Genomic DNA, 56,194 nt, shown 5'->3' with positions numbered 1-56,194 from the left:
ATTGAAGAGACCTGGAATCTGCATCTATCCTTTTGATGTTTATAAAGAAATGATGGGTGTTTACATTATTCTGATGGATTACTGCGAGAATCCGCTGGAAAATTAAGTTGCAGTCTTTCTCCTTTGTATGGTACCCGATTTTCAAAAGAGGCTGTCTCACAAAGAAATCAGCTGCAAAAACAACATTTCACTCCCTCAAGCGACATAGGAAATGAACGGTATCTCGGGCTGTTTCAAAATTCAAACTTCACGGCAAAAACAACATTCCATCGTCGGATGCGACGAAGGTTTGCCCGACTAGGAGAGTTGCGGAGCTGAAGGTCATGGAACCGTTGTTTTTGCAATTGTTACGACGGTTCCATGTTCCGGTTCAAAAGCAAAGAAGAATTCCATATCACCGACCGGAACGGTGGAATGTCGTAACCAACCGCTATTTTGAGACAGCCCAGGATTATAAACCTGGCCTGTCGCTGTCCCGATGACAATCGGGAAGTAATCCGAGACAGAAACCAAACGGCAGCAGTTTGAAAAACTGTATATAACGAAAAAGGTCATTCGAGAACGAATGACCTTTTCTTAAATCTTGAATCGCTAACTCTTAACGACCTCCACGAACCGGTTTAGTGGTGTTTGTGGTGATTGTTGTGGTGTTAGTTGACACCGTTGTGGTGTTGGTTTTTGGCTTATAAGTGCCTTTAGAAGCGTTAGCAATGCTGTCTTCTTTTGCTTTTGCAATTGAATCAAGACGAGCCTGCTCAAGTTCTTCAACTTTTTTGATGCTATCTTCAGCAACTTTTGCAAGTGAATCAGCTTTGCGGATTGAATCCTGCTTTGCTTTTTCATCATCTTTCTTGCTACCACCGCAAGAAACCAGCGCGAACATACCAGCCAGAGCTGCGATTACAAACAGATTTTTCATGTTTTTTTGGTTTAGTTGATAATTATCAAACAATTACTTCTTCTCTTCAGCTTTTGCTGAATCAGCTTTCAGTGAATCCATAGCAGCCATTTCTTCAGCTTTTGTGATGCTGTCTTTCATCAGGCTGTCTTTCATGATGCTGTCTTTTTTCAATGAATCAAGTTTTGCTTTGTCATCATCTTTTTTTGCGCCACCGCATGATACAAGAGCAAACATGCCAACGAGGCCTACAATTGCGAATAAGTTTTTCATTCTTCTTTGGTTTTGTTTGGTTTAACGGCACAAAAGTAATACTTTTTTTATTATTGTATCATTTTTTTTGTACATTTGTCAAACAAATAAAGTCGAAAACTATGAAAAAAGCATTTTTAAGATTTGCAGTTGCTATTGCTGCAGTAGCATTTATCGGTGTTTCATGTACCGAAGATGACATTACAAACCCAACAATTACCATCACAGGTAGTGCAGCTATCACTCTTGACCTTGGTGACGCTTACACTGAGTCTGGTGCAACAGCCAATGACGACAAAGACGGTGATCTGACTTCACAAATTACCATAACCGATGATATCGACATAAACAAAGTTGGTATTTATGAAGTAGTTTACACTGTTTCTGACGAAGCCGGCAACACCACAACCGAAACCAGAACTGTAACGGTTCAGGCTAACCGCCTCGCAGGTTCATACGACGTTCACGCTGTTATTACAGGCGCTGGTGCTGGTACATATGACTTCGTAGAAGTTGTTACCGGTTCATCTGTGAACTACAACTACATCTATTTTGGAGATTTCTGCTATTTCCCAGGCCTTCAGGTTCAGGGAACTGTTAGCGGAAGTGGTGTAACTTTCAACCAGACAAAAAGTTATGACTGGGACAGTGACGGCACAGCTACAAACGCTACCATCACAGGTTCAACACTCAGCGCTTTCACAGTTACCGCTGGTGCAACCCCAATCGCAGCCCTTTCAAGCCTCACCTATGTTATTGACTACGGTGCAAGCCAAATGGACAATGTGACTTCAACCTACACCAAACAGTAATCTGTTACGGAAAAAATTCAGGAGACTGTCCACCCGGACAGTCTCTTTTTTTTATTTATTTTTGAACCATGAAACAGAGTCCGCAACTCCGTCTGCTTTACAGATATCTTTTATATGCTGCCGGCACAATCCTGCTCATTACTTTGACGCGGCTCCTACTCTGGGCATTCAATACTCCGCTGTTTCATCCAGCTTCTGCCGGTACATTTTTTAGAATCATTTCCGGAGGACTGTTATTCGATTTCAGCACGTTTTGCATGGTGCACCTTCTATTCATTCCATTTCTGCTTGTGCCATTTTGCGTACTAAATAAAAAAGTTTTCCGAACTATTCGTTACTCACTTCTTGCCGTGGCAGGGTTTATTTTGCTGGCGCCAAATATCATCGATGTCATTTATTTTCGCTTCACTTTGAAGAGAACAACTTTCGATGTTTTCACCTTCATAGGGACCATGGAAAATGAAATTGGCGGGCTTTCGCTTCGATTCCTGCTCGATTTCTGGTATATGTTTCTGATATTTCTCCTGCTCTTCGTTTTATTCATCTTTTTATTGCGTCGAACCATTCTCGACAGGAATATTAAAGAAATAAAATTGAAATATAAATACCAGCTTCCTGTTGCACTTTTGTTTACCGCTCTGTTGATCCTGGGTGGCCGTGGCAGCTTCGATATGCGCCCACTTGGGATTATGCATGCGTCGAGGGTTGCCGGACCTGAATATGCGCCGCTGGTCGTTAATTCCACTTACACCATTATAAAAACCTATGGTAAATCTGACCTGGAGAAAAAAGATTGGTTTACCGACAAGGAATTGGTAAAATATTTCGATCCGGTTCACTATTATTATAAAGAAAAAGATACTACAAGGCCTTTTAATGTTGTTCTCATTATTTCTGAAAGTCTTTCGGCCGAACACTGCGGATTTCTAAATGACGGCATGAAATCCTATACGCCGTTCCTGGATTCTCTGAGCAAGCACAGTCTGGTATTCGATAATATGTACGCCAACGGCAAACGCAGTCTGGACGGAATCCCGGCCATCATAAGCGGGTTGCCGCCTTTAATGCGGAATCCTTTCGTAACGTCGATGTATTCAGGGAATGATATCGAAGGCATTGCCAGTATGCTGGGCAGTACCGGATACGAAAATGCCTTTTTTCATGGAGGCTTCAACGGGACCATGAACTTTGACGGGTATGCCGCTGCTGCCGGTTACTCGCAGTATTTTGGGAAAAATGAATACACTGGTCCCGATAGTGATTTTGATGGCCGCTGGGGAATTTTTGATGAACCATTTCTGCAATTTATGGCCGACAAATGCAATACTTTCCGTGAACCTTTTACAACCTGCGTTTTTACTCTGTCAGCCCATCATCCTTACACTATTCCAACTCAGCATAAAGGAAAATTTGCAACTGGGCCAAAACCAATTCTCGAAACCATTGCTTATGCCGATTATGCGCTTGGAAAATTTTTCGGGACTGCATCGAAAACCAGCTGGTATAAAAACACACTTTTTATAATTACAGCCGATCATACCAGCGAGCTTTATTCGGATTGTTATGTTTCTGTTCCTTCCAATCATTCCATCCCGATGATGTGGTTTCATCCGGGTGACAGCATGCTCAAAGGAAGATCCCATGTGCTTTGCCAGCAAACGGACATTCTCCCATCCATAGCCGATTATTTGAATCTGAATGATACCATTATTGCCTTCGGCAACAGCGTTTTTGATTCCACTTCGGAACGTTTTGTAATTATGATGAACGATATGGTATATCAGATGCTGACACGCGGTTTGCAATTGTCCGGTTTTGACGGAGAAACAAACTACAAACAATCGGAATACCGGCAGTGTTCAGGTTCAGATGAAAGCACCAATAAACCTTTGACGGCCGACGCAAATCAGAAGCTGATGAAAGCAATTATTCAGCAATTCAACAACAGAACCATAAGCAACCGACTTACAAAGCCATGATGCAGCGCAAAAGTATAATTATCATCAATCCGGTTGCAGGTTCAAGGCGCAAATCCAATGCAGAAAACCGTATCCGGAGCTGGATTGAGTCAAATAAAATCGATTGCCGGATTGAAACAACCCGTTATCGTAACCATGCCAATGAATTAGCATCAAAAGCGCTTTCCGAAGGATTCAATCACTTTGTAGTATCAGGTGGAGACGGAACGCTGAATGAAGTTGCATCGGCAATTTACCTGCAACACAATGTGTCATTTGGGATAGTACCTGAGGGCAGTGGCAACGGATTGGCGCTTCATTTACGACTTCCTTTGAAAACAGAAAAGGCGCTGGAAATTGCATTTGGAAACAAAGTTTCACCGAGCGATGTTGGCCTGTTCAATGGAATTCCTTTTTTCAGTGTTGCAGGTGTGGGTTTCGATGCCATGGTAGCATACCGGTTTTCGCAAAAGAAAGGCCGCGGCCTCCGAAACTACGTTCTTGCAGTTATGCAAAACTACCCTGGATTTAAGCCGACAGAGTATTCTGTTGAGGCAGTCGGTAAAACGATTACAGGCAAATTTCTGATGATCTCTTTTGCCAATTCAAATCAGTTTGGAAACAATACTTCGTTGTCACCAGATGCCAGCCTGAGCGATGGATTGATCGACCTGTGCCTGATGAAAAAAGTGCCGGTTCCGGCAGCGGCATTACTGTCTCCCCTACTCTTTTTGAAAAAATTCAATCTGACACGTTTTCTGAAAATCATCAGAACCGAAAAGGCGAAAATCACGGTCCAGCTACCGGCACATTATCATATTGACGGAGATCCATTCGAATTGAAAAATGCCGAAATATGGCTTGACACATTGCCTGCAGCCTTAAATATCCATAATAAATAATTGCAATGTCTAAAAACAAATTATCTGGCTTCGATGGGCTGAAAAATCTGGTTTACAGCACCAGCAGTGAAACGATGAAAGGCATAGAAGACAGCCGTCAGCCGCAGCAACCAGACACACCGGAACCGACAAAGCAGAATCTGCGTGTATGGATTGAAAAGAATCACCGGGGCGGAAAAGTAGTGACTATTATCAAAGGCTTCGAAGGTAGTGATCAGGCATTGAAAGATCTGGGCAAAAAATTGAAGAATCATTGCGGCACTGGAGGCAGCGAAAAAGACGGAGAGATCATTTTGCAGGGCCATCAGGCCGATAAAGTGATGAAATATTTGACTGACAAAGGTTTCAAGGCGAAGCGCGCCGGCGGCTGAGCATACTTTTCTTTTGCCCGCCCCTTCGTCAGGCTCAGGGCAGGCTTCAGAAAAGTATCAAAAGAAAACCTCGTCGCTGGAACATTTTGCGGGAAATCGAAGAACTGCCCCCCACAGCCTGAAATAACTCGCTGCAAAGAACATCTGATTATAAAATACAGCTCAGACAGATTTCAGGCATCATGCCTCCGGCGCCCACCCTTCTCTTCCTCGATTTCTTATCCGCAAAATATTATGCGACAGTCCCAATTACAAGTGTTGGAAATCGCTTTATTTTTACTTGTTTTTGCTATTGAAAATCAGCCGATAGTGCGACGAAACGACAAAAATATTTAATATAAATACTTTATTGTGTGCAAATTGAATTTGTATTATCACACTAAAACGCAAGATGTCTGAAGTCGGGAAGTTTATCAGGTTCCTAAAGTCGAAAGGTAGATATCTCGTTTTGTAAAAAAAAAAGCCCTGCAAAAGCAGGGCTCCGAAAATCTGAGAAATTATTTTACAGCTACATTCGACAGCTGCGCCGGTTGCCCGGTACTGCATCCTTCTGGTTGAGGCATACGAAGTAGTGTGAAATCAAATGTGATAACTTTTCCATCCACATCGAGCGATTCCGGAAGTCCTTCAACAGGTATCAGTACCTGCTCGCTTTCGCTCACCAGAATAACGGTATTGCATCCGGTAGGTCTGAATTTGTGAGAGACTGTTCCATATGTTGAACCCTGCGTTGTCGTAACTGCTGTTTCGTTACTTTTTCTTTCCTTGCAACATTTACAACTGCTAAATGTGAAAACTGAAACAAGAAGCATTAAAAAAATCCATTTCATATTTGAAGATGTTATTGTACAGAAACTTTAATAACCCTCTGGAAAGCTATGTTTTCTTTTCCAACGCGAACCAGATAAACGCCGGGAGTCAAACCCTGGGCCGAAAAATCAGTATTGAAACTTCCTGAGGAAGTGACGACTTTTTTACCTGATAAAAGAACGCCTTTTATATCAAACAGGTCAACGACCAACTCTTCAGAATTGGGCATATTGTTACCGTTGACAACGATGTTGTTTCCGTCGGAATGAGCGTTTATTTCGCTGCTTGCAAACTCATCAAGCGCAGTGTTGTATGGAATTCTGAATGAGAATATTCTTGTGCGTTGACTACCACTCGAAAGATATTCGCCTGTATACCAGAAGATGGTGCCATCACTCGGGTCGAGCGAAGTATGACTGTAATCACCAAAGCGATTCATGCTCGTTTGCGCACCTGATCCTGCCACAGCCACCGTTTCGGTATAAGTCATCTGATTAAGGGGATCATATCCATTGCGACCTGTAAAACAAGCACTGGCTGAAGTTGTTGAGCTTGATTTTGCATATCCCAGACCGATTCCACCTAAGTCATCCATGGCAATACTACCACACCAGCGGCTTTCAGTATCAGGTGAATAAGTGCTTTGCTGATAGATGCTCCAGAGGCCGGTGCTCTGATCCTGGTGCAGTTCAAACCAACGGATACTGCGCTGTGTAGAGCTTACTTTAACTCCCATGTTCAAAACTACAGAGTTGTAACCTGTCCAGACACGGTGCTGCGCGCGGAAAGTGAATATACCACCAATTCCATCGAGCTTCATAGTTGCTCCAGGTTGAGGGATATCAAACCATCCTGCATCATATGATGCATCAAAAGGAGCTGCAATTAAAGATTGTTTAAAGGCAACTGTAACTTGACCCGTAGTCCAGTTTGTGGTTGCGTTGTAAATATTAATAGCATCGTCATATGACGCTCCCCATCCATCGTCTTCGAAGCTGAAAATCGGACAAGGCGTTCCGGCCGGCGGCAGCTGACCATCGGCAAATGCGCTGAGCGGACAGAAAAAATATCCAGCATTGGGTGGATTGTAAGAAACAGATATCATTCTAGGACTTGCGCCACCGGCTAACATAACATCCCGTTCAAAAACCATCACTTTTTCAGATGTATTGAAGTTAGCTGTCATGTAATACCCGTCGGTCCAAATCGAAAATTTGAGGTAATCTGGAAACGTTGAAGCAGTGTACTGATAAGTGTAATACTCACCCGTGGGATCATTTGTCTTCGAAATACCAATATAGATTTTTTTATCAGTTGTTGTCCCAAATTCTGTAATAATCCAGCGGTCAGCAAACTTATCATACATAACAATCGGATCGCCATTATTCGATCCAAATAGCAATGACCCTAAGGTAAAAGGACCGGCAACATTTCCACCTGTTTTAGAATATATCCTGTAATAGGAGTTCACTGCCTGCACAAAATGATCAGGACCTGCGGCACCTGTTGGATCCGGAGGAGTACCATTACCACTTTGACCAATGAAATTAATCAGCGTTGGTATTGTTGATTTAAAGCCCATTACTTTCTGTGATGCCGGATCTTCACCTTTTGGTTCAGCATCAGGATTTGTCTTTTCAGCGAAAGGCACACGCAGTGCACGGTCTTTCATTTCAGGTTTTGGTCTGTTTTCGTCGCTTTCGTCGATCATCTCCGGCAGCATACTGCGCAAGGTCGGAGTGACCACAAATTTGTCTGGATAAATAACTTCGGTTTCACTATTGCCATCATTCTGCGAAAAAGCTGATAATGAGAACAAAGCAAACGAAAAAAGTCCGAAAAGTACTAGTTTTTTCATGGGCAGATTTTTTTCAAATTTACAAAGAAAAATAATATCAGCCTTATTCAATAGCGTTAATCATTTGAAAAAACGAGTACAGTTCTGCATCGAATCATATTCGGATTAATTAAATAAGAGAGAATTGTACTGAAAGCAGGCTGATTGGTCGAACCCATTAAGCTTTTGAAAATTTCAAAACAGAAAAATCGCATTGTTTGAGAACTGACAAAATCAGGAAAGAATCTTACTGTTTTCTTCAGCTTCTTTTATTAAGAGTTGAAATTCCTCATTGGTGAATCCGCTATAAATATAATTTATGGGGTTCACTTTCTGTCCGTTGCGGATCACTTCATAATGCAAATGAGGTCCGGTGCTGGGTCCTGTATTACCAAGCTTTCCGATCTCCTGCCCGCGCTTGACAACTTCGCCCTCTTTTACCAGTTTTTTGGAAAGGTGCGCGTATAAAGTCCTAAAACCATAACCGTGATCAATTACAATTACAATCCCGTAACCAGTCATGGAGCCCAATGGGTCAATAACAACCCCGTCGCCGGTAGCATAGATTGGAGTGCCGATTTTACCCGCCAGGTCAATACCCGGGTGGAACTGAGATCCAGCCCTCGAAAACGGATTTCTGCGCCAGCCAAAGCCACTCGACAACTTAACCCTGTTACGATCTAGCGGCATAATACTGGGAATCGATGCCAGCATCTTTTCCTTGTTTTGAATCATAACGGAAAGATCCTGAAATGAACGGGACTGAACTACAATGCGGCGACTGATAAGATCGAGCTTTGACACAGTTTCCTTCAGTAATTGTCCGTTTTCGACTACATCATATTGTGAATTTGCATTGGAAGGGCCACCAACACCCGGGTTTCGCTCCTCTTCGGAAAGTGGGTCCATGGCGAAAATCGTTCTGTAGGTCCGGTCATCCTTTGTTTGGAGCGTATTGAGGATTGAAAGAATTTTTTCACTTTTCGAATTTAAAACTTCGAGCCGCAAGCGATAAAAATTTATGTCCCGCGAAACCTTATTCTCCTGCGGGCTATCGGTGAAACTAAAAAATGCAGCAGCAACACAAACTCCAACCAGAACTGATAGACCCAGACCGCTCAGAAGTTTTTTTGTCAGATACTTTCCCGATTTCTCCACAGAACGGAGTGATAATGTAATCGGGTCAATAATATATTTAGCCTTTTTGCTGAACATATGTACAAAAATAGTAAATAATTCAAAATCACATGGTTAAATGCGACTAGTGACAATAATTTAAGGCTAAACAAAACATTTTTAATGTCGTATTTAATTCGGCAATTTCTTCAACGACTCAACTAGTCTGGTCAATTTTAAAGTCTTTCAACAGTAAATTTCGATTTAAATAATATTGCTGAAGAAATAAAAGGCCATAACTCCAGAGGCAATTAACTTTAGTAAAACCCCTGTCAGAAAGCCGAGAAATGTACCCCAGGCAGCTCTGAATGCCTGCTTGCTTTGTTTTCCGACAATAAATTCTCCGACAAGTGCGCCTACAAAAGGCATTACGATGATTCCCCAGGGGGGTAAAATAAAAATTCCTAAAATAAGTCCTATCGTACTGCCCCATACGCCGGCTTTCGATGCTCCGAATTTTTTCGCTCCAGCCACTGGAACAACATAGTCCAGCACGGTTACGAAAATAGTGACTCCGGCCATTATCAGCAGAAATGTAACTGAAAAGGGTGGCTCTGCCTTAAGCTGAAGTAGTAACAGTGCTGCGAAACTCAATGGTGGGCCGGGAACGATGGGTAAAAAACAGCCTAGAATGCCAAGGATAGTGAGAATTACTCCGAGTGTGATCCAGAGAATGTCGGTCCAGGGGATGGAAATCAAAACAGATAGAAATTCCATGTTTGCGTGTTTAATGCAAATGTAATAAATAGTTGGTGACGAAGCTCTCTGTAATATTTATTCGAAAGTGTGAAATTGAAATCACACTTTTGCATAAAATAAAAACAGCTATAAGATTGATATACTGTTTCTTTATTTCGTATTTATTTGTTTTCAATTCAAATACAGGAAATGCTTCTGGTATCAAAAAAACTTTCAAGATTTAAAAATTCACGCTTTATAACGCAGTTTGCAATAAATGCTATGGCTTTCTGGTCACGCGTCGGGAGACGCGCGACCAGTCTTGTTCGCTCATGCGACAACAATAAACGCTGAAAACGGGAGACGCGCGACCAATGGAGGTAAAGCAAATGTCTAACCTGGAATCGTCGGGAAGCGTGCCTCACTCCTTTTAAAATTATTAACTTTGCTTCAAATTGTATGTTATGAAGAAAATTGTTCATTCGGAAAAAGCTCCCAAGGCCGTTGGCCCTTACAGTCAGGCTGTTCAAACCGGCAACCTTTTGTTTATTTCAGGACAGATTCCGCTCTCGGCCGAAACCGGAAAAATAGTTGAAGGCGGTATTACGGAACAGACCCAACAGGTTCTGAAAAACATGGGCTATATCCTCCGCGAAGCCGGATATGATTACAGCGACGTAGTGAAATGCACGGTTTTACTTGACAATATGGATAATTTTGCTCCGATGAACGAAGTATATGGTCAGTATTTTACTGAAAATGCGCCGGCCCGTGCGGCCTACGGTGTTGTCAGACTTCCGCTGGGAGTAATGGTGGAAATTGAATGTATTGCATCCAAATAGTCTTTTATGCTGAATTATATTGTCTGGAATGTTGATCCAATCATGCTTCGGCTGGGTACGCTCGAAGTCCGCTACTACGGATTGCTCTTTGCGCTTGGCTTTCTGGTAGGTTACTACATTATGAAATATTTCTTCAAAAAAGAAAATACGCCTCTCGAAGAAATAGACAAAATGGCCCTGTATATCATTCTGGGATCCATTATTGGAGCCAGACTCGGACATTGCTTCTTTTATGAGCCTGCATACTTTTTCGCAAACCCAATCGAAATTTTATTTGTCTGGAAAGGTGGACTGGCCAGTCATGGCGGTGCTATCGGCCTCATTCTGGGTCTCTGGCTTTATTCGCGGAAATCGTGGAATCACTCTCTGTTGCACATTTTAGATCGTATTGCTGTTCCAACTGCACTGGCAGGAAGTTTTATACGCCTTGGAAATCTCTTCAACAGCGAGATCTACGGATATGAAACCAGTTTACCCTGGGGCTTTGTTTTTGTTCGCGACGGGCAAACCATGCCACACCATCCAACACAGATCTATGAATCATTGGGCTATCTGCTCATTTTCCTGGTTCTGATGCTGATGTACATCAAGCGCAATGGAATCATCAACCGCGGCTATCTTGTTGGCTGGATGGTGACGTTGACTTTTGTGTTGCGCTTTTTCGTCGAATTTATTAAAAACAATCAGGTCGATTTTGAACAAACCATGAGCCTAAATATGGGACAGTGGCTAAGTATTCCGTTTATTATTGGAGGCACTGCCCTAATAATTATGTCGAAAAAACTTGGGCCGGCACCTGAATGGAAGCCCGAAAAAGGCGGCAGTAAGAAAAAAGAAAAATAGCTATTGCATTTTCGCAATATGGACAAAGAAATCCCGGCTGAAATTAAGTGCGGTATTTTTTGTTTCAAACAAACCAAAGCAAGCTGAGCCGCTGCCACTCATGGCTGCATAGACAGCTCCTGCAGCGTAAAGTTTGCTGATGATTTCAGATATTTCCGGATATTTTTCCGAGATCGGTTTTTCAAAATCATTGATCAGTTTATTGCGCCATTCGCTGACCGGCAACGAAATGATTTCACTCTCGGGAATCCGCTCTGCATCGGGTTTTACAAGCGAATAAGCAACGGGTGTTGATACGCCTGTTTGTCCGTCGGACATTTTCAGAGATTTGACAATGGCAATTGTGTATGCTGACAAATCAAGTTCTATGCTTTTCAATACTTCTCCCCTGCCCTGTGCCAATGCGGGTTTTGAATCAATGAAAAAAGCGCAGTCGCTGCCAAGTTCAGCTGCATAAGTTTTCAAAACATCGATTGGTAATTCAAGACGGAAAAAATTATTCAATAAAACAAGCGCCACAGCAGCATTCGAAGAACCGCCTCCAAGGCCGGCTCCGGAAGGAATTCGTTTTGCAAGATGAAATAAAACCGGTTTGATACCGTGTCGGTCGGCCATTAATTTCCACGCTTTATACACCAGATTTTGCTCAACCGGAATATAAAAATCTGTTCCAAACGTCCGAATATCTGTTCTGGAAGCCGTGTCCGTGACTTCCAGTGCATCGTGCAGCGGCACAGGCACCATCACAGTTTCAATGTCATGATAGCCGTCAGCGCGCTTGCGCAGCACCTGCAGACCGAGATTGATTTTGGCTTTTGGGAAACAAAGCATGTACAAATATACAAAAATGGGATTGAAAAAATGCGGGATAAACTTCTCGCCCTGTTAATGCAAAAAAGCAGACCGAAGTCTGCTTTAAGTGCCCGGAACAGGAACATCACCGGTATTTTGTGTTGCCTTCAATTGGGTCTGCTGCTGCTATTTTCAGAACAATATACGACATTATACAACATTATTTACTACAAAATTCTTCCCCGTATTCTTCCCCCGCTTATCTTTGCATTATGGAAGTGAAATTTTACCTCAGAGACAAAGGTAAGAAAAGTTCAGCTATTTATGCTCTGATACACTTCGGTTATTCAGAGATCGACGCCGATGGGATTGTCACCCACCGGCCACTGAAGTATAACATCCGCCAGTCCGTCGAAACAAAATACTGGGATTCCAAAAATGGCAAGGCCCTCCGGAGTATGCCGGGAGCGCTCGAATTCAATCAATGGATGGACGATTTCAGATCAAGGGTGCTGGTCATTTATCGCGAATTATTATTGGCCGGCAAGATCACGCCCGAATTACTTCGCGAAAAAATATCTGATCAGTACGCCGCGGGGCCAACCGAAAACACAAGCATCACCTTTATCGAGAAATTTATTCACGACTGCGAGACCGGGATGAAAACCCTGCCGGCAGGAAAGTATTCAACCTGGACCATCAAGGGATATAAAACAACCTTACAATATATCCGGGAGTATATTCCGCGATTTTCATTTGAGAGTTTCGGGATCCAGGAGTATAATAAATTCGTGTCCGATCTGTATGATACCGGCAAGGATGTCAACACCCTTGGAAAGCATGTTAAAAATATCAAGGTGTTTTTCCGCACTGCAGATCTTGCCGGGGTGAAAGTAAATCAGGACTATCGACGGCCAGACTTCCGGACCCTCACCAGGGAGACTGAGAGTGTCTATCTGACAATCTCTGATCTTGATCTGATCCGCGACGCCGTTGTGCCAGAAAACTGCGAGATGGCGCGCGATGTTTTTTTGGTAGCCTGTTACACCGGATTCCGGTATTCGGATCTCAGGAGGATTGACCGGGATGCCATCCGCAATAATCGAATTGACGTGAAAACAAAAAAGACTGGCGCCAATGTGGTGATTCCAATAAACGCAACGGTCCTCGAAATTCTTGAGCGTAGAAAATATAAGCTGAAAATATATTCCAACCAAGTGTTCAATCGCCTGATCAAAGATATTTGCTGTGCCGCAGGATTGAAGGATTCAATCATTAAAACAACTTTCCCCGGAGGGATCCGAAAGGATAAGACTTTCGAAAAGTGGCAGCTTGTTTCTACACACACCGCAAGAAGATCATTTGCTACAAACGCCTATCTGTCGGGAATTCCGGCCATCTACATTATGAAGATGACCGGTCACCGGACAGAAAAATCATTCCTGAAATACATCAGGATCTCAGCGGACGAAGCCGCGGACATTACTTCGAAGTACCCGTTTTTCGATTAGTGGTCGCCAACTCCTGTTTTACATCCGCAAGTTTTTGTTTGTAGGTATCAATCAATTCAAGCAGACTGTTGATCATTCGATCTTTTTCGTCACACCTCTCACACTCTTTTCTAATTGGCTCCGTTGACATTCCGATCAACCACTCCGGGTTAAGACTTGGAAACACCTGTGCAATTTTAATCAGCGTGTCACCCGACAATTTTCTCATTTGAGACTGGCTTAATCCTACCCTCTTGCATAATTCATACTCTGTGATGTTCAGGAGCGACGTGATTGTGTCCGCGTCCACCCTGTTCGACAACACCATGTCATAATTCAATACCGGAGAGGCAATTGATTTACCCTTCATTGTTCCGGTTCCGGATCTCAGCCAGTCGTAATTAATGTTTGGGAATTTAGCAACAATCTTTGTTGCTAACGATCGAGAGATCCCGTTTCTACCACTTAATACGAACATAATAATCTGTGCCCGGTTATATCCGAGCTTGTTTGCCAAAAGTAAGGGAGTCAAGCCCAATTCTTTTAGCAACAGTTCCATCCTTTGTTTTGCTTCCATAGGGTGAAAAGATGTTAAATAACGGTTAATTGTGTATTGTTGTGCATCATTTAGTTACAATATTGCATATATTTGTTGCGTTAATCATGAAACACTTCACCAAATGAAACGCAAAGATAAGCAATTAATTGACGAAAAACGCAATAAAAAGATAGTTGGTCGATATAAAGAACTCATAAATATGGGTTTAAATAAAACCTCAGCTATTGGAAAGATTGAAAACGTCAAGGAATTTGGCTCGTTGTCAAGTCGCCAGATCACCAATATTCTCAAGAAGGAGGGACTATGAGCAATATAATTGTTACAGACTCCGAAACCCTGCAGAAAATTATTACTGAGACGGTCAGCAGGGCAATGGCTACCCAAGGGAACCCAGTACTCACATTCAGAGAGGCATCAGAGTATATGAAGGTTTCAGCAGGAAAGCTCCGCGCGATGGCCCTACGTCACACGATCCCATTTATCAGAGACGGAAAGAACATGAAATTTCAGATGAGTGACATTAATGAATATCTACAAAAAAACAGAGTCGCATGAGTGAGTTTGAAAGGATGATGCACCTACTTAATAGTATGGATGCAAATATAGATCTCCTGATGGTTATTGTAAAACACCTTTAATTAATAAAAATGGAAGCAAAAAAAACACCCCAGCAATTGCTGGAACAGGTTGAACCGAGAGAAATTTTTAACATCCCGGATTTCAAGGAAAAATTTATCAGCACTCAGGTTTTGAGCTGCAGGAAAACGGTTGAGGATGCAACTCAATTCGAGGCGCGAACCGCAATCTATTTCCGGCAGGCGATGACTGCGGATCCAAAGCTGTTGAACTGCACAAAAATGTCAATCCTATCGTGCTACCTTGATGTTGCGCTTGAGGATATTGATCTGGCGCCAGGACAAAAGTCGGAGGCCTATCTGTCATCCCGCGGAGTGAACACCGGAACGAAAGCTGCACCAATTTATAAGGACTTTATGAAGGTTGTAATGACCGCATGGGGCGAACTGGCGCGATATATCCGCAATGGAGTGATCAAGCGCGCAGCCAACCCAATCGTTGTTTATGATGGAGACGCCTTCGGAATGGGCCTGAATGAAAATGGTGACATGATGATCCGCTATGAGGCAAAATTCCCACGCAACGAAAAGGCGAAGATCATTGCATGTTTTGTGAAAATACTCCTGCCCGATGGAGGTTATGACTTTAAGGTTATCGACCAACTTGAGATTGATCGACTCGCCGGTTATTCAAAAAAGAACAATCGCGGCACATCCGCTAATGATCTGTACACTTCGAACAATGGCCAGATTGACCCCGGATTCCTGATGACAAAAACCATCAAGCACGCTCTTAAGGGGTATTCGAAAGTCGCATTCAAGGCTGAGAATGTGGAGCACGAGGATGAGGCCACTCAGGAGCAGCGCGAATTTTTCCCAGCAAAGTCGGATGCTGATCCACAAGCGCCAAGTGAGGAACTTCAGAACAAACCACAGGGAGAATGCTGCGCCCCTGATCCGGGAGCGCCTGAGACTCCGGCCGCAAAAAATGATGATGACATTTTTTAATTCACAACCAACATGGAAGCAAACGAAAATTTACCGGCAACACAAGAAGATTTTTCAGTTGATAAATTCACTGAACTATCAAAGGCCGCACCCGACATCCTTAATCAAAACAAGAGCCTTCGCCTGAAGGCTGAGACAAGTCTGAAGGCTATCAATGGTTTGCCGATTGACGAGAAGTCAGACACTCTCCGAAAGGAATTCATTGACAACTGTAAAAAGGCTAAAACAAGGATGAAGGATCGCAGAACGCCATTCACCCAGATGGTCGATGCAGTCAAAAAACTCTTTACAACAGAGGAGGCGTGGTTTGACGAAACAATTAAGACCGTCCAGGAGGACCGAAACAAATACGCCGCTGAGGTCCTTAAAAAACAACAGGAGGCTGAGGCCGCCGCAAAGAAGGAACTGGACCGGAAAAATACACTGGCATTCATCCGCCAGATTCTCAATACAAAACTGGCTGAGATTGAAAGCACTGTTATCACCAACCATCAGCAGACGGTCAATGAGTATCTGCAAATGCTGACAATTGCCAATATCAATTCCGCAATTCCATCCAGAGACAATCCGGTTACCATTCCGGTGACGGTTGAAGGATCACTCAAGGAACACGTCGGAAAGAATTTGAGCGCCTATCAGAAATCTCTTGTACCTGTTGAGGAGATAGATAAAATGGCTCTCGAGGTCAGCGAGACATTTAATCAGGCAAGGGTTATTGCAGAGTGCGACAAGATCAACGAGCGCGCAAAAAGCGATCTCCCCGCTTTAAAGAAAAAGCTTCAGGAGATTGAAACGGCAAAAACAGATGTCGAGAAGGAGGCACTAAAACAACAGATATCCGACAAGATCCAGGATGACACGAAGCAAGTTATTGACGAGGCCAAGAAAGTTGAAACAGACGCTTCGCAGACGGCAGCAACGCATGCCGGCGTCGAACAGATCCAGAACCAACTTGAACTCCACATTGCATACACTACCCTTGATGTCAAGAAAAGCAAGAAGATTGTTATCCTGAACAAAGAGGGGTACATGAATATTTTCGCAATGTGGTTTGAGCGCGAGGGAAAGGATCTTCCGGATGCAAAGCTGCAGAACATGACGGTAGCCCGTATGGTCACATTCTGTGAGAAAATGGCAGACGCGGGTGTTGTCATTGCCAGTCCACATGTTTCCTATCAAGATAAGGTTGTTGCGAAATGATTCAACTGATCACACTTTTTTCGGGGATCGGTGGGCCTGAGCTTGCGGCCGAAATGCTAAACGAGAAATACGGACGCGAAGAATGGATAATTGTTGCAAGCTGTGAGATCGCCGAATTCCCGAGAAAAGTGCTTGAATATTACTGGCCGGACACATACCATCACACTGATATAAGAACACTGACCTATGAAACACTCGTTGAAAAATCAAACTGGAACCCAAAGCTGCCAACTGTCATTATTGGAGGATTCCCATGTCAGCCATTCTCAGTTGCCGGTGGAAGAAAGGGAGCGGATGATAACCGTTTCCTCTGGCCGGAAATGCTTCGTGTCATTGCCGAAGTCAGGCCGGTTGCCGTCATTGGTGAAAATGTTGCTGGACTCCTCTCAATGGTACAACCCGGCGGTACGGTTAGAGTGGAAGGTGCAGAGGATTTATTCAGTGCGGAAAACAGTTTGGGAGGAAACAGACTTGTCGGTAAGAGCAAAAAGATTATTACGAAGGAAGGTCGATACATCATTGACGAAATCTGCGAAACTCTTGAACAAAGTGGATTTGAAGTACAGCCGGTTGTTATTCCGGCTTGTGCCGTCGGAGCGCCGCACCGAAGGGACAGAATTTTTATTGTTGCCTACACCTACAACAATGGATCACACGCCACAAACACAGGGGTTAAAGGTTTGCAATTCGGACGGAAAAACAGAATTTATAAAGCTGAATTTATTGCCAACAATAACCTCAGAGACCGGAAGGAAATCAGACTTCAAACAAGGCGGGAAAAGCATGTTTACAGCATTGAAAGAAAAAGGATTATTACCGACTCCGACAGCCAGCGACTCAAATGGAGGTGGATCAGGAAACTCCGATTATGCAAAAAAGCATGCCGGCGACAAATTAAAATATGCATGCGTGAGAGGGCTCTTGCCAACCCCGTGTGCGACCGACGACCCATCAAAAAACACAGGGAAGCGAAATCAGGACGGATTGCAAAAGAGAGCCTTTCAAGCAACTGGTCAAACTGGCCAACTCAATCCCCTATTTGTAGCGGAGATGATGGGATTCCCCCCCCCATGGACGGTATTACCTTTTCAAAGTGGCGAAACGAGTCAGTTAAAGCCTACGGGAACGCAATAGTATCACAGGCAATCATGCCGGTAATGGAAGGACTTCAGATTTTAATAAACGAAGATTATGAGTGAACCACTAACAGATAAAAGCATCATGCCTTTCGGTCAGTTTTTCGACCAGAAAAAGACCATGGCAGAGGTCCCGACATGGTATCTCAAGTGGCTGAAAAAACAGTATGAAACCAATGGATGCCGTGGGGAGGTCAACGAAAGAGTGAAGCAATATATTGATGAATACTGGGACGCAATTGAAATCGAACATAAAAAACAAGGAGGTAAATAATGATATCATTGGAAGCAAAAATAAAAAGACTCACTCGGCTTGTTGATGCCGGAAAGATCAGCGAAGCGGATTATTTCATGTGGCTGCAGACGTATCTGAAAGGAGTCAAGCATGTATAAGGGCAAAGCAATTTACAACCCATCCGGAAAGGCCGGAGAATATTCACTTTGGGCCTGCAACTTTTATACAGGTTGCTCAAACAACTGCCAGTACTGCTATTGCAAGCGCGGCGTTATGGCTCACACGTGGAGCGACAAAGCGAAACTCAAAGCCTGTTTCCGGGATGAGAAACATGCACTCGAAGTGTTTGAAAAGGAACTTGAAAAGAACATTGATTCGCTTCGGGAGCACGGATTATTTTTCACGTTTACATCGGATCCAATGTTGCCCGAGACCATTGTTCTGACATATAGTGCAGTCAGCGTATGTCTTGAAAACAATGTACCAGTTAAGATTCTCACTAAAAGAGCCGACTGGTTTACGACCTGGTATGCCTATTCAAACATGTTTGTCAACAAACAGCACTTAGTTGCCTATGGATTCACCCTTACCGGATACGATGAATTAGAGCCGGGTGCATCAACAAACCAGCAGCGAGTTGATTTCATGCAAAAGCTTCATAATAAAGGGTTCAAAACATGGGCGTCAATTGAGCCAATCATTTTCCCTGACGCAAGCTTTGAAATGATTGCTGAAACCTACAAGTTTTGTGATCACTACAAAATAGGACTGCAATCAGGAAGTCGGTATAACAAAAAAGACCTACAATCATTTGTGCAAGGCGTGGTATTATTGACAGATGCGGCTCTGTATTTCAAAGATTCCCTACTTGATCAAGCTGGCATCAAAAGAGAAAGCCTGCCATCAAATTGTGTTGGACGTGACTATAACATTTTCAAGGAGGCGCTATGATACTCGGATTCAAAACAGAAATACTGGGTGAAAAAACCCACTTTCAGGAAAAGATTCTGGCCGGCGTGGATCCAGAGCTGCGAAAAATTTATGTCCCGAAAATTCATACCATCCGGTCCGGTAAACGATGGAAAGCGGGAATGTCGATCCAGATGGCAACCGGCGTGAGGACGGCAAACTACAACCAATTCAATAAGGATATTCCGGAGCTTGGCGTGTGTAAGTCGGTGCAGGATATTGTTGTCGAATACATTGATGCGCTGCCGTACATTTTTGTTGATGGCAAGCCGTTCAATCCAGTGAAGCGCATCGACTTATTTATTAATGATGGCTTCATCGGCTTCAAACTCAACCCCGTCGCTTCATTTTTCCGCTGGTTTCACAGCGACTTCGAAGGCCAGATCATTCACTGGACAGATTTCAAATACGAACTTTAAAAACCAAAATAAAAACGTATGAGTAAACAACAAAATCCATTCGCGGGAATTCCACTCAACGAGGTGGAGGATCAACTAAAAGCAAACGCGCATGACATTCAGGTGAAGAATTATTTCCGGGAATTCACTCCCGAGGAAATGATTTACGAGCAGGAGCGCTATCAGAGCCTTTTGAAAAAAATTGAGGCAGAAGATGAAAAGCTAAAAGCGGCAAAAGACGACTATAAGGCCGCCGCTAAACCGCTCAAAGCCGATCTACAATTCACACGAACTTGTATTAAGACAAGGGGGCGCAGTATTCGTGGAAATGTGTACATCATGTTTGACGAAGTGAACGGGCTTATTGAGGAGTACGACAACCGGGGTAACCTCATTGTTCGAAGACCTTTAACCCCAGAAGAAAAAAAGGCACCATCAATTCCATTTAATTCATCAAAAACCGGCGAAAGGAACGCCGTAGGAATGTAATTATGAGCGAAGTTAATGTAACAATCGAAAAAATCGAAGGGAACGAGCTTGTCATTCGCGAGGGTCATGCCTTAGCAGTTCTCCCGAAGGATGTACTTAAGGTGACTGGCACGATAGGAGTTCCATTCGCGTACATCGAAAAAAGAAAAGCCACTATTAATCCCGAAAACGCCGTAGTCGAAGTTGATTATGAGAAACGGCACATCAAGTTTTTGCAGGATCAGTACGACAGCCTATCACCTATCGTGGCTGGTTTTATTGTGCTGGATCCCGACCTGCAGAAATGGGAGATCGGAACCACAAAAACAAGATCAAGTAAAGACCTGGCTCTAATGATCAAAAGCAATCGCCTTATGTTTGAGTCTATTGAGCTTGCCACAAGACTTGTGACAATTTTTGAGGACTTAAAAGTAAAGGTTGAAAGAGAAATCCAGGACAAAGACGATCATCGTGGCAACATCCAGAAAACGCAGGCTTAGGTTGTACGCGAGATGTCAATTCCGGAAGGGTTTAATCTTGTTTGTCCCGTTATCAAAGGAGGAGACAAAAGAACAGTTCCGGTTGAAATTATCATCAACCCCGACACATTTGAAATCATGCTGATCAGTCCGACAATCAACGAAATTCTCAAGCAGGAAACAAAGGGAATGATTGACGCTGAGATTTCGAAAATCCAGTTAGCTCAGCCAAAAATGCCAGTTCTATACGTGTAATCCCCACCAACGGGGAGTTGTTCCGGAGCGGTAACGCCGTCCCTGGGTTCGCGGCCCACCGGAGCACAAACCAAAATCAAACAGATATGTCAAGACCAAATTGTTACATCAGGGAAAAAGGCGGCAAAGTGAAATTCCGCAAAGAGAAATTCATGGAGGATATGATCACGGAGGGTGTTGAAAAGCTCACCCTGCACGAATGCAGGCCTGTCAAAAAATCGAAACTAATTTACTGCAGGATCTATCAAGGCGAATTCGAAAAGTGCGACTGTGGACAATCATGTGAACAGTATATGCCAGGTAATGGTGTGTCCGGCGTATGCATTCATCGCTTATTCATTTACCGGCCATTCCGTAAGGTGCAACTAACAAGAAGTGGTAAAATTTCAATCCTGAAATAATGAAAATCCTGAACATCCTTGGGATAACATACACCCGTAAAGGCAAACAGAAAATTGCCTGGTTTAATCCTCTGATGTGGATTGTGTATGTGGTTTATTTAGCTACCTACCTTTTGTTTTATCAGGCAATAAGTGATAAAGAAGAAGAAATTCTATGAAACCACTTGACAGGCTTGAACCATATCTGCAGCGGGAGAAGAATATAACCATCGAGGTTGAACACCACAATACGGGTGACAACTCAGCCGGCGTGCATATCTCTCCCATGGGGTGTGTCTTTACACTCTTTGTAATATGGTTTTTTATTGCCTGCCTAATTACAAAATTTAATCTTGGCGACAATGGAAACTGAAACAATCACATCATCGGTGCGCGATGGCGGATATTTTGAACGGCCGGAGGTTTCAAATTCCGACCTGACGAAAATCAAGCATGAACTTTCCGGAGGACATGGGAATGATCCGTATGACGCATTTAGGATCGGGACCCTGGTTGACGCCATCATTACTGAACCGGACGCGCTGGATCCATATGCAAGGACCATCAGGGAATATAAGTACACCCGCAAGGAGATCCAGAACGCTGAGAAGATGAGGGATAAATTCTATGAAGATCCATTCTGCTCAGAGTTTGTAAAAGGTGCATCCTTCCAGGAGATAATGATCCGGGACATGGAGATCAAGTATGCCGGCCAGTCGTTTGTCCTTCCGGTCCGATGCAAGTGGGATATTTGGAAACAATCCTATGGGATGGGCGGAGACATCAAGTCAACCACGGCAACCACGCTGAGACAATTCGAGGCAGCGGTTGAACATTTTGATTACGATCGTTCGCGCGCATTCTATATGGATATTGCTGGCAGCACACACGATGTGATTATTGGTATTTCGAAAAAGAACTTCAAGATATTTCGCATTCCGGTAATCAAGGGCGGGGCTCTCTATAATCGGGGCAAAGAGAAATATTCTTATTTGGCATGGAAATATAAAATGATGTTTGCGTAATATGACAAAGAAAGAACGACAACAAGTTTTTGAAAAATACGACGGCAAATGTGCCTACTGCGGTTGCGACCTTGCAAATGGCTGGCACGCTGATCATATTAATCCTGTAATCAGGGATAGTAAATGGAACAGAGAAAAAGGCAGGTTTGAGCAAACGGGAACATGTCGTAAGCCAGAAAACGAAACACCGGAAAACTACAACCCTGCTTGCGCAAGCTGCAATATTCAAAAAAACTCATTTACGGTTGAGCAATTCAGGAGTAATATAAAACAATTTGTTGCGTCATTAAACCGTGATAGCACGCAGTATAAGTTTGCCAAGCGTTACGGGTTAATTATTGAGAGCGATAAGGATGTTGTTTTTTATTTTGAGAGAATAGACGCAAAAAAACATGAATAGCACCATAGGCGGCGGTTATATCGTAAGAAATTATTACACCCCTGTTTCACAACCATGGGCCTTTACATTCACTGGACATGTAGGAGTTGACCTTAATCACTCAAAAAAGCGTATGAAACTGAAAAACTTCTTAAATAAATGCAAATTGTTTCAATTCTGCAACAAAAGTAAAAAATCAAATTACGTTGAAAAACAAAGCGTTATGGGGTTTTCGTACTATTGGCCAAAATATTTTTGCCATAAATGATGCGTTTACTATCTTTTTTGTGTATATTTGATGCAATATTGTTTCACTTATTCACGTTTTAAATAAAAGATCGCAGCCATGAAAACACAGAACAAAACAACGGGCATCAACGCCGACATAGCGCTTGGGAACATTAAGGATGTTTGCGCTCGTGGCGATGGCAACAATATTACGTCGAAATATTTAATGACATATTTCAAGGTTTGTGACCTCCAACGCAACAATATTATTGTTGATAAATCCAGAATTACGAAGGTTGATGGAGGCGTTTGGTTTTGTTTTGGAAACAAAAGAATCAAGGCGTATGGCGGCGCACATATTCATGCATTTGAAAACTGTAAGGTTGTGCTTTATGCAGGCGCGCAATGCACTCCGCATTTACAATTAAAGGTTAATGCCGAAACACCTCAAAGCAAGTAGGCAAAACGATTAACACTTACTACAATGAAAACCGAGATTATTAAAAGGACCATTGTCGAAGTTACCGGAGAAACCGTTTCCGACGTCATCGACAGCATTATTGAAAACCTCAAGTCAAACAAGGAGCTTCGCAACCGGATCGGTGTGGATTTCTGGAAAGACAATTTTGAACCGGAGGAGTTGACGGAAAACAATATCCTGATCAACGGAGAGCATGAAATCACCTCCGGCTGTTATTCAATCTTCGGGACCGGCAGAGTCACCGTCACCGGAAAGGCTCATGTGAATGTATTTGGACGCGGCTACGGAGAGATCAAGGATGGAACGGCACAATTCTTCAACTATTCAAATGGCCGCGCTGAAACAACCAGCTCTGTCCGCGCATTTGATTACACACACATGCGTCTCCATCACAAGGCTGTTGGTGAATATCACGACTTTGCTCAGGGTGAAACCTACGGAGATTCAGACGCAAGCGCTTACGACAACTCGTTTGTTCGTATCACCGGAAAGAGTGTTGGGATTGCAAAGGGGAAAGCCATCGTAATGCAGACCGGTAAAACAAAGTGTGTGTATTGTGACAATTCAATTGGTCGCCTTCACGGAGACGCCACCGCTGAAGCCTGGGGAAAGGCTCACCTTGTTTTGAAAAATGAATCAACGGCAAAGCTGTTTGAAGATAGCGACTGCGATGCGCTGAACGACTCAACTGTTGTTGCAAGCGGCCGTTCGATGGTCGTTGCCAAGAATGCTGCCAGTGTAACAACCAAAGAAAACTCCGCCGCACAACTGCACGAAAGGGCTATTGGTAATGCCACGGGTAATTCAATTATGACGTTGCACGATACCTGTTATGCTGATGGATCTGAAAATGCAACCATCAAGATGTTTGAAAAAAGTCGCGCATCGGTGTCCGGTCAGGTTTCTGTTGAGATGAGTGGTGACAACATGCTTGATATTAATTCAGACGGCATTCAGTATCACGTCACTCGCGACGCAAATGGCATTGTCCGTAACAACGCCACGATGGAATTGGTTCTCCACGGTCACAAACTGCAGGTAATTGAGAAGTAAATTATGATAAGGGTTGAGGGTTATATGGGTCAACGGGTCAACGTCCAACTAAAGAGAGAGCTGTATGAATTTCAGCACTCGGGGGCGCTTTGTATCAAAGATACGAAGCGCCTCATCGTTGGCGATCAGATGGGACTCGGAAAAACAGTTGAGTCCATCGCCGCCATCATGGAGGCAAAGGCGTTCCCGCTTCTTGTTATATGTCCGGCATCCTTAAAATTGAACTGGGAGCGAGAATTCGAAGCATGGACCGGCCACAAGCTGCTTGTCCTGAATAATGAGGTTAAAAATACCTTTCCCATGTTCTATGACGTTGGGCTTGTAAAGGGGTTTATCTGTAATTATGAGTCACTGAAAAAATACTTTGTGGACCACATTCCGAAAGGAAAGGATGTGAGACTTTCTGATATTTATTTCAATGAAAAAACCAATTTTATCAAGTCTGTAATTATTGATGAATTCCATCGGTGTAAGGATCCTGGGGCGCTTCAAAGTAAACTCGTCAAGGGGATAGCAAGTGGGAAGGAATATATCGTCGGAATGACCGGTACTCCGGTTGTGAATGAAACGCTTGACCTGATGCCTCAGCTATCGATAATTGAAAGGCTGCATGAGTTTGGAGGCGCCAGTGAATTCAAAGCAAAATACGAGAGTGCATCACAGGAGGATCTTACTGCGCTTCAGAATAAACTCCGGGACACTTGTTATTTCCGTAGAGAGCGAACAGAGGCTCTGGATCTGCCAGGCAAAACAAGGCAGGTTGTTTATCTGGATATTGACAACATGCAGGAATATAAGGATGCACTCACTGATCTGCGCACATATCTGAAGGAATATAAGGAATGCACGGATCGGGAAATTTCCATCAAGATGCGGGGAGAGGTTATGGTCCGGATAGGAATTCTCAAGGAGATCACTGTCCGCGGGAAGCTGCAGGCAATAAAGGATTGGGCGAAGGATGTTATTGCCAGTGAAAAATTGGTCCTCTACGGCCAACTTGATATTGTTGTCAAATACTTCATCCATGAATTCAAGGCGCTTCATATCATTGGTCAGGACAACTCCCATCAGAGACAGGCCGCTATTGATAAATTTCAGACGGATCCGGATGAGAAAATGATGGTTATTTCAAAGGCCGCCGCAGAGGGAGTAACCCTGACGGCCGCAAGCGTGATGGGAATTGTGGAACAATGGTGGAACCCAGCCATTATGGACCAGATTGAGGATCGATTGGATCGAATTGGCCAGACCAGAAAGGTGATGATTGTGTATTTCCTTGGCAAAAACACAATTGATCAGTGGATATACAACCTGATTGAGAAAAAGAGAGAGATTTCGAACGCTGTTACCGGCGCGACAAACGATATCGAAACCCAGATTATTGACGAACTTCTAAACATATTGTACAATGGCGAGAGCACGAATGATTAAGCCTGAATTTTGGATCAGCGAGGATATTACCTCCTGCACCTTAGCGGCCCGACTTCTATTTGTCGGCCTGTGGAATTTCTGCGACGACAATGGCGTGCATCCACACGCTACAAAAACAATCAAAATGGAGATCTTTCCGGGAGACAATATGTCCTTCGAGGAGATAGAGACCTACATACAGGAGTTGGTGGACAACGACCTTGTTGTGATCTATAAGGCTCAGGGTAAAGAGTATCTCAAGGTTAAGAACTGGGACAAGCACCAAAGAATTGACCGGCCGAAATGCCGTTACCCGAATATCGATAAGGCTGATATTGAAACACCGGAACAGGCGCCAGTAAAAAAGGTAGTGCCGGCAGAGACAAAAGATCCGATCAAGGAAGATGCTTGCGAAACCTATATTTCTTACATCAACAGTCGCTTGGGATGCAGATTCCAGAAAACAAATAAGGTTATGGCTCAATTCAACGCGAGAATTAAGGATGGTTTTACCGGAGCGGATTTTGAAAAAGCATTTGAGAATGCAGTTGCCGATGAATTCCATCGAAAAAATAACTTTAAATATCTGACTCCCGAATTCTTTACACGGCCAGACATATTGCAAAAATGGCTTAATGCGAAGATTGTTGTTCCCATGGAGGCCGCTGAGTTTGACGCAGAAAGATAGCCATGACAGAAAGCTTCAGTGATATTATGATGCGGGTAATGGATGCGGGGCCATCCGTTACAGCTTCCCAAACCGTAAAACTTCCGGTCGAGGAGGTTTTACAAAAGGCTATAAAGAGAGGTGTTGATCTATTGGCGAGACGTGGACGAAAGTTTGTCATCGACAGTGATAATGAAAAACTCTTTGAGTATCTGGCTCTGTATTTTGCGAGGGATGAAAGTTTTCCGGGAGATCTATACAAGGGAATTATGCTGAGAGGAGACTGTGGGGTTGGCAAGTCATTCCCGCTGACTTGTTTTTCGGGCATAACAAGCCCCGTATCGTATCAACCTGAGAAAATAGTAAGTTGTATCGACTTGCTTAATATCTATCAAAACAAGGGACCGGAGGGACTTTCTCCGTATGAATTTGGAGTGATCGTACTGGATGAGCTCAGCGAAAAACACGATGCCAGTCACTATGGCAATGTGCAGAATGTTATTCAGAACATGCTTGAACTCCGGTATAATTACTATGTCAGGACCGGGAAGGTTATGCATGTCACTACCAATTTAAAAAACTTGAAAAGCATTGACATGCACTATGGAGCGCGCGTGTATAGCCGCGTTCACGAAATGTTCAATATTAAAAACATCGAAGGTAAAGACAGGAGGTTATAATGAATGCTACAATCATCGAAATTGTCGAGAAAAATGTATGTGATCGCTATGGTGTAAAGCCGGCAATGATTAAACAAAGGACCCGCATGAATGTTTATTTGATTCCCCGGCAGATAACGACCACGATCATCGACGAACTTGTAAAGGCCGACAGAACAAAGCTTATGAAGCGTTACGATCTTGATCGAACCTCGTTTTACAACAACCGAAGATCAGTGAATAACATGAGGGAAACCAACATTGCGTTCGCGGCAATTTACAATGAGCTTAAAAGAAGGTCCATTGTCGATATTAAGGCCAACGGCTTTTCAGATGTGTTGATTTCAGAAACGGCTTAGATTTCACCAGACCGATTCCCGACTTTGCTTCCTCAGTTGCGGACATGAATATCGGCAGAATTGACATGGCGCCAGGTCTCAGTCTGTAAAATTCAACCAGTAGATTATTCATGTAATAATCCATGATGGACTGACGCACATCCTGGATGGATGGCCCCTGGCTTACCGGGGTTTTTATGTAATGAATAACCTTTCCTGTTGGAATAAAATTATCCGGGAGTCGTACAAGCTGCGTGTCTGGCAGCATTACTACTGCGATGTCGGCTGTTGCATAATAGTAATTTACCCCAATAAGATAAACGGTTCCTCCGGTTACTGCCGTTGGAATTGTAGCATCAATTATTCCATAAGGATCAGTATTATATTCAGATGCTATACTAAGGTCCTTATTAACGGCAAACAGGATGTTATTGATATCCCGCATTGACTTCTTGACCCATGCCGGAAGCAGTGTTGTGTTTGTGTCATCAATACTGAATGCATCGAAATCCAATCCCTCTGGTGTCGGAATTCCCTTGCAGACAATCTCCGACATCTCCGTTGCTAACTGCAGCAGTGTTGATATAGGGAGGTCTATTCGCCACACTACATAATCGTAGTCGTCAACATCCTCAATGGCTGCGACCGTGCCAGCAACGAATTCGTCTTTCGGCATCGTATATTCGACGGCCTCGCCTACGAGCGCAAGCGGATATTCCGGATAGGGCCATTTCATGGTTTTGGATTGAATTTGTCAATAAGAGCCTGAATAATCATCTTTAACCAATCATCCTTCATGTTCATTATGATAATCCCAAGCAGGGTTATTCCAGTCAACCCCACCCAATCAATCTGAGCGACGCCAATAAACCAATAGGCGTAATGCGCAACACAGATTATTGCAATGCCGATCAGGGTTGTGACCCAATTTTTCAACCGGTCGAATATTTTATTTGTGATTTTTTTCATGGGCGGCGTGTATATTTATAAAGTCTGATTCCAGTCTAACAAGGCGGTGATCGTGTTTATTAACCTCACTGTCCAACCTGTCAATCCTGCCTTTATGATTGTCACTCTCATTCAAAATAACATCCATTGTGGTGTTTAGCTTTCCGATAGTGACATTAATGTTCGACATTGTGTCGGCCTGCCGTTGCTGGACCATATCATTCCGGTCGTTTCTCTTATCCTGCCGGCCAATATATCGAACGAAAAAAAATCCACAGATTGAAAGCAATATTGTCGTGATGATGTTGAAAGCGAGTGCATCCATATTAAACTACATTTTCAAGTTGAAGCTTTTGTGCGTACTTTTCGAAACAAATTTTTTCAGAGTTGGCGTCTCCGAGTGCTGCAAATGTGCGCGAAGCGATGAGCCACGCAGCAACCCAATAGTTATGGTCAAGATATTTATCAACACCCATATTGTTTTGCACGTAGTAAAACGATCCCGTAGAGGTGGCGGTAAACGGATAGAAGTGGAAGGCCAGCCCGTCGGCATCGTTTTTCACAAGAACTGCGAGCGGCTTTTTTACAGTAGGTTTTGAATACTTTGAATACAGCTGATTGAACTCAGGGCCATGTTCATCGAACGCCTTTACACACGGCACCGGCCATGCATTAAATTCTGCTCTTGCGAAGCGCAGGTATTCCTTGCCAAGGCTACACTCCATCCTGCCCTTTGCAGCATTATAGGTAAGTGATGTTACCTTTGTAAGTGGCAATCTATGAATGGGTGATGCAAGGCAGTATTCGCGCATACACGCATCAATGTTGTTGTCGATCATTGTATAGACCGGCAAAGGTGGAGTGGTAACCCCCTGGACAGTCTCGTCAAAGGGGGTTACTTCATCCATGCATTTCTTGATGTATGTTATGAAATCTGCTCTGGTCATGGCTTAGGGGCTATTGTTTAGTAATAAACTACGACTTCCAGAATTTTACCATTCAATCCGCCGGGCGTAAAAGTGATTTCATCCGCAGAAACTATCGTGTGGGCGTGATCCCTTACAATTGTTTTTCCCGATGTAAACGCGCCAACCAGTGTCAGCGTGGTTTTATCAGTGGCGGTGTCAATTCCCCAAACGGGAGGTGCGCTAAGAGTATTATTGATAATGGTTGCGACTGGTATAGAATCAGTCACATTAAACACTTCGGTCGAATTTGTCCATACTGTTGGGGTTGTGTCGGTTGCAACAAATGGAACTCCCGCTGAGACGTATCCAACATTTGCAAAGTCGTCACCCGCCACAAGTGAGTCAATCTGATATGTTTTACCAACAACAATAACACCAGAGGTTGTGCTAATTAACGCAGTGTCGACAATTGAAGCGACATAAGCGACAAAAGGCCTCGCCTCTGTTTTCGCAGTATTAATAGCGTTGTAGATGTGATTAATGTCGTAGAGAGATGTGGACACCCAATTACCATTAGTGTTGCATGAGAACATTACAACTGTTCCGGAGGCAACTGTAATGGGAATGTTGGCACCGGCAGCATCGATCTGCTCACCAACAGCCGGGTAAATCTGCGGCGTGTCTGCCACGACCTCTGAGACGGCAACAATCATATAGCTCCCGGCAAGTGCTGCAGGCAAAATACAACTGTCTCCGGAGGCAGCGCAAACTCCAATGGAATTAAACAATCCTGGCAGTGGTGTTGCTCCAACTTGTCCACCTCCAGAGAGAGCAGTCACACCATATGAGCCAGAGGCAAATTGAATTAGTTTTGAAAATGAGTTTTGGCCTGCAAACGCATTGGTCGCATTCAATATGGCTTCGGCAATATTGGTGTCATCAATGGTGATAACAGTGCCAGCGTCGGTTTTATACTTAAATTTCCCGTCTGTATCGACGAAAAGCATGACAGTACCACCGCGTGGGGTTTCAACGGATGCTGCTGCAACCGGGTAGAATTTGATTTTTTTTGTCCAGAAAGGCATATTTTTTGGTTTTTTGGTTTTTGTTAGTTTACTGGAATTGGCCTACCGGGATCATCCATTGCTGGGGGCGGGACATAATCAGTATTACCGCCTTCCGCAACAACACTAGACTCGCTTTCGCCTAATTTTTCAATGAATACAGAAACCCTGTCTCCAATCTGAAATTCATTAGAAGAAATCACGGCCGTGTTTAAATCGCTTTGATTAAGTGATGGAGCTTTTGAATCAATGTCGTAAATTTCTGTTCTTAAAAACCATGAATTAAACATGTGATTGACCTCAATGTTATTCAGATAAATTGTGTATTGAGCATCAGCGTCATATTCGGTCAATAGAGCTGTATCATCAAGGTCGACAACATTCTCATCACTAACTATTGATTCAGCATTAAAAGCATAAACCACAGTCGCAGCATCGCCAGTTTTTGTGATTTGCAATTTGTCTCCTCGAGCAAGCCCTGTTGCGCTTTCAGTTTTTGGATTAAAGCAAGCAGTATTCAGCTTACAAGTTCCAGCTGTTGTGCCTCCAGTCATTACTGCGTCAACAACAATGGTAGTTGTAAAATTGGGAGCAACCCCGGCGCAATTCACGGATATGATTTCGTATGTGCCATCATCACCACTATTTGTACCGGCGAGAGTAGCGTGAGTGTATAGTGTTTCACTTACTTCGGTTGTACTCAAAAATGTAATTGTATCGGTTGTTTGAGTTACAATGCTCTTTGTAATACCAGTGCTGAATGCACTCGCCCACCCTATAACGTCGGCAACCTTTGTTGCTGCAGAAATCCCAACAGTTCTAACAGCATGGTAATAACGATTTTGAGTATCTTCAATTAAAACAACGGTACGTCCATCAGGTTTTTTCGCCTTGACTACGCCATCGGCGTCAATAAATACATAGTAGTAGTCTCCGCGTGGCGTGGCAACCGAATCATTGGCTCTCGCCTTGAATTTAATGATATCAACTTTTTCCATGGTTTATATCCAGTTTGGGAAAGTGATTTTATGAGCAATGGCAACAGCAAGCACATCTTCTTTTTTCTTACCAACATTACTCATATCAATGCCTTTACCGGCAAGATATATGGATGCCTTTTGTGTCGATGTTACCGCAAGAAGTTCCTCGTCGATTTCTTCAGTCGCAACTTCCTCGGTTGGTGTTTCAGTTACTACCGTTTCCTCGGCAGGATCACCCTCGGAAATAACTTCCTCGGTTGAAGCATCGGCTTCATTGACGGCATCGGATTCCGTTATTATTTCTATTATTTCCTCGTCTGAGGTTTCAGCTTCATTAGCGGAGTCGCTATCTGTAATAACTTCCTCGGTCTGGGTTTCGGTTTCTGAATCGCCTTCATTGGTGGTAATGCTTGTAGCCACCGCAACAACAGCCGACAATAACCAGATTACCCCACTTATAAACCATGGATGTGTTTCAATTTCCTTCTGTTCATCAACATCCGCAGTAATAAAATAATAATTACTGTCTTTGCTCGGGCGATAAAATGACAAGCTTTTACCATCGCAAACAAGAGTCACATTATCCATCGACGCGTACTCTTTCGTTATTTTGTTTTTCATTTGGGATTTCTTTGGTGATTTTTACAAAAAAAGGAGTGGGGCCAGGCCCACCCCTTTTATTTTGATTGGAAGCAAAAATTACTGTTTAACGTATAACAAAGCGTGTGTTTCCGGATAGCGAACAATCGGGCAGGAAGCTTCGGTAATAACCTTGGCATCTGCTCTGCGAATACCGGCAGCCTTGAGGTCGAGATCTTCGGAGTTGATTGCCATGTTTTCGTGCTTTTCGATATTATTCATATCAAGAGCGAGAGCGTAGCGATCATAACCAATCATATCCATGACATGATTATAATTGATCATAAGTGTTCCGAAATTGGTAACAATCTTAGTGAATGTGATTCCGAATTTAACCTCAGTCGAATTTGCATTTAATTGTTTACTTACTTCGTCAACAAGCTGCATGTAATACATGAACTCGCTTCCGGTAAACACATATCTGGTTTCACTTCCACCGTTGCCAGTGAATAATGTTTTCATCCATCCGGTATAATCGGGGGTTGAGATGGTGTTATTAGCGGCCGTACTGAGCTGTTGAATTCCTGATCTAAAAATACCACCACACATGTAATGATCTTTGCCAGTTGCCGGATACCTGAATTTGTTTTTAAATCCACCCAGATACGACATTTCGATAGCAAGCTTCATATCAACAAGGCTCATGCGATCAAAGTCTGCAAAACCCCAATTCACTTCTTTTTTATTGATCTTCTGAAAAGTGCCTTCCTCGATCTGAGACATGAAGATCTGACAGTAGTTACTCTCTTTATCGGGGAGCTGTGAAATAACTGGAGCCTGCATGTCGAGCTCATTCATTGCATTACCCATTCTTCGTAGAACGGTTCCATTAGGAATGGTCGGAATACCCGGCTTACCGGCATCTGCCCCACCTACGATTGCAGCACCATTGATGGAATATACGGTAACAGAATTGGCTCCTGTAGCTGTCACAAAAAGAACAAGCGGCTTTCCGTCAGACGTGTTGGCTCCGGTAACAGCTGGAACAATAATTGTGTCCTGGGCGCCAAACATTTCCGAACTTGCCACAGTCAACGCGGCTGTTCTCACAAGCGGGTTTGGCGCTGTATATTCAAGCGTCATGGTTGTATTGAACGAACGCATATCAACGGTGTAGTACTCTGTAATAAATGAGTCTATTTTCACCGGCTTAACAGATCGCAACAGTGTATCAAGAGGCGTTCTGGATGGCTTAATTTCGGTAATCAGCTGTGACACATAATTCATGTCCAGATCAGATCCGGCGTCACGCACACCCTGTTCAGTCGGTGTTCCAGACAGCACTATTGTTGCTGTAACAACGGTAGTGTCGACTACGTTTCCTCCAGCCAACGCGCAATAAAGCGCAACAGCTGCGACAATCAGAATGCCGAACATAAACAATATCGGCGATTTTTTAAAGAGGGTTTTCACACTTTTCATATTTTTGGTTTTTTTGGTTTCGTTAAAAATTGTCTTTCTTTTTGGCCATTTCCTCAAGTCGAGTGACAATAGCTGATTTATTTTTTTTCTCACCCATAGCGCCATCATCACCGGACACGCCAGTATTATCAGGCATCCCATCTCCGACGGTTTCCTTTGTCATGGTAATTTTCTCAGCGGCGCCTTCAGCCTTGCCGGATTCAGCGGCATCAGCCAGAGCCTTTTCGAAATTCATAGACTTGTGGACCATCCCCAGGACCTTCCCTGAGAGTTTTCCATTGAACATATCATTGGCAACTGATTCGATCTCTGCCAACAGCTGTTCGGCTTCTTCCTCAGAAACATTGTTTTCAGCTTTAAATTTTTCCCACTCGGCTTTTGTCATCTCCTGATTCTTGCCGAATTCCTCATTAAAGGCTTTTGCTTCGGAGCTACGTTTCTGACGATCACTCATTGCTGACTGATATGCAGATTCATCCTCATCACCGGGCTGAGGAACAAGATCCTCGGGTTCAAAGTATGCGGCAATGGCAGCACGAAGTGGCGCACCTTTAATAAGCATCTGTAACATGCCGGCAAATTCGGGATGTGAGCTCATAACCTCCGAAATCTTTTCGTTCACCGCGCTGGTGCGCTGGCGATAACTCATTGCATCCTTCAGAATAACAACAGCGGCGGCGATAGCTTCCTCTGGTGTTGAAACCGGCTGATCGGGATTATTGGCGTTTACCGCTTCAATAAGTTCGGCAGCTGGATCAGTAGTCTGCTCTGCGGGAGGAGCTACTGGTGTTTCCGGGACTTCAGGAATAATATTTTCTTCGGCCATGTTTGCGTGTTTTTATTGTATGAAACAATTGCGCATCAAAAATATAGCGAAAAGTTATCAACGAAGCATCAATTACATACTTTATTGTATATATTTGCCGCATTAAATTTGTAATTAACAAGCCAATATGCAAAGAGAATCCACGAAAAAGCTGCACGCCATTGTGATTCAGGTGTATCAGGATGTTATTGCGGGACATGGGAAATATGCATCCATGATGCCGAAGGCAATGTTATACACGGAGGTCGCGGAAGATCCACGAGTGCCATTCAATGAGATAACCGTTGCTCAGATCATACGCGAACACCTCAAACATGGCGTCACCCAGGCATGATATAGAGACCATCATCCGGGAAAATATCCGGCGGCTCGATGAGATGTATTCACCCTATAACCCCTATACCGGGGAGGGTTCACCTACACCGCGAGTCAAGGTTTCTATTGTCAACGAGAGAAAGGAGCTTGTCGAATTGTGGCTTCCAGAGGAGATGATAAAGGAGGAGCCTCTTGTCGCTCGCATATTTGAAAGTGATACACTCGAGGCAGCACTGCAGCGCAATGGCATTCTGGCGCCCAGAAAAGAGCACTACATGGAATTCTGGCGCTGGTTTAATAAGCTTAGGTTTATTTACGACTTTGAATTCTGGTGCGCTGCAACAGTAAAGATTCAGGATAAGAGAACAAAAAAGGATATTCCTTTCAGACCAAACAAACCACAACGCAGATTGCTGGCAGAACTTGAGAAAATGAGGCTGGCCGGAATTCCAATTCGTATTATTATTGTAAAGGCCCGACAATGGGGTGGGTCAACGCTGATTCAGATGTACATGGCATGGCTCCAACTGATACTCCTGACCGGATGGCATTCAGTTATTGTAACGGATGTAGAGAACCAGGCGCGGCGCATCCGCGGGATGTACACAAAGATGGCGGAAAACTATCCGGTGGAATTCGGGTCCGTGAAAATGGATCCATACGAAGGGAGTCCGAAGTCAAGAATAATCGAACAGCGAGACTGCGTGATCACCATCGGGTCAATGCAGAAACCGGAGAACCTGAGAACCTTTGATATCGCTATGGCCCACTTGTCGGAGGTTGGGCTGTGGAAGGAGACAATGGGAAAGAAGCCGGAGGACGTGATGCAGTCCGTCATTGGATCCATATCGTCAGACCCGATGACACTCGTTGCCTTAGAGTCAACGGCAAAGGGTGTTGGAAATTTCTTTCACAAGAGATGGCTTGATGCAAAAAATGGAGTCTCCGGATATTTCCCGCTATTCGTCCCGTGGTTTGGTATTGAAAACTATCAGAAAAAACTTTCAGAAACATACGCTGAATTCATTGGAAAGATGGATTCCTATGATTGGTTTCTTTGGTCCCTGGGGGCAACGCTTGAGGGTATCAACTGGTACAAGGAGCACAAGCGCAGGGAGAGGCTGGATGACTGGCGGATGCAGTCGGAGTTTCCATCAACCGCAGAGGAGGCCTTTCAATCTACCGGCAGGAGGTGTTTTGCCCCACAGCATGTGGCGAAGTCAAGAAGAAATAATCGACCTCCAATATTTATTGGTGAAATCTTCGCCGACTCAGATCGTGGCGAAACCTGCACCAAAAATATGCGCTTTGAAAAAACCGCCGACGGCTGTCTCTGGGTGTGGGCCATGCCGGATAATGCAGAGATCATAAAGAATAGATATCTGGTATCTGTCGATATCGGAGGCCGATGGTCCGGGGCCGACTATTCTGTCATCCGGGTTTTTGATCGATACTGGCGCATGGAGGGAGGAGTTGATGAGGCCGTTGCTACATGGAAGGGGCACATGGATCAGGACCTACTTGCCTGGAAGATGGTGCAGATAGCCACGTTATATGGGAATGCAGAGATTGTCATCGAAACAAATTCGCTGCGTACTGAGAAGGCGGACACCGATGGGGATCACTTTTTCACAGTACTGGATGAGATTGCGGAGTTTTACGACAACCTGTATTGCCGGGAGGTAATTGACACTGCCGGCGGACCCGTCACAAAAAAATACGGTTTCCACACGAATACAAAGAGCAAACAGCTCGCTATTGACACCCTGAGTGCTGACATCCGCGACGATAGCTATGTGGAATATGATAGTCGTGTGTGTGATGAGGAGGATTCATACGAGGTAAAGACGAACGGAACGCTTGGCGCTGTTGACGGGGCGCACGACGATATGGTGATGGCAACCGCCATCGGCCGGTATGTGAGCTCCACGATGCCGGTCCCGGAAATAATCAAAACAAACAACACTAAAAAAACAAGGAGGAAAGCCAATGAATCAACTTTTTAAAAATCTGAAAAAAGAACTCAGTAGGTTATTGATTGTTCACATGATCCGAAAATTATTTATTCGCATCCGAATTTTTTTGTTGAAATGGTGGCTTGAAGTAATGAAGGTTGTTGGCGATGTGAGACGTAGGGTCGCTCAATATAAGGCTGAGGAATATCATTCCAGAACCGGCAAGAAGATAAATGTGATTGACGGCCGCCACAATACGGCCATTATGACGAGAGAGTCCCGGAAGGTATTGAAAAAAACAGGCGTGTTGAAAAAAAGCACCACCGCAATTGATGTGGATAGGGTGTCACACCAGATCATCCAGCAGGGAAAGAAGCAAGTGGATAAGAAAAACATTGTAAAGAAACGGAGGTAATATGGTTATTCTGATGGATATGACGCTGTGTCGCGTCAATAAAAACAATGGCGTAGCGACTGAGGAAAGAAAGCTACCCATGCGTAGAGAGCGTGAATTTGAGTCAGTTTACGAAATGGATAAGTTTCTTGATCGTCTCACCCGATTGCACTATCCCGGAAAAGAAATTAACGCAACATACCAAACAATAAAAATCAGCCAAGTGAAAGAACTTCAAAAACTAATGGACGAGACCGGCGCATGGTCGAATCACACATTCGATAATGGTAATTTTTCACAGCAACGATGCGTCCCTATATCATATCACCTACAGAAAGAGACAAAGGAGTTGACGGAGGCGCTTGAAAAATTCTTTCAGTCCCCTACTCTGCTAAATAAAACCGATGCTGAAAAAGAATTCTCAGACTGCTTTATCCTTTTGCTTGACGCCGGTAATAAATTCGGATTGTCTGCAAGAGAAATGATTTATAACGCATTTGATAAGCTTGAGATTAATAGAAAAAGGAAATGGGGAAAACCTGATGAACACGGGGTTGTAGAACATATTCGGGAACAGGAATAATTTTTTTATCCAAAATAGTTGCATTTACTATTTTAATTGTTTATATTTGATGCAATATTACAGAACATTCTAACGTTTGTTTACTAAAAGGAGGCATTATGGCAAACACCTATTATGTTATCAGGGACGCCGAGAATGGCGAAATCGAGTTTCATGTGTTCGATAAGAAATGGACGAAAGATGAGAACAGGGCTCGAAAACATTACATGCTCAAGCATGCTATTTCTACATCTAAATTCAACGGCGGGAGGGTTGTGAGTGGATTCGAACTTCTAATTCTAAAGGAGAAAAAGTCATGTACTACATAATCTGCACAAACAAAAAGGGACAAACATTGTTCCTGGCCAACCGGAAGCGATTTTCAAAAAGCTGGTGGACCACAAAGATAAGCCTTGCGATGGAATACATATACAGGCATGCTGCAGAAAAATTCATTGCCAGGCTATATCTCAACAACCCGCGAATAATTGACGGATCTGAAATGAAAACCATTTTACGAAAAAAACAACCATCATGTACTACATTGTAAAAGAAACAGAACGGACCAGCGAGTTTCTGGCCGACAAAAAGAAAATCAAGGGACAGACGTGGATCAACGACTTGTCACTTGCAAAACCATTTAGCTATCGAGTTGAGGCGGATTATGCCGCCGGAGAGTTGCGTCGCAACAATCTTCGCGTTGTGGATGAACAGCAGGCGCGCTCAATTCAGGATGATAGCGAGTATGCATCACTTGAGGAAGTTGAATACAGCAATGAATAAGGATCAGCTTGCATATTTGGTAGGATTCAGTCATCCATCTGATCCATACTGGCACGTCAACTCTGACAGACTCATGGAGGTAATCAATGGCACGCTTGAGTCGCTTTGGATTGACATCAATGTAAAACAGCCGCCAATTGAACAGGAGGTGCTGTTTATTACAACCGGAGGCGTGATTCGCTTCGGCAAGAGGATCTACAAGCAGGGCAAAATAGGTCCGGTATTTCTCGACTTCAAGAATAAAAAAGAGCGAACGAATGTAATCCGATGGAGGTACCCGTAACATGCCTAAAATAACCATATCGGCGACCTTTATGCCTGGTGACAAGGTGTATGATCTGGATGATCCGAACAAAAAACCATGCATAATTGATGCAATAATTATCAAAAAAGGTGGTTTATTTGTTTATTTGTTAACAAATGGGGAGATTAAATATACCTTCCAGATCGCCGAGTGGTCACAGTTCATGAAAAATAATTCTCATAAATCTTGACTTCAGCTATGAAATGTTTTATCTTTGTTGTGCGAAACCCTAAGAATGAAATTGTATTTTCTGATATTAACAATATCGGCGTCTTGCCAACCGCTCCCCGAAAGGGGTACTCAAGTTTCTTGGGGTTTCGCAACCGGTTGGTGGACGTCGTGTTTTTTCTATAACCAAAATGCGAAACACAAGAAACAACGCAACCGATCCTCCTGACGAGGTTCCGCTGCAGGAGAGCACCCGCGCCAAACAGGGTGGCAAATCAATCAACTTCCACTCATCTGATGTTCGCGTAGCGAAACAGGAGGAGTATAATCAAACAATCACAAGTCTTCCGCCCGAGGAGTTAATCCGGGAGTGTATCCGTCTGAAAACGGAGAACGCCATGCTAATGTATTTTGTAAGTGAAAAAGGATTGTTGCGCGAATTCACTGAGAGTCGCGGAGTAAAGTAATCGGTAAATCTTAAAAATAAAAAGTCATGGAAACTTCAAAAATGTTTCAGTACAATGGTTCGCCGGTAACCTTTATGCCCGGCCAAAACAGAGATACAATGATCAATGCTACCCAAATGGCAAAACCATTCGGTAAAAAAGTAAATCATTTTTTCGAGGATGAGTCGCGCAGAGATGTATTGCTAATGATTTGCAGACGCAACTCGCTTAATATCAATGAAGGCGAAATTTCGCCTTCGGAAAAAACAGAAGAATGGGCTAATATTTTCCCAGAGTCAATACGGGTTGTCAAAGGAAATCCAGCAGGAGGAGTTGTTCAAGGCACGTGGTTTCACGAGGACATTGCCCTTGAATTTGCCAGATGGCTAAGTCCTCAATTCGCAATCTGGTGCAACGATCGTATCAAGGAACTCATGAAATTCGGTTTCACCGGTACAGACAATTTCATCGACAGCCTACTGCGTAATCCGGAGCAAACTATATCAACCCTGACCAGGGTGAGTGAACTTCTCGTTGATGAACGCAAAAAGAATCAGGAGTTGTCAGAAAGGAATTTTGATCTGGCCGAAAGCAACCAAAAACTGGCCGACGACATTGGTGAGTTTCAGGTTGACGCTGACAGAAAGCTGCTGGTCATTACCGAACAGGCCAAACAGCTTGGCATTCAGGCTCCACGCGTGGAGTATGCCAATAAGGTGCTTGAGTCGACGTCGTACATCCTGATCACCATTATTGCGAAGGAACTTGGTATGGGGCCGGTGATGCTGAATCGCATCCTCAAAGACATGGGTGTGATAAGAAGGGTTGACAAAACCTGGGTGCTAACCCATAAGTATCAGGGTAAAGGCTACACTGGAACCGAAACGTACACCTACACCGATGCCAACGGCGTAATAAAGACGTCGGTCAATCTGGTATGGACTGAAACCGGCCGCAGGTTTATTCACGAGTTGCTGAATCCGAAGCTAAAAAAGAATACGGGGATCTCAGAAGCGTAGATATCAATAATCAGGATTAAGAAAAAAGGCCCTCATATGGGGCCTTTTTAAGTATCTATTTGTTTGGGTCAATCTCTGGATGCGCTGTTAAATAAATATCCCGGAGTTTAATACCGGCGACAAAACAGACGTCTTTTAGTCCAACTTTAATCCCTTCAAATTCAGGGTTATTGTATAGATAGTTTTTTATTGCTATAAACTTGTCGGATGCAGTGTCCATAAATAGGGTGTCGAACGCCAATTTTTCAACATCAAGGGCTGTAGATGGTTTTTGAGCCTGCATTACCGAGGCATAATACGATCCATGGTCTTCAATAAGTTCCTTCGTCCCACAACTTTCAAAGAATTTAACACCAATGTCTGATAATTGAGTAGGACTCTGAGACTTACCCATCGACGTACCAATACCCGTATTACCCAACAAGAGTAAGTCGTAAATCTTATCCAGCTTTGATTCAATCTTAGACACGCCATCGGCATGATGCTTACAATCGCCTTCTGATTCAAATTTCTTTGTTGACCTCTTTACCGTTTTTAAACTGAAAACCATCCAGCATGCAAAGATGGTGGCTGCAATAATCAGGAAAATAAACGGCCACTTTTCAACAATATATGATACAAATGCGTCCATATCCATGTTTTTTGTTGTGCAAATGTAGTATTATTTTAAGACTACAGTATTAAAACGAACTAAAGGTACGAAAAATTATCATTGAAATCAAGTATGGTCGAGTTTCAGACATATTATTATCTTATACATAGTGTGATTAGGTAAATTATTCCCATGATCACGGCAATTATCAGCCCGAGTACTAGGTTGTCCTTTATGCGTTGTTTCAGGTTATTCATTGATTATTGCTTCTTATAACCTGCTAATGGAATCAATAAGAGCGTATGGGACCATGCTGGAACTCTTGAAAATTCTTATTACTCTTGCCGTAAATACTCTTGAATATAAAAGCCTATACGGAATTGGTATTAATATAAACGCTAAGCAGTCAGCCCCAAAGCACAACAATCCAGTCTGCCATGAGTAAAATAATAACATCAGAATCAGAATAATGTATTTAGCTAATGTGATTAGTCGGACTAAGAAAAATTTATCTGGCAATAATACAGTGACAAACCTGCTATCACCAGATGCGTTTCTACTTATAATCATGGCTGCCCTCTGCATTCCAAAGAAATAAAAGTTCACCAAGGCAATAATAATAAATACAGATATATAATACATGCTGAAGAAATTTTCATCTATCAATTTTAACAGATGTAGATTTATCTACACCAAAAGATTTATATTTAAAATATATCGTGGCCGACTCTAAGTCGGGGGTTGGGTAGCTTGCGGCTCCGTATTCAATTTTTACCGAACCGTTCCCGCTTCCGCTGAGTGGCGATGCGTTAAGTGATTGAATTGGATAAAAACCATTGTCTGGATAAACTGTCCAGTCGGTGTTACTCTCCACATCAACATAAAACTGACCAGAATTATTGGTTGCATACCAGACTGTCGGGCTAACAGTCAAGACCCCCTCAACCGCCTCCGGCTCATCCTTTTTACACCCCGAAAATACAGCCAACGCCAGTATGACGACAAAAAATAACTTTTTCATATTGCTTCCATTTAGAAGCAAATGTATAAACTTTTCACAATAGAAGCAATAGAAGCAACAAAATTGTTGACCCCTGAAATCCCCGCGTGAATAACTTTTGTCGCTTTAATTTCTTCTCAATCGCCGAATATAGCGCTGCATCCTGTTGCCGAATGATGCTGTCGTTGGCTATTGTGCGCTCATAGGACTTAATTATTTTCTCCTGAGTCAAGATAATTGTGTCCCGCTGCGCAATAACCCCAGAGGCCGAATCGGTCTTTTCCTTCCACATATCGCGCTCCGTATATACTCGCCAGAGCTCTCGCGCTTGTGGTGCGGTGAAACAATAAACCGTATCACTCGCAATGCTCACCCACCCCGGCCATTTTGACTGTGAAAAAGCTGTCGAGGTCAGTGTAAGAAGCATTATCAATATGATTGAACTTCGTTTCATACTTGTTTGTAATGTAGTTATTGATCTTATTCCAGTCTTTTCGGTCGATATTATCAACCACCCGGAACAGTGAGTCCCGGTATGCATTTTCCTTAGCGTTCTCAGCGTCGGCAGAATCTTTGATTTGTCGCGCTGTCTCCTCCGGGAGACTTTTTACATCCCTCCGGAGGCTAACAACGCTTATCAACAACCCAACCATGAGTGCTATCAGAATGAGAGTTAGAATGTTTTTCATTTCCATATGTTTTGGTCCTTAATTTCCGCCGGCAAACTTCCCCATTCCTCTTGTGTGAAAATCGCCCCCGTTTTCCCAATTATGAAATCACTTTTTACAACGAATCCTACAACATCATCAGGAGTAAGCTTCAGCGCTAATTGATTTGGATTTGGATCATGCACAATGTTTAAATCGGTATCAATAACCACGGAGTGATAAACATCTTCAAATGTTTGGCTCTTTACCGTAGCGTCAAGATATCCATTTATACCACCATCAAACTTTGCAATTTTAATCATCAATTCAAGGGAATCATCTTTTTTTCGATTGATATAGGTAATCCCATCTTCATATCCTTTTCCCCTGTAGAATTTGTGCATCTCAATGAAATGATTTGTATCCGGATACTTTTCATTGTTTTCAAATTCAATAAAATTAGGCACATCTTCAAGCGGCAGCTCAAACAAACTTGCGACAGCTGCTTGCATGCAATTGCCACGGCCTTTATCAACTATTGTTTGAAATACCTTTTTCATATATCTTTGCTTGTGCTTCGGCCCGGTGTTATTGTATTGAGACTTCTGAGCATTTCAATTAATTCAGGCTGCGGATGAGCGTCGGACTTGTCAGGCCTGTACGAAACATGCGCCCATATTCCAGGCTCTCCGTCAAGCGCTCGCGTGCTTGTGTCCCACATATCCTCATGATACTCAAGCGAAATTCCAAATTCAGTATGAAACCATAACAGGAGGTTTTTTAAAGACTCTATCTCCGCCAGTGTATATCTCTCGAACCACTTAAAGCCACGGAAACCATCTTTGTAGTATATGGCCCGACTTGGATCAACCACGGCGCCAGACCACGAATATAATTTACCGCCCTTTTCTGTTAGAGCTCCCCAGTTGCAGATTTCAATCTGGACAGCTTGAGAATTCAAAAACTTATCGTGTGCTTTGGTTTTGTATTTTGCTGGTACATTGCCGCCGCCCGGATTAATAGCGTACCCCCAAAACTTCGGATCAAACCCCTCAAATATTTCACCGCTGTCAACTATTCCATACGCGGTGCATACCCCATTATATTTGTCATTGCGCCACCAATCATACATTCCCCTGGCGTTATCCCATCCCGCAGAATGATGTATCACTACGATATTTTTTTTCGTTTCAACGGCAATATGCTCATTGAAATTCAATTTTGTTACCTGTGGTTTAAGCGGCATTTTGCTGTCCTCCCATCATTTTCTGTAACAATTCCACTGCCTTCGGATCGCCCTGTCCGGCGGCCTGCTGAATAGCGGCCATATCGGGTGTTCCTCCCTGAGCTGCCTTTTCTTCCTCCTGCTCGATCTGCTGAAGCATCTGTTCAGCAAACGGGAGTGAAGTGTTTTTGAGGAACATTTTCAGGTTGATCATCTGGCTCTTGAGCAGATCCATTAATAGGCTGTCAATGGCATTGCGATAAACCGGAGTGTCAACCGACTGAGTGAGCACTGTATCAAATTCGACATCCTGGACCAACTTAGGCTCATATACCTTGATTGCGTCGGTATATGTTTTGCCAGTAACAGCAAGATATCTCTCCTCCTTGTAAAACTGTTTGATCACCTTCATTGCTTTCAGGTCACGGCGCTGGATAAAGCTGTTGAATGACTTTACTTTATCCATGGTGTTCATGGATGCATTCTGCGACTCTTGGGCGTAAAGGCTGGCCGGTGTGCCTGATGGCGCGCGCTGCCCCTGGATGGATGGACCAACACCCGAAATCTGTTGAATAAGATTCATCTGTACCTGCAGATATTCAGATAGTCCGGCCATGTGTGCCTGACCATTGAACTGCTTGATCACACTGTCGATGTTCTGACCCTTGGTGAGTTTAATGGTCACAACGCCATTATGGGCCGTCCATGCGGATGCAATCTCGGCAAGATCCATCTTGTTTGCGTTGACAGCTTCCTCATCAACCACGAGCACACCCTTTGCGCTGGCGCCAATCATCATGTCCATCATAATCATTGAGCGGTTGATGGCGCGCTGCTGATCAATAATATCCTCAACCAATCCCCAAACTTCGTGGTTTAAAAGTGGGTGCAACATCAGGATGTATGGATGCTCCTCATGTGCGTAGGGTGTTTCACCTTCCCATAACGCCTGGCCGCTTGATGTCAAATGCTTGCAATACCAGTATGGCTCTTTGAATTCTGTAAATGTGAGCAATGGGGTTTCTTCCGGGGACAATCCCTGCTGGGCTCCAATGCGAAGTCTGTTCTCATTCTCGCGCTTGACTTCTGATTCAGCTCCCTTCCCGGATAGAATGGTAAATGACAACGCCGTTGGGTCCCACACCTTGATGCGCCAGTCTGTGCGAATAGCGTATATCTCATATACCCGACGCTTATCCATATCGTTTGGCGTGAGAAAATTATTCATAAGCTGCCGACGATCCATGCGTTGAGCCATGTCAGAAAGATCGGACGTGTTTGATGGCGAACTGTAATACTCAAGGATTCTCTTTTCATCGGCGCGAGTCTTAGCGTAAATGGTTATGATTTCATCAACGCTATAATCATGGAATTCTCCAATAAGCTTCAGGTCATGCATTCGCGGGTCGCTGATATTGGTGTTCCAAAACTGATTAAAGAGGTTGGTATTCTCAATAAACAGGTCATCGATATTTCTTTCCTTCCAATTTTTGAAGCGAATTTTCTGTGAAGCGTGACCGGACATCAGAAAGGATTCAAACATACGCGCATCCAATTCGTTTGTCATGTTTATTCCAAGCGCATACTGCAACGCATTGGTCATCATCTCCTGCTCCTTTGCCTTTTCCTTCGCTCTGGCAACTGCAATTGTTTTGGTCGGTGCGCTTCGATACTGGCCGATGATGTTATTGATGAGCTGCCTGATCTGGTTATTTTTAAGCGGAACCTGTCCTTGTCGCGCAATCCATTCACCCTCCGTGATGAACTGCCCGGCGTTTTCTGGATCTTCCATCGCGTCCGACCACTGCTCACCACGGTAGTATTTGAACGACCGCATTGCGCGCGCCCTGAATGTAGATAGTGCATTCCAATAGTTTTCACACCGCTGCAACAAGAGAAGGTTGTCACCCGTGTCATCCAGTGATTTTGCCGGGACTGAATTACTGAGGTTAATCTTACCCTTGATTTGCGCCGCCCGGCTATATCTCCGCAGATTGATTTCGTCTGTTACTTTCCTGATACTCATGGTTTTTGTTGTTTAATGATCGTGTCAAAATATTTCTCTGAAATTTCTCGTTGTATTTTCAGGCGTTCGTTTTCATCCGTGACATCCTTCAATGTTTTAGAAGCCTCTTTTATGTCATCCATGAAAAATGGGTTGACATTGAGGTTTGTTTCGGCTTCAAAGTGGGTAAGAAGGGATTTTTTGTCGCTCTTTTTCGATGGATCCAGTCCAGAATACATGTCGGCGTTTTCCTTGTACCATTTGTCAAACATGGCTCTCTCGTAATTATCAATCTCCTCATAGCGATTGTATAATTTCCAATACTGATCAACATACTGTGATCTCCAAGGCTGACGGATAAACCGATTAAGCACGGGGATCATGTTTGCGTTGACCTCATCAAAAACACCATCCTGCTCGCCTTTGGTGTACTTAATAGCGCCGTCAACAATGGCGTCCGATGTTTTGAATAACTGATTAAAGAATTGACCTCTACCTCCCAGGTACGACTCAATCAGATATTCAATATTGGATGGGTTCCAGTCCGCAATACCAGGGACCTTTGAAACACCACCCTCATCGTCGATGCTAAGGAGGGACTTAACTTTAGGATCACCACCGCCAAGCTGAAACAGCTGATCTGAAATCCATTGATAAACCTCCCCGGTGTTTTTCTTCGCCTGCATTGAATTCGGAGTCAGGTCATCAATCTTCTTTGTGAAACCTGCATTGCGAATATCTCTGCCGGTAAAGTCTTTCCCGGTCACCCACACATCAAACATTGGCTGAAGTGACGTTGGGACCAATGGTCTTATGGTCAATCCGCCGTTTTCGGTGATCAACTGTCCTGGTTCAAAGGGACTAAAGCTGTTGGCGAAGTCAGATAAGCTGCCGGCCACATAGCCACCAACCGACTTGTCTCCATTGACAACGCTGTGCAGTTGTTCGCCCATGCCATAGAAAGATCTGAACACTGGCGGAAGCGGGATGGAAATGAATGACTTGTCGTCGTCGTCCCAGAATGTCGGAATGATCAGGTAATTTTTCCGGAGGTATGGATTAAGCGCTTCGTAGTAGTTGCCAAACTCATCATCATCTCCGCCGATCATCCGATTAAGCGCGCCCATGATGTAACCAAGCGCAAAGAATGACACTGAGGCGGTTGTTATCGCGACCTTGTTTTTCTTTGCAAGGCCCATGAAGTTGAGACCACCCTGAACAGCGGGGTTGAAAAATGCATACATAGCCCCCAGAAATGACGTAAGCTGACCTTTCCGGTCAAAGTTGACCGTGACGTTCTTTGCGGCCTTGATCGCCTCAGAATCGCTCTTTCCTGTCTTTACGGCAGCAATGTATGTGGCAAACCTTGACATATCCTCTGACCACCCAGCCATGTAGTCCAATGTTTTATTCAAAAAACGACCTACATGTATGGCTGCGTTGCGTGGTTTAAGTGGTTTTGACAAAATTGATATGTCGCGCTCTATCTCGACCTTGATCTTATCAAGCTCCATATTGCGAAGGAAACCGGTGCGGCCACCTCCGGATATAAAGTCAGCATATAATTTATCGTAGTAGTAGCGATTTCGGGTAATGCCATCGTATTTCTCGGGCTGAGCTTTACCACTCATCGCTCTGGTGATGGCTCCGGATGCCCGGCGCATATTCAGCACGAAGGATGTTCCCTGGTTGTCGGATGCGTTGGAGATCCAAGCATAGGCAAAGTCCCTCGTTAAGTTCGGGATGATGAAGGCCGGGTTCTTTGATGTCATCAGGGAGGACATGAAACGAGTCACGCGCCCAACGGTCCTCTGTGATACCCTGGATGCATCCTGCCACATATCGTTATTGTGGTTGATCGCATTGGCAACGTCCGGATCGGTTGTAACGATGATGTATTTCTCTCCATTTTCAAGCACCTCGACCTCACGCTGTTCGGCCATACTTCCCGGCAGGTGTCGCTTGTATTCGCTTGCCACTTCAGTTGTCACAAGGTCGGCCTCAAATAGAGCGTCCGGAGGTTTGACTGTGGTTTCGATTGTTTTTTCCAGACCGGTTTCAGGGTCAATGATACCGGTTTTCACATACCAGACTTTTTTCGCCTCAAACAATCCATCCTTCTTGTCGTAGTTCTTGCGGATCATATTGAGAAACGCCTGCTTTGTCTTGTTATCCTCACCCCAGACGACTGCGGACATCATCATATTTTCCATATAGGCCAGTGGTGAGTCGGCTTCGGAAATACGGCCCTCAGCTGATTTCAGCATATTTGAATTTCCACCGTGTCCCTGCTGCCAGTCGAATATATCCTTGCCATCCTCGCGCCATCCACGGAGAGGAACATAATTACTCCATCGGGTTGACAGTTCGGTGTGCTGCTCCTCGTTGATTGCACCATATTCAAGATACAGATCAAGCACCGCCGCATTCATATCGTGAACAAACACGCTTAATTCGTCAGCCTTCTGTTTCCCGATTTTGCTTTCATAGTCAGCGGCAATGGCGTTGGCAACATCATTGTCAAGAGGAACACCATCAAAGTCAAGCTTTTCATTCAGCTCGTCGCTGATCTTATTGAATTCCTCTGTTGATGTATTTGGATTGACCTTTGACGCCAACTGCGCCTGCAAATATGCTTCGCGGATGGGATGATCTTTCGGTAAAATGATACCGCCGGAATAAACCCTGTTTGGATCTTCATCCGTGTTCTTCGACCGGTAATAATCATTTCTCTCTGGCGCATGTTTGGCAATCAGATATTTTTCAATATCCTGGAATGTGAGTGAACGATTACCCTTCATTATTTCGACAATCTTCTTTTCAATGGGGTCAAGTAGTTTATCACTCAGCTTTTCAATACGAGCCATCGCGCGGGAACGGGCTCTGTTTTCCTGATCGTAGGCATTGGAAAATGTATCAATCTTTCCACCCCTGCGAATAACTTCATCCTGCAGGAGTTTCACCGGCTGCATTCTGTCACCAAATAACATGCGGAGTCTGTTTCCGGCACCACGGACAATCTTCTGGTTTTTCGGGAGACGTGGACCGGATGAAGCGCGGAACATTGGAACGCCATCCAGCACGGAGTCTTTCATGCTGTCGGTTACAGGAATTGAATTCACTTCGCCGATTTCCGAAAGCTCCACAGGCTGCACCTGGGCGCCGAATTTCTTTCCGATCTTGTTTGCAATGGAGGGGATAATGTTGTCGTAAAAGGCTTTCATTCCTTCGCCACCGACCTTGAGATCAAGGCCTGCATAAACATTTGATTTCCGCGCCGGAAAGTTGTATTTACCTATATTGAAATCATCAATGATTCTTTTAGCCAAATCCCTGCCTACTGTATTTTCAAGATCTTTTTCCGCAACTGTTACCCTTCTTTTCCCGCCTCCATTATATTCTATTTCTAAGGCGTAGTTTTCGTTATTATCTTTTTTAGCCACTATCTCATTAACCTGCTTACTAAGATCATATCTTTCGGCTTGCTGTTCGCCATTAGTCCATGCAATTCTGTCGAAGTTGTTCTCTGCTGCATAGCGGATCATGCGTCGCATAACAAGTCCGGCCCACTGGTCAGTCTTTTTGAAAGGCATGTCCGGAACATTCTTTTCAATGTTTGCGGCCGCTTTCCAATCGATAAGCAACTGAATGTATTTTGGGTCAATATCAAAGGTTTGCACGAAATCAGGATCTTTTGAAATCTGCCTTGCAGCTTCCTGCCATGAATTAAAACCAAGATTATTCATGTCTTTAATTGCCGCAACTGCATCCTTTCCAAGCTGAGTATCCCATTTGAAATCCTTCGGCTTAAATCCTTCTTTTTTACCACTCTGCGCCCAATCAGACTGTACTTCCTCAAGGAATAATACCTTGTTTCCATCTTTATCTGTTCGCTCGTTGAAGCGGATGTGCGCAAGGATATTTGGCTCGTTGAAATGGGAGGATTTGAAAGCTGACTTTTCCTCTTTTGTGGCTATTCTGTTTTTAAACAATTTGATTGCTTCCGTCTCGGATATAGCTGATTGAAGCCCTTCATATTCACCATCCCTTTCAATTGAATATAAATACTGATCACCATTAAGTTTTTCGTGTTTAATTGCCGTTATTTTCCCCGATACGCTTACGGGCATCGTCAACAGCATCTCTTTGTAATTGTCTCCGCCGGGGAGTTGGTAGTCTGAATATTTTGCGTCGGTCAATTTGGGTAACTGGTAGTCATACGTCTGAGCACCACCTTGTATCACCATCTTGCCATCAACTAATACATTGTAGCCAAATTGTGTTGCCGAAGATGCATTTTGAACAACTTCAATATTCTCAGCATCCGGATATTTACTTTTAGCCCAATTCTCCCACACTTTAATATTAGGATCAATTGTTGGTCTAATTTCCCCTTTGGTTATATCCTCAATCTCCACCCGATTCTCATCGACCCATTTCTGAATATCCTCTCTGGTGAATATTTTTCCCGACTCATTGAAATTATCATCCCATCCCATCCAGTCAAGTTCTGCAGGCTTCGCTCCGGAATTCATCAGCATAGCCTTCCATTGTGCCGGCAGCGCTTTATTCTGCTGGATCTTGCTGAGTGCTGTTTCGACTGTAGACTGGTAGGTTTTTGGCGATGGGGTTTTTGTGGATGCGTGGAATTGTATCTGCGGTTTATTCCGATCAAAGGCGCCGGTGTTACCGGTTGCAGACTTGATCTGATTGGGATCAAGCGCGACAAATTGATCATTATTCCCTCCTGCAGCACCGTTGTCAAAGGATGTTCCCTTGATAACTATTCCATCATATCCATCATTTTTAAGATTCTCGACATATTCTTTTACAACCTCGCCTGCATTATTCAAAGACATTCCAAGTCCGCCGATGTTTGCATCCCTCGACCCCTTCCCGGCTATTTTGTAAACATCGGTTCTAAACTTCTGATACGCATCGGAATAATGAAGTTCGTCAGATTTATCTTTAAGCACCGACAATTCTTTCACATACTCAGCTGCTTGAAGTCCGTCAGACATTGCCGCAGCACTCCCTTTTGTTCTGGCTGAATAATAATCCCTGTTTGTGTCATCAATCCGTCCATAAGCGGAGAGATTAAACGCCTCAAGTTCTTGCCAGTTTCCATAATACTCACTCCACTTGCTCCTGAGCTTCGATATAGTATTTTCCGCAGCATCTATCTTTGATCGAATATCAGATATGGCTTTAGGATCAACCGAGTCGGTTGTAAATATTTTAGGGTTTTTGATTGATAGATATGTGTCGTACACTACCGGACTATTTCCCTCACCGTACCAAATTTCTTTTGCAAAGTTTTCCCCGAAATTTTCAGCTGACGAAAACCAAAAGCCAACTTTTGCAATATCGTTTGATTGTCCAGACTTTTCAATATCAAACTCAGTGAAATTACTAAGGCTGCCATGGTTTACTACCAGCGGCCGGCCAGACTCATCCACAACCTTGCTATCTCCAAACCACTTCCAAAAGTTTTCAATACCGGAAATGGTTGGATGAATTGCCTTGCCGTCACTGTTGCGGGTCGGTCTTTCAACGCCATCAACCGTTATGGTTTCCGGAATAGCTTCGGCTGTTGCATCCATCGCAACACCGCCAGTCTCAACAATAGCATTCAGATACAGAGTGTGATCCATCGATACCGGAAACTGCATCCCCGACATAACGGACGTAACAGAGAATGGCTGCGCCATAACAAGGTTGTCAGCAATAACAATGGCCTCATCCGGTTTTACTCCATCCTTTATTAATTTCTCAGCGAATTCATTTCTCTTTTCATCCCTGAAGATTACATTTCTTGCGTTTACCTCTCCAAGCTTAACCCTGTAAGCATCGTTGTCCGACAATTCAAATGCGAGTCTCTGCCTGATTTTGCCAAGGCGTTTGAGTTGATCATTGATTTCGGACAATGCTTTTGCGCGATCAGATACATTGCGATTTTTCCACCTGCTTAGATCCTCTTGCTTCCCGATCAACAACCGCGCTTCCTGATCAATTTGACTGATTGCATCAGTCCTCGCCTCCATGGATGCACCGGGCTCGAATCCCTCAATACCCTGAATTGCATGCTGTACTTCATGCAGTAATGTGTGACGTAATTCAGTGGGCGTCCAGTTGTGGTTTGAATTTATGACAATTGATTGGGTCTCTTGTTCAAAACCACCCTTGATGTTTGCGCCATAACTTTCTGTTCGGACGGTTATGTCGGCCAGCTTAGGGTAATACTTAAAATGTTCCGGGGCCTTGATGACGTCAGAGAGTTTAACCTTTCGTGGCTCTGGATCCAATGGATCCGCAAAGTCGATAGATATATCCTGAATGATGCTTTTTACATTGCTTCCCTTCAGGGTGAAGTTGCGATCACTGAATTCATAAAACCATTTTCCATCAGGACCCTTCTCCCATCCGGTTACAAGCTTGATCTCGTTAGCGCCATAACCAAGTACACTCATCTGAAGTGCCTCGACCTTCTTCTCCTCGACGATAATTGCTTCATCCATATTCTTGATGGCGTTGTCACCAGCCATTGAAAACATTGGTTGACCAGCGACTACCGATTGCTTTGCGGCATTGCGAATAAGGTTCTGTTTTGACTTCTCTGCCAGTACGCGCAGGTCTGTTTCTGAGAATGGAATACCGTAAGCATTGAACAGATCTCTGACCATCTGCTTGATCTCGGCCCAAATACTCTGCATCCAGGTCGGGGCTGTGCCATTCATAAGATCCTCGAATGAATACGCAAGGAATTCATCAGCAATTGCCTGTGGCTTGCCGGAGTAATAGCCTTTGTTGATATCAATTATTTCGGCTCGTTGTTCCTCAGACATGCCGTTATATACCTGAGTCAACAGCTTGTCGAATTTCTCTCCAAACAACTGTCTCATGCCATGATGTGCAACAACTTCGTGCGCGATCAGGGTTTTGACTTTATCAACGTCGCTGATATTTGATGGAATAAGGACGACCTCCGGGCTCCCGGACGTCTCATTGTAAAATCCATCAATCATAAAGTCGGACTTTGCGGCCTTTGCTTTTTTAAGTTCCTCCTTTACATTGTCGGGCAATTCATTCATATTGGAAATTGCGCGGACTGGTATTCCAAAGCCCTTTGCAAAGTCGTTTGCAACTGACTGAATAAGACGGTGCCAGGCAATATCGTTTTCGGCCGCAGCGACAATCTGCTCAAGTGCGTTTGAGCGGAATAACGTCAGATTATTTCCGTCGGTGCTAATTATTTCACCACGAATTTTTTCAAGGCTGTCAATATATTTCTTTGCCTCATCAACCTTGCGTTGATAGGGGGCCATTGCCGCCTGAAAGTTCTCCGACGATGTGTCTGATTCAACGTCATCAAACATACCGATCTGATTGGTCGGACCCTCTTGGTCAACACCAAACAGATTAACACGATTTTGTAATTCTTTCGCGTGCTTATCGCGCTCGTTTACCGCAACCTTCCATCGCGCCCTGGCTGCGGCAATCTCTTTATCTATCTGCTGTATTCGCTGACGTGACTGCGGAGACAGATTACTATCGGCAGCGTGGAATGGAGACTCGAGTTCGGTTAAATCTTCTTCTCCTTCATTGCTGTCTGGTCGTGCTCCCGGATCATCTGGGACGCTGCTCTGATTCTCCTGATTAAATTCAGATCCACTGGATTCGGTTTGGGTGGATTGAAATACTGGCTTTTCGATTTGTCCATTTCGGGAGTCGATGATGAGGTGTCTGATGGTTTCATAATTGTCATTGGTTAATTCGTTTCTGACGGACTCAAGTCGGCTCAAAAGATCCATCGACTTATCGCTGGTATATCTTTTTAAAAACGACTCAATTACTTCAATATTGTTTTTGGATGAAACGCGTTGATATTGACTCGGCCATACACCCGTAATGGTCCGGAATTTTTCTGCAAGGGCCATGCGTCTTGCGCTGTTCTTAGGATTAGAGCGGGACAATTCAACCATAAACTCGGCAATCTTCTCCGCATCCTGCTGTGATCCTTCCATATCAAACCCCATGGCAATAACATCAAGGGGTGTTCCCTTCTTATTGAAAAACATCCGCGCGAGGGTCTGGGTTATTTGTTCCGGATCATAGACATTTGCAAATGATTTCTGAGTGGTCTTATAACCACCATCGGCAAGGGCCTGTTGCCATGGTTTCAGAGTGTTATACGGCAGTCGATCATTCTCCATTTGCCACGCCTGGTATATCTGCGAAGGATCTGCTGAGTTTTTTATCACATAGTCAATAAACTCCGTCTCGGATGTAGCTTTGCCAACACTGGGAGAATACGATAGCGGTAAATGAGTGCGCTTCCCATCACCCAACCAGTCTTTGAAGTTGTCCATCTCCATTTCGGTTACTGCGCCGAAACCGGTCCATCCTTCATCATAGTTTGCCATGTATGCAGCAACGGCCTCAGCTGAGCTGTTAAAGCCAAGCATGACTTTATGCTCGTCAAAATTGCCGTTATTATCCAGCTGGTCAATTATATACACGTTTTCGCTTATAAGATCATCACCAAGGAACACGTCAACCTGGTCTTTATCTTTGCCCTCTGTCCGTTCGAAATACCCGTAGGTATTATTCATGGTTGTGCTCCACGGCTCACCATTGGCGTCAACGCCTGAGCGCTCTGATCCCTTCGGGTTTTCAATAGCAATATTCAATCCCTGTACTTCGATGCGACCCTTCTTGTAATTACCGGCCTCCTTCTGTTTCTCAGTTGGGTTGGTATTTGTGACGGCCTCCTGTTGTGTAATTTCTTCCGGGGAGGATGTGTTTTCCGGAACCTCAATAACCGGAGCCTGTTCTGTTTCCGGTTGTATTACTTCCGCCTGCGGGGTTTCCTGCTGAGGTGTCAAGGTTTCGGCTGTAGGTGTCAAGGTTTCATTCGGCTGCTCCTGAATGGGCTGCTGCTCGATGACTGGCGCCTGCTGTTCAATGGGTGTTTCTGCGACCGGCTGTTGTTCAACTACCGGCTGGACCTGTTCGGCCTGGGCCTTCTGGATCGGATGAGAAACAATCCGGTACTCATTTGGTGCATCGACATCGTTCGGATCAGAAACGTCAACAACTGTGAATTCTCGTTTCCCGGTGAATCTGGGCGCAAGTTTGGTAATTATCTTCTGTGCGTCTGCCTCTGAGTCGTAAGTTGAATTGCTGGTTGCAATCTTGTTTTCATCAATGGTGAAGTCGACGTTTACCTTTCCGTCACTCGTTCCAAACTGCTTGATAACCGGCTGCGGGGCTTGTTGTTCACCCTCTGTATTAGTGATCTGACCCTCTGTTGTAACGGGAGAACCCTCTGTTGTAACGGGAGTTTCAACCACCGGCTGCTGTTGTGCTGCAACCATCTCGGACAATTGCTGCTCTGGAATTGTGACCGGCGCTGCAAGTCCATCAGGATTTTCAACGGGGTTTAATTGGATCATTCCATCACCCATCTGGGCGACATAATATTCCTTGCCATCAATTGTGTGCCTGTCGCGCAGTTTTGGAACATAGGCTGGTGTCTGTTGCTGTGCTTCCGGTTGGGCTTCTGGCTGAACCTGCTGTTGTGCTTCCTCCTGTAGTAAAATTTCCGCTTCCGTTTCCTGCTCCTGCTGTTGGGCGTGGCCCTGTGCAAACTTATCTGCCGGCATGTCGCTTATTATCCGGAGAGAGTCAGCTGACTTCCATTGAGGTTTGCCGGTTTCCATATTGACAGCCAGAACGGATTTCATTGAACGCTGGACGACAAAGTAGTTTTCTCCCTCAGCATCCTCAGCAATAACGATATTGCCGGACTCTTTGTTTACGACCTTTGAAAGATCTTCCTCGATCTTCTGAATTTCGAAGTCGGATGAGATCTGGTAGTTTGATGCAGCCTTTACGAATTCAATCAATGCGGATGCTTTCTCTGGGCTGTCGATTTTATTTCCTGCGTTTATATCGATGGATGATTCAGGGGTGAGATATCCGTTTTCAATGAAGGCCTGTTCCCTTTTTTCAACGTCATCAATCATCATGATATCACGAAGCTGATTCGCGTCATCCGGCCCCATCGTTTGAACCAACACGTCTCCGGCCTTGTTGTATGCGCGCTTGTTCGTTGCATTCTGAATGTTCGAAACGCCATTGGCTGAAGCTTCAGCGGTTTTGAAAGCGCCATCCATTAAAAGGATTGAGGTAATAAGCTGATATTGATTTTCTTTTTCAAAGAAGTCAGAAACATCGCCTTCGCCTGTGAGTATAGGTGCGGCAATACCGTTAACAAGTTCCTCGAAATACTCTGACAAAGTACCATCCCATCTGAGATCACTCTTTGCTTTTGACATAAAGGAGACCAGTTCATCCCCGGACTTCTGCAGAATGTTTTTACCGATCCGCTTATTGAGTTCGCTCATAACAAGCTTCCGGCCGCCGG

The 56,194-nt window shown here is 44.0% G+C and carries 67 protein-coding genes (2 of these 67 only partly in view); 41 read left to right on the top strand and 26 right to left on the bottom strand.

The annotated features are described in order from the left end of the window. Positions 1 to 106, top strand: the 3' portion of a protein-coding gene (locus tag A2W93_14570) for a hypothetical protein (GenBank protein OFY52565.1). The gene continues 554 nt to the left of window position 1, outside the view; 106 of the gene's 660 nt are visible here — the last part of the coding sequence; its start codon lies off the left edge, out of view; it ends in the stop codon at positions 104 to 106. Between the two features lie 215 nt (positions 107 to 321). Here A2W93_14570 and A2W93_14565 read toward each other — a convergent pair whose 3' ends face one another. The 3 genes from A2W93_14565 to A2W93_14555 all read right to left on the bottom strand — a co-directional run bounded on the left by A2W93_14565 (position 322) and on the right by A2W93_14555 (position 1,171). Further along, positions 322 to 513: a hypothetical protein gene (locus A2W93_14565; GenBank protein ID OFY52564.1), complete on the bottom strand. Its 192-nt coding sequence runs from the start codon at positions 511 to 513 to the stop codon at positions 322 to 324. Between the two features lie 85 nt (positions 514 to 598). After that, the gene (locus A2W93_14560; protein ID OFY52563.1) at positions 599 to 919 is read right to left on the bottom strand and encodes a hypothetical protein; all 321 of its coding nucleotides are present in this window, start codon (positions 917 to 919) and stop codon (positions 599 to 601) included. 33 nt (positions 920 to 952) lie between these two features. Next, a complete protein-coding gene (locus tag A2W93_14555) occupies positions 953 to 1,171 on the bottom strand; it encodes a hypothetical protein (GenBank protein ID OFY52562.1) in 219 nt (72 codons plus the stop codon). Positions 1,172 to 1,272: 101 nt separating this feature from the next. Between A2W93_14555 and A2W93_14550 the strand changes: the two genes are divergently transcribed. The 4 genes from A2W93_14550 (at position 1,273) to A2W93_14535 (ending at position 5,193) form a co-directional block, all read left to right on the top strand. Beyond that, positions 1,273 to 1,962, top strand: a complete 690-nt coding sequence (locus tag A2W93_14550) for a hypothetical protein (GenBank protein OFY52561.1) — start codon at positions 1,273 to 1,275, stop codon at positions 1,960 to 1,962. A 68-nt stretch (positions 1,963 to 2,030) separates the two neighbouring features. Continuing rightward, positions 2,031 to 3,941, top strand: coding sequence for a hypothetical protein (locus tag A2W93_14545; GenBank protein OFY52560.1), 1,911 nt, complete (start codon positions 2,031 to 2,033; stop codon positions 3,939 to 3,941). Beyond that, positions 3,938 to 4,822 (top strand): hypothetical protein, encoded by an 885-nt coding sequence (locus A2W93_14540; GenBank protein ID OFY52559.1) that lies wholly within the window; start codon positions 3,938 to 3,940, stop codon positions 4,820 to 4,822. The genes A2W93_14545 and A2W93_14540 overlap by 4 nt, the downstream gene beginning before the upstream one ends. Before the next feature lie 5 nt (positions 4,823 to 4,827). Further along, positions 4,828 to 5,193, top strand: a complete 366-nt coding sequence (locus A2W93_14535; GenBank protein OFY52558.1) for a hypothetical protein — start codon at positions 4,828 to 4,830, stop codon at positions 5,191 to 5,193. 497 nt (positions 5,194 to 5,690) lie between these two features. Here A2W93_14535 and A2W93_14530 read toward each other — a convergent pair whose 3' ends face one another. The 4 genes from A2W93_14530 to A2W93_14515 all read right to left on the bottom strand — a co-directional run bounded on the left by A2W93_14530 (position 5,691) and on the right by A2W93_14515 (position 9,733). Beyond that, the gene (locus tag A2W93_14530) at positions 5,691 to 6,023 is read right to left on the bottom strand and encodes a hypothetical protein (protein OFY52557.1); all 333 of its coding nucleotides are present in this window, start codon (positions 6,021 to 6,023) and stop codon (positions 5,691 to 5,693) included. Positions 6,024 to 6,034: 11 nt separating this feature from the next. Next, entirely contained in the window at positions 6,035 to 7,912 is a 1,878-nt protein-coding gene (locus A2W93_14525) for a hypothetical protein (GenBank protein OFY52556.1), read from the bottom strand. A gap of 162 nt (positions 7,913 to 8,074) precedes the next feature. Beyond that, on the bottom strand, positions 8,075 to 9,055 hold the full coding sequence (locus A2W93_14520) for a hypothetical protein (GenBank protein OFY52555.1): 981 nt from the start codon (positions 9,053 to 9,055) through the stop codon (positions 8,075 to 8,077). A gap of 165 nt (positions 9,056 to 9,220) precedes the next feature. Continuing rightward, complete coding sequence (locus A2W93_14515; GenBank protein ID OFY52554.1) at positions 9,221 to 9,733, bottom strand: hypothetical protein; 513 nt, start codon at positions 9,731 to 9,733, stop codon at positions 9,221 to 9,223. A 425-nt stretch (positions 9,734 to 10,158) separates the two neighbouring features. On the opposite strand from A2W93_14515, the gene A2W93_14510 reads away from it, so the two are divergent. Together A2W93_14510 and A2W93_14505 are read left to right on the top strand one after the other, a co-directional pair. Then, entirely contained in the window at positions 10,159 to 10,536 is a 378-nt protein-coding gene (locus A2W93_14510; GenBank protein ID OFY52553.1) for a reactive intermediate/imine deaminase, read from the top strand. A 6-nt stretch (positions 10,537 to 10,542) separates the two neighbouring features. Then, positions 10,543 to 11,379: a prolipoprotein diacylglyceryl transferase gene (locus tag A2W93_14505; protein OFY52552.1), complete on the top strand. Its 837-nt coding sequence runs from the start codon at positions 10,543 to 10,545 to the stop codon at positions 11,377 to 11,379. Here A2W93_14505 and A2W93_14500 read toward each other — a convergent pair whose 3' ends face one another. Beyond that, positions 11,380 to 12,210, bottom strand: a complete 831-nt coding sequence (locus tag A2W93_14500) for a 4-(cytidine 5'-diphospho)-2-C-methyl-D-erythritol kinase (GenBank protein ID OFY52551.1) — start codon at positions 12,208 to 12,210, stop codon at positions 11,380 to 11,382. It lies immediately after the preceding gene. A gap of 233 nt (positions 12,211 to 12,443) precedes the next feature. Here A2W93_14500 and A2W93_14495 point away from each other — a divergent pair, with 233 nt between their 5' ends. After that, on the top strand, positions 12,444 to 13,682 hold the full coding sequence (locus A2W93_14495; protein ID OFY52550.1) for a hypothetical protein: 1,239 nt from the start codon (positions 12,444 to 12,446) through the stop codon (positions 13,680 to 13,682). Here the strand turns inward: A2W93_14495 and A2W93_14490 are convergent. Next, positions 13,654 to 14,238: a hypothetical protein gene (locus A2W93_14490; protein ID OFY52549.1), complete on the bottom strand. Its 585-nt coding sequence runs from the start codon at positions 14,236 to 14,238 to the stop codon at positions 13,654 to 13,656. The two genes, A2W93_14495 and A2W93_14490, sit on opposite strands and share 29 nt — an antisense overlap. 103 nt (positions 14,239 to 14,341) lie before the next feature. Between A2W93_14490 and A2W93_14485 the strand changes: the two genes are divergently transcribed. The 22 genes from A2W93_14485 (at position 14,342) to A2W93_14380 (ending at position 27,584) form a co-directional block, all read left to right on the top strand. Then, on the top strand, positions 14,342 to 14,527 hold the full coding sequence (locus A2W93_14485) for a hypothetical protein (GenBank protein ID OFY52548.1): 186 nt from the start codon (positions 14,342 to 14,344) through the stop codon (positions 14,525 to 14,527). Further along, the gene (locus A2W93_14480; GenBank protein ID OFY52547.1) at positions 14,524 to 14,775 is read left to right on the top strand and encodes a hypothetical protein; all 252 of its coding nucleotides are present in this window, start codon (positions 14,524 to 14,526) and stop codon (positions 14,773 to 14,775) included. Before A2W93_14485 ends, A2W93_14480 begins: the two co-directional genes overlap by 4 nt. A 92-nt stretch (positions 14,776 to 14,867) precedes the next feature. Further along, positions 14,868 to 15,803: a hypothetical protein gene (locus A2W93_14475; protein ID OFY52546.1), complete on the top strand. Its 936-nt coding sequence runs from the start codon at positions 14,868 to 14,870 to the stop codon at positions 15,801 to 15,803. A 12-nt stretch (positions 15,804 to 15,815) separates the two neighbouring features. Further along, a complete protein-coding gene (locus A2W93_14470) occupies positions 15,816 to 17,003 on the top strand; it encodes a hypothetical protein (GenBank protein OFY52545.1) in 1,188 nt (395 codons plus the stop codon). After that, positions 17,000 to 18,202 carry a hypothetical protein gene (locus A2W93_14465; protein OFY52544.1) on the top strand — a complete coding sequence of 401 codons (1,203 nt, stop codon included), beginning with the start codon at positions 17,000 to 17,002 and terminating at the stop codon, positions 18,200 to 18,202. Before A2W93_14470 ends, A2W93_14465 begins: the two co-directional genes overlap by 4 nt. Next, positions 18,195 to 18,413 (top strand): hypothetical protein, encoded by a 219-nt coding sequence (locus tag A2W93_14460; protein ID OFY52543.1) that lies wholly within the window; start codon positions 18,195 to 18,197, stop codon positions 18,411 to 18,413. The genes A2W93_14465 and A2W93_14460 overlap by 8 nt, the downstream gene beginning before the upstream one ends. A gap of 111 nt (positions 18,414 to 18,524) precedes the next feature. Next, positions 18,525 to 19,325, top strand: coding sequence for a hypothetical protein (locus A2W93_14455; GenBank protein OFY52542.1), 801 nt, complete (start codon positions 18,525 to 18,527; stop codon positions 19,323 to 19,325). Next, positions 19,322 to 19,762, top strand: coding sequence for a hypothetical protein (locus tag A2W93_14450; GenBank protein OFY52541.1), 441 nt, complete (start codon positions 19,322 to 19,324; stop codon positions 19,760 to 19,762). The genes A2W93_14455 and A2W93_14450 overlap by 4 nt, the downstream gene beginning before the upstream one ends. Before the next feature lie 18 nt (positions 19,763 to 19,780). Continuing rightward, positions 19,781 to 20,230 carry a hypothetical protein gene (locus A2W93_14445; GenBank protein ID OFY52540.1) on the top strand — a complete coding sequence of 150 codons (450 nt, stop codon included), beginning with the start codon at positions 19,781 to 19,783 and terminating at the stop codon, positions 20,228 to 20,230. Between the two features lie 2 nt (positions 20,231 to 20,232). Then, positions 20,233 to 20,709, top strand: coding sequence for a hypothetical protein (locus A2W93_14440; GenBank protein ID OFY52539.1), 477 nt, complete (start codon positions 20,233 to 20,235; stop codon positions 20,707 to 20,709). A gap of 12 nt (positions 20,710 to 20,721) precedes the next feature. Then, positions 20,722 to 20,943, top strand: a complete 222-nt coding sequence (locus tag A2W93_14435) for a hypothetical protein (GenBank protein OFY52538.1) — start codon at positions 20,722 to 20,724, stop codon at positions 20,941 to 20,943. 86 nt (positions 20,944 to 21,029) lie between these two features. Next, positions 21,030 to 21,344 carry a hypothetical protein gene (locus tag A2W93_14430; protein OFY52537.1) on the top strand — a complete coding sequence of 105 codons (315 nt, stop codon included), beginning with the start codon at positions 21,030 to 21,032 and terminating at the stop codon, positions 21,342 to 21,344. Positions 21,345 to 21,498: 154 nt separating this feature from the next. Then, a complete protein-coding gene (locus tag A2W93_14425) occupies positions 21,499 to 21,696 on the top strand; it encodes a hypothetical protein (GenBank protein OFY52536.1) in 198 nt (65 codons plus the stop codon). Beyond that, on the top strand, positions 21,686 to 22,348 hold the full coding sequence (locus A2W93_14420; GenBank protein ID OFY52535.1) for a hypothetical protein: 663 nt from the start codon (positions 21,686 to 21,688) through the stop codon (positions 22,346 to 22,348). Before A2W93_14425 ends, A2W93_14420 begins: the two co-directional genes overlap by 11 nt. A gap of 1 nt (position 22,349) precedes the next feature. Next, complete coding sequence (locus A2W93_14415; GenBank protein ID OFY52534.1) at positions 22,350 to 22,748, top strand: hypothetical protein; 399 nt, start codon at positions 22,350 to 22,352, stop codon at positions 22,746 to 22,748. After that, the gene (locus A2W93_14410; protein ID OFY52533.1) at positions 22,741 to 22,995 is read left to right on the top strand and encodes a hypothetical protein; all 255 of its coding nucleotides are present in this window, start codon (positions 22,741 to 22,743) and stop codon (positions 22,993 to 22,995) included. The genes A2W93_14415 and A2W93_14410 overlap by 8 nt, the downstream gene beginning before the upstream one ends. A gap of 78 nt (positions 22,996 to 23,073) precedes the next feature. Continuing rightward, on the top strand, positions 23,074 to 23,415 hold the full coding sequence (locus A2W93_14405; GenBank protein OFY52532.1) for a hypothetical protein: 342 nt from the start codon (positions 23,074 to 23,076) through the stop codon (positions 23,413 to 23,415). Positions 23,416 to 23,439: 24 nt separating this feature from the next. After that, positions 23,440 to 24,489: a hypothetical protein gene (locus A2W93_14400; protein OFY52531.1), complete on the top strand. Its 1,050-nt coding sequence runs from the start codon at positions 23,440 to 23,442 to the stop codon at positions 24,487 to 24,489. Positions 24,490 to 24,513: 24 nt separating this feature from the next. Beyond that, positions 24,514 to 25,920: a hypothetical protein gene (locus A2W93_14395; protein OFY52662.1), complete on the top strand. Its 1,407-nt coding sequence runs from the start codon at positions 24,514 to 24,516 to the stop codon at positions 25,918 to 25,920. Continuing rightward, a complete protein-coding gene (locus tag A2W93_14390; GenBank protein OFY52530.1) occupies positions 25,913 to 26,587 on the top strand; it encodes a hypothetical protein in 675 nt (224 codons plus the stop codon). Before A2W93_14395 ends, A2W93_14390 begins: the two co-directional genes overlap by 8 nt. A gap of 2 nt (positions 26,588 to 26,589) precedes the next feature. Continuing rightward, positions 26,590 to 27,246: a hypothetical protein gene (locus A2W93_14385; GenBank protein OFY52529.1), complete on the top strand. Its 657-nt coding sequence runs from the start codon at positions 26,590 to 26,592 to the stop codon at positions 27,244 to 27,246. Next, entirely contained in the window at positions 27,246 to 27,584 is a 339-nt protein-coding gene (locus tag A2W93_14380) for a hypothetical protein (GenBank protein OFY52528.1), read from the top strand. Before A2W93_14385 ends, A2W93_14380 begins: the two co-directional genes overlap by 1 nt. On the opposite strand, the gene A2W93_14375 is transcribed toward A2W93_14380, so the two are convergent. From A2W93_14375 to A2W93_14335, 9 genes are all read right to left on the bottom strand, one after another. Next, positions 27,538 to 28,299: a hypothetical protein gene (locus tag A2W93_14375; GenBank protein ID OFY52527.1), complete on the bottom strand. Its 762-nt coding sequence runs from the start codon at positions 28,297 to 28,299 to the stop codon at positions 27,538 to 27,540. The genes A2W93_14380 and A2W93_14375 overlap by 47 nt on opposite strands. Further along, positions 28,296 to 28,532, bottom strand: coding sequence for a hypothetical protein (locus tag A2W93_14370; GenBank protein ID OFY52526.1), 237 nt, complete (start codon positions 28,530 to 28,532; stop codon positions 28,296 to 28,298). Before A2W93_14370 ends, A2W93_14375 begins: the two co-directional genes overlap by 4 nt. Continuing rightward, positions 28,513 to 28,836: a hypothetical protein gene (locus A2W93_14365; protein OFY52525.1), complete on the bottom strand. Its 324-nt coding sequence runs from the start codon at positions 28,834 to 28,836 to the stop codon at positions 28,513 to 28,515. Before A2W93_14365 ends, A2W93_14370 begins: the two co-directional genes overlap by 20 nt. Position 28,837: 1 nt before the next feature. After that, entirely contained in the window at positions 28,838 to 29,350 is a 513-nt protein-coding gene (locus A2W93_14360) for a hypothetical protein (protein OFY52524.1), read from the bottom strand. A gap of 125 nt (positions 29,351 to 29,475) precedes the next feature. After that, the gene (locus A2W93_14355; GenBank protein ID OFY52523.1) at positions 29,476 to 30,504 is read right to left on the bottom strand and encodes a hypothetical protein; all 1,029 of its coding nucleotides are present in this window, start codon (positions 30,502 to 30,504) and stop codon (positions 29,476 to 29,478) included. A 23-nt stretch (positions 30,505 to 30,527) separates the two neighbouring features. Continuing rightward, positions 30,528 to 31,481 (bottom strand): hypothetical protein, encoded by a 954-nt coding sequence (locus A2W93_14350; protein ID OFY52522.1) that lies wholly within the window; start codon positions 31,479 to 31,481, stop codon positions 30,528 to 30,530. A 3-nt stretch (positions 31,482 to 31,484) separates the two neighbouring features. Beyond that, positions 31,485 to 32,084 carry a hypothetical protein gene (locus A2W93_14345; protein OFY52521.1) on the bottom strand — a complete coding sequence of 200 codons (600 nt, stop codon included), beginning with the start codon at positions 32,082 to 32,084 and terminating at the stop codon, positions 31,485 to 31,487. Between the two features lie 78 nt (positions 32,085 to 32,162). Beyond that, positions 32,163 to 33,581, bottom strand: coding sequence for a hypothetical protein (locus tag A2W93_14340; GenBank protein OFY52520.1), 1,419 nt, complete (start codon positions 33,579 to 33,581; stop codon positions 32,163 to 32,165). Further along, positions 33,547 to 34,350, bottom strand: coding sequence for a hypothetical protein (locus A2W93_14335; GenBank protein ID OFY52519.1), 804 nt, complete (start codon positions 34,348 to 34,350; stop codon positions 33,547 to 33,549). The genes A2W93_14340 and A2W93_14335 overlap by 35 nt, the downstream gene beginning before the upstream one ends. A 127-nt stretch (positions 34,351 to 34,477) precedes the next feature. On the opposite strand from A2W93_14335, the gene A2W93_14330 reads away from it, so the two are divergent. The 11 genes from A2W93_14330 (at position 34,478) to A2W93_14280 (ending at position 40,296) form a co-directional block, all read left to right on the top strand. After that, entirely contained in the window at positions 34,478 to 34,684 is a 207-nt protein-coding gene (locus tag A2W93_14330; protein OFY52518.1) for a hypothetical protein, read from the top strand. Then, positions 34,665 to 36,671, top strand: a complete 2,007-nt coding sequence (locus A2W93_14325) for a hypothetical protein (GenBank protein OFY52517.1) — start codon at positions 34,665 to 34,667, stop codon at positions 36,669 to 36,671. The genes A2W93_14330 and A2W93_14325 overlap by 20 nt, the downstream gene beginning before the upstream one ends. Before the next feature lie 100 nt (positions 36,672 to 36,771). Beyond that, positions 36,772 to 37,035, top strand: a complete 264-nt coding sequence (locus A2W93_14320; GenBank protein ID OFY52516.1) for a hypothetical protein — start codon at positions 36,772 to 36,774, stop codon at positions 37,033 to 37,035. Between the two features lies 1 nt (position 37,036). Beyond that, positions 37,037 to 37,597 (top strand): hypothetical protein, encoded by a 561-nt coding sequence (locus A2W93_14315; GenBank protein ID OFY52515.1) that lies wholly within the window; start codon positions 37,037 to 37,039, stop codon positions 37,595 to 37,597. A 98-nt stretch (positions 37,598 to 37,695) separates the two neighbouring features. Then, entirely contained in the window at positions 37,696 to 37,905 is a 210-nt protein-coding gene (locus A2W93_14310; protein OFY52514.1) for a hypothetical protein, read from the top strand. Continuing rightward, a complete protein-coding gene (locus tag A2W93_14305) occupies positions 37,893 to 38,126 on the top strand; it encodes a hypothetical protein (GenBank protein OFY52513.1) in 234 nt (77 codons plus the stop codon). The genes A2W93_14310 and A2W93_14305 overlap by 13 nt, the downstream gene beginning before the upstream one ends. Continuing rightward, the gene (locus A2W93_14300; protein OFY52512.1) at positions 38,111 to 38,359 is read left to right on the top strand and encodes a hypothetical protein; all 249 of its coding nucleotides are present in this window, start codon (positions 38,111 to 38,113) and stop codon (positions 38,357 to 38,359) included. Before A2W93_14305 ends, A2W93_14300 begins: the two co-directional genes overlap by 16 nt. Next, entirely contained in the window at positions 38,352 to 38,642 is a 291-nt protein-coding gene (locus A2W93_14295) for a hypothetical protein (protein OFY52511.1), read from the top strand. Before A2W93_14300 ends, A2W93_14295 begins: the two co-directional genes overlap by 8 nt. Position 38,643: 1 nt before the next feature. Next, positions 38,644 to 38,853, top strand: coding sequence for a hypothetical protein (locus tag A2W93_14290; protein OFY52510.1), 210 nt, complete (start codon positions 38,644 to 38,646; stop codon positions 38,851 to 38,853). Positions 38,854 to 39,022: 169 nt separating this feature from the next. Beyond that, positions 39,023 to 39,298 carry a hypothetical protein gene (locus A2W93_14285; GenBank protein OFY52509.1) on the top strand — a complete coding sequence of 92 codons (276 nt, stop codon included), beginning with the start codon at positions 39,023 to 39,025 and terminating at the stop codon, positions 39,296 to 39,298. Between the two features lie 26 nt (positions 39,299 to 39,324). Then, positions 39,325 to 40,296 carry a hypothetical protein gene (locus A2W93_14280; GenBank protein ID OFY52508.1) on the top strand — a complete coding sequence of 324 codons (972 nt, stop codon included), beginning with the start codon at positions 39,325 to 39,327 and terminating at the stop codon, positions 40,294 to 40,296. A 55-nt stretch (positions 40,297 to 40,351) separates the two neighbouring features. On the opposite strand, the gene A2W93_14275 is transcribed toward A2W93_14280, so the two are convergent. The 8 genes from A2W93_14275 to A2W93_14240 all read right to left on the bottom strand — a co-directional run. After that, positions 40,352 to 40,933, bottom strand: coding sequence for a hypothetical protein (locus A2W93_14275; GenBank protein ID OFY52507.1), 582 nt, complete (start codon positions 40,931 to 40,933; stop codon positions 40,352 to 40,354). Between the two features lie 610 nt (positions 40,934 to 41,543). Next, entirely contained in the window at positions 41,544 to 41,909 is a 366-nt protein-coding gene (locus A2W93_14270; GenBank protein OFY52506.1) for a hypothetical protein, read from the bottom strand. A 34-nt stretch (positions 41,910 to 41,943) separates the two neighbouring features. Continuing rightward, positions 41,944 to 42,261 carry a hypothetical protein gene (locus A2W93_14265; protein OFY52505.1) on the bottom strand — a complete coding sequence of 106 codons (318 nt, stop codon included), beginning with the start codon at positions 42,259 to 42,261 and terminating at the stop codon, positions 41,944 to 41,946. Then, positions 42,245 to 42,583 carry a hypothetical protein gene (locus tag A2W93_14260; protein ID OFY52504.1) on the bottom strand — a complete coding sequence of 113 codons (339 nt, stop codon included), beginning with the start codon at positions 42,581 to 42,583 and terminating at the stop codon, positions 42,245 to 42,247. The genes A2W93_14265 and A2W93_14260 overlap by 17 nt, the downstream gene beginning before the upstream one ends. Next, positions 42,574 to 43,047, bottom strand: a complete 474-nt coding sequence (locus tag A2W93_14255) for a hypothetical protein (protein ID OFY52503.1) — start codon at positions 43,045 to 43,047, stop codon at positions 42,574 to 42,576. Before A2W93_14255 ends, A2W93_14260 begins: the two co-directional genes overlap by 10 nt. A 44-nt stretch (positions 43,048 to 43,091) precedes the next feature. Then, complete coding sequence (locus tag A2W93_14250) at positions 43,092 to 43,781, bottom strand: hypothetical protein (GenBank protein ID OFY52502.1); 690 nt, start codon at positions 43,779 to 43,781, stop codon at positions 43,092 to 43,094. Further along, the gene (locus A2W93_14245) at positions 43,771 to 45,786 is read right to left on the bottom strand and encodes a hypothetical protein (GenBank protein ID OFY52501.1); all 2,016 of its coding nucleotides are present in this window, start codon (positions 45,784 to 45,786) and stop codon (positions 43,771 to 43,773) included. Before A2W93_14245 ends, A2W93_14250 begins: the two co-directional genes overlap by 11 nt. After that, positions 45,783 to 56,194, bottom strand: partial view of a hypothetical protein gene (locus A2W93_14240; GenBank protein ID OFY52500.1) — the 3' portion only. 1,837 nt of this gene lie beyond the right edge of the window; only the last 10,412 of its 12,249 coding nucleotides appear in the window; its start codon lies beyond the right edge, outside the window — the gene reads right to left on this strand; the stop codon is at positions 45,783 to 45,785. The genes A2W93_14245 and A2W93_14240 overlap by 4 nt, the downstream gene beginning before the upstream one ends.

It is taken from the genome of Bacteroidetes bacterium GWF2_43_63 (genome assembly GCA_001769275.1).
Lineage (GTDB): Bacteria > Bacteroidota > Bacteroidia > Bacteroidales > DTU049 > GWF2-43-63.
Note: the sequence above shows the minus strand (reverse complement) of the source record. Positions and strands in the feature narration are given on the sequence as shown.

What these genes read in the sequence shown, in the direction of transcription:
- A2W93_14480 (OFY52547.1), top strand. Translation starts at nt 14,524, where the DNA reads ATGAGCAATATAATTGTTACAGACTCCGAAACCCTGCAGAAAATTATT.
- A2W93_14395 (OFY52662.1), top strand. Translation starts at nt 24,514, where the DNA reads ATGGGTCAACGGGTCAACGTCCAACTAAAGAGAGAGCTGTATGAATTT.
- A2W93_14410 (OFY52533.1), top strand. Translation starts at nt 22,741, where the DNA reads ATGAATAGCACCATAGGCGGCGGTTATATCGTAAGAAATTATTACACC.
- A2W93_14530 (OFY52557.1), bottom strand. Translation starts at nt 6,023, where the DNA reads ATGAAATGGATTTTTTTAATGCTTCTTGTTTCAGTTTTCACATTTAGC.
- A2W93_14425 (OFY52536.1), top strand. Translation starts at nt 21,499, where the DNA reads ATGAAACCACTTGACAGGCTTGAACCATATCTGCAGCGGGAGAAGAAT.
- A2W93_14420 (OFY52535.1), top strand. Translation starts at nt 21,686, where the DNA reads ATGGAAACTGAAACAATCACATCATCGGTGCGCGATGGCGGATATTTT.
- A2W93_14300 (OFY52512.1), top strand. Translation starts at nt 38,111, where the DNA reads ATGTACTACATTGTAAAAGAAACAGAACGGACCAGCGAGTTTCTGGCC.
- A2W93_14415 (OFY52534.1), top strand. Translation starts at nt 22,350, where the DNA reads ATGACAAAGAAAGAACGACAACAAGTTTTTGAAAAATACGACGGCAAA.
- A2W93_14365 (OFY52525.1), bottom strand. Translation starts at nt 28,836, where the DNA reads ATGGATGCACTCGCTTTCAACATCATCACGACAATATTGCTTTCAATC.
- A2W93_14555 (OFY52562.1), bottom strand. Translation starts at nt 1,171, where the DNA reads ATGAAAAACTTATTCGCAATTGTAGGCCTCGTTGGCATGTTTGCTCTT.
- A2W93_14260 (OFY52504.1), bottom strand. Translation starts at nt 42,583, where the DNA reads ATGGAAATGAAAAACATTCTAACTCTCATTCTGATAGCACTCATGGTT.
- A2W93_14360 (OFY52524.1), bottom strand. Translation starts at nt 29,350, where the DNA reads ATGATCGACAACAACATTGATGCGTGTATGCGCGAATACTGCCTTGCA.
- A2W93_14285 (OFY52509.1), top strand. Translation starts at nt 39,023, where the DNA reads ATGCGAAACACAAGAAACAACGCAACCGATCCTCCTGACGAGGTTCCG.
- A2W93_14325 (OFY52517.1), top strand. Translation starts at nt 34,665, where the DNA reads ATGGCGTCACCCAGGCATGATATAGAGACCATCATCCGGGAAAATATC.
- A2W93_14375 (OFY52527.1), bottom strand. Translation starts at nt 28,299, where the DNA reads ATGAAATGGCCCTATCCGGAATATCCGCTTGCGCTCGTAGGCGAGGCC.
- A2W93_14445 (OFY52540.1), top strand. Translation starts at nt 19,781, where the DNA reads ATGAGTAAACAACAAAATCCATTCGCGGGAATTCCACTCAACGAGGTG.
- A2W93_14540 (OFY52559.1), top strand. Translation starts at nt 3,938, where the DNA reads ATGATGCAGCGCAAAAGTATAATTATCATCAATCCGGTTGCAGGTTCA.
- A2W93_14315 (OFY52515.1), top strand. Translation starts at nt 37,037, where the DNA reads ATGGTTATTCTGATGGATATGACGCTGTGTCGCGTCAATAAAAACAAT.
- A2W93_14455 (OFY52542.1), top strand. Translation starts at nt 18,525, where the DNA reads ATGTATAAGGGCAAAGCAATTTACAACCCATCCGGAAAGGCCGGAGAA.
- A2W93_14545 (OFY52560.1), top strand. Translation starts at nt 2,031, where the DNA reads ATGAAACAGAGTCCGCAACTCCGTCTGCTTTACAGATATCTTTTATAT.
- A2W93_14355 (OFY52523.1), bottom strand. Translation starts at nt 30,504, where the DNA reads ATGCCTTTCTGGACAAAAAAAATCAAATTCTACCCGGTTGCAGCAGCA.
- A2W93_14255 (OFY52503.1), bottom strand. Translation starts at nt 43,047, where the DNA reads ATGCAAGCAGCTGTCGCAAGTTTGTTTGAGCTGCCGCTTGAAGATGTG.
- A2W93_14520 (OFY52555.1), bottom strand. Translation starts at nt 9,055, where the DNA reads ATGTTCAGCAAAAAGGCTAAATATATTATTGACCCGATTACATTATCA.
- A2W93_14245 (OFY52501.1), bottom strand. Translation starts at nt 45,786, where the DNA reads ATGAGTATCAGGAAAGTAACAGACGAAATCAATCTGCGGAGATATAGC.
- A2W93_14275 (OFY52507.1), bottom strand. Translation starts at nt 40,933, where the DNA reads ATGGATATGGACGCATTTGTATCATATATTGTTGAAAAGTGGCCGTTT.
- A2W93_14310 (OFY52514.1), top strand. Translation starts at nt 37,696, where the DNA reads ATGGCAAACACCTATTATGTTATCAGGGACGCCGAGAATGGCGAAATC.
- A2W93_14505 (OFY52552.1), top strand. Translation starts at nt 10,543, where the DNA reads ATGCTGAATTATATTGTCTGGAATGTTGATCCAATCATGCTTCGGCTG.
- A2W93_14280 (OFY52508.1), top strand. Translation starts at nt 39,325, where the DNA reads ATGGAAACTTCAAAAATGTTTCAGTACAATGGTTCGCCGGTAACCTTT.
- A2W93_14560 (OFY52563.1), bottom strand. Translation starts at nt 919, where the DNA reads ATGAAAAATCTGTTTGTAATCGCAGCTCTGGCTGGTATGTTCGCGCTG.
- A2W93_14440 (OFY52539.1), top strand. Translation starts at nt 20,233, where the DNA reads ATGAGCGAAGTTAATGTAACAATCGAAAAAATCGAAGGGAACGAGCTT.
- A2W93_14450 (OFY52541.1), top strand. Translation starts at nt 19,322, where the DNA reads ATGATACTCGGATTCAAAACAGAAATACTGGGTGAAAAAACCCACTTT.
- A2W93_14335 (OFY52519.1), bottom strand. Translation starts at nt 34,350, where the DNA reads ATGGCCGAAGAAAATATTATTCCTGAAGTCCCGGAAACACCAGTAGCT.
- A2W93_14465 (OFY52544.1), top strand. Translation starts at nt 17,000, where the DNA reads ATGATTCAACTGATCACACTTTTTTCGGGGATCGGTGGGCCTGAGCTT.
- A2W93_14435 (OFY52538.1), top strand. Translation starts at nt 20,722, where the DNA reads ATGTCAATTCCGGAAGGGTTTAATCTTGTTTGTCCCGTTATCAAAGGA.
- A2W93_14290 (OFY52510.1), top strand. Translation starts at nt 38,644, where the DNA reads ATGCCTAAAATAACCATATCGGCGACCTTTATGCCTGGTGACAAGGTG.
- A2W93_14535 (OFY52558.1), top strand. Translation starts at nt 4,828, where the DNA reads ATGTCTAAAAACAAATTATCTGGCTTCGATGGGCTGAAAAATCTGGTT.
- A2W93_14510 (OFY52553.1), top strand. Translation starts at nt 10,159, where the DNA reads ATGAAGAAAATTGTTCATTCGGAAAAAGCTCCCAAGGCCGTTGGCCCT.
- A2W93_14320 (OFY52516.1), top strand. Translation starts at nt 36,772, where the DNA reads ATGAAGGTTGTTGGCGATGTGAGACGTAGGGTCGCTCAATATAAGGCT.
- A2W93_14400 (OFY52531.1), top strand. Translation starts at nt 23,440, where the DNA reads ATGAAAACCGAGATTATTAAAAGGACCATTGTCGAAGTTACCGGAGAA.
- A2W93_14270 (OFY52506.1), bottom strand. Translation starts at nt 41,909, where the DNA reads ATGAAAAAGTTATTTTTTGTCGTCATACTGGCGTTGGCTGTATTTTCG.
- A2W93_14385 (OFY52529.1), top strand. Translation starts at nt 26,590, where the DNA reads ATGACAGAAAGCTTCAGTGATATTATGATGCGGGTAATGGATGCGGGG.
- A2W93_14430 (OFY52537.1), top strand. Translation starts at nt 21,030, where the DNA reads ATGTCAAGACCAAATTGTTACATCAGGGAAAAAGGCGGCAAAGTGAAA.
- A2W93_14370 (OFY52526.1), bottom strand. Translation starts at nt 28,532, where the DNA reads ATGAAAAAAATCACAAATAAAATATTCGACCGGTTGAAAAATTGGGTC.
- A2W93_14490 (OFY52549.1), bottom strand. Translation starts at nt 14,238, where the DNA reads ATGGAAGCAAAACAAAGGATGGAACTGTTGCTAAAAGAATTGGGCTTG.
- A2W93_14515 (OFY52554.1), bottom strand. Translation starts at nt 9,733, where the DNA reads ATGGAATTTCTATCTGTTTTGATTTCCATCCCCTGGACCGACATTCTC.
- A2W93_14380 (OFY52528.1), top strand. Translation starts at nt 27,246, where the DNA reads ATGAATGCTACAATCATCGAAATTGTCGAGAAAAATGTATGTGATCGC.
- A2W93_14305 (OFY52513.1), top strand. Translation starts at nt 37,893, where the DNA reads ATGTACTACATAATCTGCACAAACAAAAAGGGACAAACATTGTTCCTG.
- A2W93_14345 (OFY52521.1), bottom strand. Translation starts at nt 32,084, where the DNA reads ATGAAAAACAAAATAACGAAAGAGTACGCGTCGATGGATAATGTGACT.
- A2W93_14500 (OFY52551.1), bottom strand. Translation starts at nt 12,210, where the DNA reads ATGCTTTGTTTCCCAAAAGCCAAAATCAATCTCGGTCTGCAGGTGCTG.
- A2W93_14495 (OFY52550.1), top strand. Translation starts at nt 12,444, where the DNA reads ATGGAAGTGAAATTTTACCTCAGAGACAAAGGTAAGAAAAGTTCAGCT.
- A2W93_14350 (OFY52522.1), bottom strand. Translation starts at nt 31,481, where the DNA reads ATGGAAAAAGTTGATATCATTAAATTCAAGGCGAGAGCCAATGATTCG.
- A2W93_14250 (OFY52502.1), bottom strand. Translation starts at nt 43,781, where the DNA reads ATGCCGCTTAAACCACAGGTAACAAAATTGAATTTCAATGAGCATATT.
- A2W93_14550 (OFY52561.1), top strand. Translation starts at nt 1,273, where the DNA reads ATGAAAAAAGCATTTTTAAGATTTGCAGTTGCTATTGCTGCAGTAGCA.
- A2W93_14460 (OFY52543.1), top strand. Translation starts at nt 18,195, where the DNA reads ATGAGTGAACCACTAACAGATAAAAGCATCATGCCTTTCGGTCAGTTT.
- A2W93_14330 (OFY52518.1), top strand. Translation starts at nt 34,478, where the DNA reads ATGCAAAGAGAATCCACGAAAAAGCTGCACGCCATTGTGATTCAGGTG.
- A2W93_14475 (OFY52546.1), top strand. Translation starts at nt 14,868, where the DNA reads ATGGAAGCAAAAAAAACACCCCAGCAATTGCTGGAACAGGTTGAACCG.
- A2W93_14405 (OFY52532.1), top strand. Translation starts at nt 23,074, where the DNA reads ATGAAAACACAGAACAAAACAACGGGCATCAACGCCGACATAGCGCTT.
- A2W93_14485 (OFY52548.1), top strand. Translation starts at nt 14,342, where the DNA reads ATGAAACGCAAAGATAAGCAATTAATTGACGAAAAACGCAATAAAAAG.
- A2W93_14295 (OFY52511.1), top strand. Translation starts at nt 38,352, where the DNA reads ATGAATAAGGATCAGCTTGCATATTTGGTAGGATTCAGTCATCCATCT.
- A2W93_14390 (OFY52530.1), top strand. Translation starts at nt 25,913, where the DNA reads ATGATTAAGCCTGAATTTTGGATCAGCGAGGATATTACCTCCTGCACC.
- A2W93_14470 (OFY52545.1), top strand. Translation starts at nt 15,816, where the DNA reads ATGGAAGCAAACGAAAATTTACCGGCAACACAAGAAGATTTTTCAGTT.